60 protein-coding genes and 1 pseudogene (1 of these 61 cut by a window edge) are annotated in these 54881 nt (G+C 70.7%); 29 read left to right on the top strand and 32 right to left on the bottom strand.

Annotated elements, in window-relative coordinates:
• From ABZ806_RS17685 to ABZ806_RS17645, 9 genes are all read right to left on the bottom strand, one after another.
• Positions 1-312, bottom strand: partial view of a DinB family protein gene (locus ABZ806_RS17685; RefSeq protein WP_500218361.1) — the 5' portion only. 186 nt of this gene lie to the left of the window's left edge; 312 of the gene's 498 nt are visible here — the first part of the coding sequence; the start codon lies at positions 310-312; its stop codon lies beyond the left edge, outside the window.
• A 93-nt stretch (positions 313-405) separates the two neighbouring features.
• Positions 406-861, bottom strand: coding sequence for a hypothetical protein (locus ABZ806_RS17680; RefSeq protein ID WP_500218360.1), 456 nt, complete (start codon positions 859-861; stop codon positions 406-408).
• 237 nt (positions 862-1098) lie between these two features.
• Positions 1099-2271, bottom strand: coding sequence for a tyrosine-type recombinase/integrase (locus ABZ806_RS17675; RefSeq protein ID WP_500218359.1), 1173 nt, complete (start codon positions 2269-2271; stop codon positions 1099-1101).
• A 101-nt stretch (positions 2272-2372) separates the two neighbouring features.
• Positions 2373-2561, bottom strand: a complete 189-nt coding sequence (locus ABZ806_RS17670; protein ID WP_500218358.1) for a helix-turn-helix domain-containing protein — start codon at positions 2559-2561, stop codon at positions 2373-2375.
• Positions 2562-2727: 166 nt separating this feature from the next.
• Complete coding sequence (locus ABZ806_RS17665) at positions 2728-4455, bottom strand: FtsK/SpoIIIE domain-containing protein (protein WP_500218357.1); 1728 nt, start codon at positions 4453-4455, stop codon at positions 2728-2730.
• A gap of 59 nt (positions 4456-4514) precedes the next feature.
• Entirely contained in the window at positions 4515-4859 is a 345-nt protein-coding gene (locus ABZ806_RS17660; protein WP_500218356.1) for a hypothetical protein, read from the bottom strand.
• Between the two features lie 30 nt (positions 4860-4889).
• Complete coding sequence (locus ABZ806_RS17655; RefSeq protein WP_500218355.1) at positions 4890-5078, bottom strand: hypothetical protein; 189 nt, start codon at positions 5076-5078, stop codon at positions 4890-4892.
• Positions 5079-5090: 12 nt separating this feature from the next.
• The gene (locus ABZ806_RS17650; protein ID WP_386867203.1) at positions 5091-5231 is read right to left on the bottom strand and encodes a hypothetical protein; all 141 of its coding nucleotides are present in this window, start codon (positions 5229-5231) and stop codon (positions 5091-5093) included.
• Between the two features lie 11 nt (positions 5232-5242).
• Entirely contained in the window at positions 5243-5452 is a 210-nt protein-coding gene (locus ABZ806_RS17645) for a hypothetical protein (protein ID WP_500218354.1), read from the bottom strand.
• 178 nt (positions 5453-5630) lie between these two features.
• On the opposite strand from ABZ806_RS17645, the gene ABZ806_RS17640 reads away from it, so the two are divergent.
• The 3 genes from ABZ806_RS17640 (at position 5631) to ABZ806_RS17630 (ending at position 8939) form a co-directional block, all read left to right on the top strand.
• Complete coding sequence (locus ABZ806_RS17640; protein ID WP_500218353.1) at positions 5631-6374, top strand: helix-turn-helix domain-containing protein; 744 nt, start codon at positions 5631-5633, stop codon at positions 6372-6374.
• 3 nt (positions 6375-6377) lie between these two features.
• A complete protein-coding gene (locus tag ABZ806_RS17635; protein WP_500218352.1) occupies positions 6378-6854 on the top strand; it encodes an NUDIX domain-containing protein in 477 nt (158 codons plus the stop codon).
• Positions 6855-7031: 177 nt separating this feature from the next.
• A complete protein-coding gene (locus ABZ806_RS17630; RefSeq protein WP_500218351.1) occupies positions 7032-8939 on the top strand; it encodes a hypothetical protein in 1908 nt (635 codons plus the stop codon).
• Positions 8940-9030: 91 nt separating this feature from the next.
• On the opposite strand, the gene ABZ806_RS17625 is transcribed toward ABZ806_RS17630, so the two are convergent.
• The 4 genes from ABZ806_RS17625 to ABZ806_RS17610 all read right to left on the bottom strand — a co-directional run bounded on the left by ABZ806_RS17625 (position 9031) and on the right by ABZ806_RS17610 (position 10825).
• Positions 9031-9597: an HD domain-containing protein gene (locus ABZ806_RS17625; RefSeq protein WP_500218350.1), complete on the bottom strand. Its 567-nt coding sequence runs from the start codon at positions 9595-9597 to the stop codon at positions 9031-9033.
• 49 nt (positions 9598-9646) lie between these two features.
• The gene (locus tag ABZ806_RS17620; protein WP_500218349.1) at positions 9647-10102 is read right to left on the bottom strand and encodes a winged helix-turn-helix domain-containing protein; all 456 of its coding nucleotides are present in this window, start codon (positions 10100-10102) and stop codon (positions 9647-9649) included.
• 1 nt (position 10103) lies between these two features.
• Positions 10104-10457 (bottom strand): hypothetical protein, encoded by a 354-nt coding sequence (locus tag ABZ806_RS17615; protein ID WP_500218348.1) that lies wholly within the window; start codon positions 10455-10457, stop codon positions 10104-10106.
• Positions 10458-10546: 89 nt separating this feature from the next.
• Positions 10547-10825, bottom strand: a complete 279-nt coding sequence (locus ABZ806_RS17610; RefSeq protein ID WP_500218347.1) for a hypothetical protein — start codon at positions 10823-10825, stop codon at positions 10547-10549.
• 172 nt (positions 10826-10997) lie between these two features.
• Between ABZ806_RS17610 and ABZ806_RS17605 the strand changes: the two genes are divergently transcribed.
• Positions 10998-11729, top strand: a complete 732-nt coding sequence (locus ABZ806_RS17605) for a DUF5919 domain-containing protein (protein ID WP_500218346.1) — start codon at positions 10998-11000, stop codon at positions 11727-11729.
• A gap of 64 nt (positions 11730-11793) precedes the next feature.
• Entirely contained in the window at positions 11794-12651 is an 858-nt protein-coding gene (locus ABZ806_RS17600) for a PD-(D/E)XK nuclease domain-containing protein (RefSeq protein ID WP_500218345.1), read from the top strand.
• A gap of 71 nt (positions 12652-12722) precedes the next feature.
• Here the strand turns inward: ABZ806_RS17600 and ABZ806_RS17595 are convergent, their stop codons facing one another.
• From ABZ806_RS17595 to ABZ806_RS17585, 3 genes are all read right to left on the bottom strand, one after another.
• A complete protein-coding gene (locus ABZ806_RS17595; RefSeq protein WP_500218344.1) occupies positions 12723-13322 on the bottom strand; it encodes a DUF2637 domain-containing protein in 600 nt (199 codons plus the stop codon).
• Positions 13315-13536 (bottom strand): hypothetical protein, encoded by a 222-nt coding sequence (locus ABZ806_RS17590; RefSeq protein ID WP_500218343.1) that lies wholly within the window; start codon positions 13534-13536, stop codon positions 13315-13317. The genes ABZ806_RS17595 and ABZ806_RS17590 overlap by 8 nt, the downstream gene beginning before the upstream one ends.
• Before the next feature lie 410 nt (positions 13537-13946).
• Positions 13947-14504 (bottom strand): TetR/AcrR family transcriptional regulator, encoded by a 558-nt coding sequence (locus ABZ806_RS17585; RefSeq protein WP_500218342.1) that lies wholly within the window; start codon positions 14502-14504, stop codon positions 13947-13949.
• Positions 14505-14578: 74 nt separating this feature from the next.
• Between ABZ806_RS17585 and ABZ806_RS17580 the strand changes: the two genes are divergently transcribed.
• Positions 14579-15952, top strand: coding sequence for an amidase (locus ABZ806_RS17580; protein ID WP_500218341.1), 1374 nt, complete (start codon positions 14579-14581; stop codon positions 15950-15952).
• Positions 15953-15988: 36 nt separating this feature from the next.
• On the opposite strand, the gene ABZ806_RS17575 is transcribed toward ABZ806_RS17580, so the two are convergent.
• From ABZ806_RS17575 to ABZ806_RS17555, 5 genes are all read right to left on the bottom strand, one after another.
• Positions 15989-16750: a glucose 1-dehydrogenase gene (locus tag ABZ806_RS17575; protein WP_500218340.1), complete on the bottom strand. Its 762-nt coding sequence runs from the start codon at positions 16748-16750 to the stop codon at positions 15989-15991.
• A 69-nt stretch (positions 16751-16819) separates the two neighbouring features.
• Positions 16820-17389, bottom strand: coding sequence for a TetR/AcrR family transcriptional regulator (locus tag ABZ806_RS17570; protein WP_500218339.1), 570 nt, complete (start codon positions 17387-17389; stop codon positions 16820-16822).
• Positions 17390-17474: 85 nt separating this feature from the next.
• Positions 17475-18173 carry a deoxyribonuclease V gene (nfi, locus tag ABZ806_RS17565; RefSeq protein WP_500218338.1) on the bottom strand — a complete coding sequence of 233 codons (699 nt, stop codon included), beginning with the start codon at positions 18171-18173 and terminating at the stop codon, positions 17475-17477.
• Positions 18174-18218: 45 nt separating this feature from the next.
• Positions 18219-19382: a serine hydrolase domain-containing protein gene (locus ABZ806_RS17560; RefSeq protein WP_500218337.1), complete on the bottom strand. Its 1164-nt coding sequence runs from the start codon at positions 19380-19382 to the stop codon at positions 18219-18221.
• 67 nt (positions 19383-19449) lie between these two features.
• Positions 19450-21099, bottom strand: a complete 1650-nt coding sequence (locus ABZ806_RS17555; RefSeq protein ID WP_500218336.1) for a bifunctional lysylphosphatidylglycerol flippase/synthetase MprF — start codon at positions 21097-21099, stop codon at positions 19450-19452.
• Between the two features lie 151 nt (positions 21100-21250).
• Between ABZ806_RS17555 and ABZ806_RS17550 the strand changes: the two genes are divergently transcribed.
• The gene (locus ABZ806_RS17550) at positions 21251-21706 is read left to right on the top strand and encodes a flavodoxin family protein (protein WP_500218335.1); all 456 of its coding nucleotides are present in this window, start codon (positions 21251-21253) and stop codon (positions 21704-21706) included.
• Between the two features lie 144 nt (positions 21707-21850).
• On the opposite strand, the gene ABZ806_RS17545 is transcribed toward ABZ806_RS17550, so the two are convergent.
• Positions 21851-22081 carry a hypothetical protein gene (locus ABZ806_RS17545; protein WP_500218334.1) on the bottom strand — a complete coding sequence of 77 codons (231 nt, stop codon included), beginning with the start codon at positions 22079-22081 and terminating at the stop codon, positions 21851-21853.
• 203 nt (positions 22082-22284) lie between these two features.
• A complete protein-coding gene (locus tag ABZ806_RS17540; RefSeq protein WP_500218333.1) occupies positions 22285-22953 on the bottom strand; it encodes a TetR/AcrR family transcriptional regulator in 669 nt (222 codons plus the stop codon).
• Positions 22954-23080: 127 nt separating this feature from the next.
• Between ABZ806_RS17540 and ABZ806_RS17535 the strand changes: the two genes are divergently transcribed.
• Positions 23081-23668: an HAD family hydrolase gene (locus tag ABZ806_RS17535; protein ID WP_500218332.1), complete on the top strand. Its 588-nt coding sequence runs from the start codon at positions 23081-23083 to the stop codon at positions 23666-23668.
• 31 nt (positions 23669-23699) lie between these two features.
• Here ABZ806_RS17535 and ABZ806_RS17530 read toward each other — a convergent pair whose 3' ends face one another.
• Positions 23700-25052: an MFS transporter gene (locus ABZ806_RS17530; protein WP_500218331.1), complete on the bottom strand. Its 1353-nt coding sequence runs from the start codon at positions 25050-25052 to the stop codon at positions 23700-23702.
• Between the two features lie 54 nt (positions 25053-25106).
• Here ABZ806_RS17530 and ABZ806_RS17525 point away from each other — a divergent pair, with 54 nt between their 5' ends.
• Positions 25107-25688, top strand: a complete 582-nt coding sequence (locus ABZ806_RS17525; protein ID WP_500218330.1) for a TetR/AcrR family transcriptional regulator — start codon at positions 25107-25109, stop codon at positions 25686-25688.
• A gap of 8 nt (positions 25689-25696) precedes the next feature.
• On the opposite strand, the gene ABZ806_RS17520 is transcribed toward ABZ806_RS17525, so the two are convergent.
• Positions 25697-26767 (bottom strand): Rv1352/Rv1906c domain-containing protein, encoded by a 1071-nt coding sequence (locus tag ABZ806_RS17520; RefSeq protein WP_500218329.1) that lies wholly within the window; start codon positions 26765-26767, stop codon positions 25697-25699.
• A 101-nt stretch (positions 26768-26868) separates the two neighbouring features.
• On the opposite strand from ABZ806_RS17520, the gene ABZ806_RS17515 reads away from it, so the two are divergent.
• Complete coding sequence (locus ABZ806_RS17515; RefSeq protein ID WP_500218328.1) at positions 26869-27543, top strand: hypothetical protein; 675 nt, start codon at positions 26869-26871, stop codon at positions 27541-27543.
• 49 nt (positions 27544-27592) lie between these two features.
• Here the strand turns inward: ABZ806_RS17515 and ABZ806_RS17510 are convergent, their stop codons facing one another.
• Complete coding sequence (locus tag ABZ806_RS17510; RefSeq protein WP_500218327.1) at positions 27593-28192, bottom strand: hypothetical protein; 600 nt, start codon at positions 28190-28192, stop codon at positions 27593-27595.
• Positions 28193-28369: 177 nt separating this feature from the next.
• Between ABZ806_RS17510 and ABZ806_RS17505 the strand changes: the two genes are divergently transcribed.
• The 6 genes from ABZ806_RS17505 to ABZ806_RS17480 all read left to right on the top strand — a co-directional run bounded on the left by ABZ806_RS17505 (position 28370) and on the right by ABZ806_RS17480 (position 34513).
• Complete coding sequence (locus ABZ806_RS17505; protein WP_500218326.1) at positions 28370-28666, top strand: hypothetical protein; 297 nt, start codon at positions 28370-28372, stop codon at positions 28664-28666.
• Positions 28667-29061: 395 nt separating this feature from the next.
• Entirely contained in the window at positions 29062-30141 is a 1080-nt protein-coding gene (locus ABZ806_RS17500) for a sugar ABC transporter substrate-binding protein (RefSeq protein ID WP_500218325.1), read from the top strand.
• A 117-nt stretch (positions 30142-30258) separates the two neighbouring features.
• Positions 30259-31044 (top strand): ATP-binding cassette domain-containing protein, encoded by a 786-nt coding sequence (locus ABZ806_RS17495; RefSeq protein WP_500218324.1) that lies wholly within the window; start codon positions 30259-30261, stop codon positions 31042-31044.
• 11 nt (positions 31045-31055) lie between these two features.
• Positions 31056-32339, top strand: coding sequence for a sugar ABC transporter permease (locus ABZ806_RS17490; RefSeq protein ID WP_500218323.1), 1284 nt, complete (start codon positions 31056-31058; stop codon positions 32337-32339).
• 189 nt (positions 32340-32528) lie between these two features.
• Positions 32529-33287 carry an ATP-binding cassette domain-containing protein gene (locus ABZ806_RS17485; RefSeq protein ID WP_500218384.1) on the top strand — a complete coding sequence of 253 codons (759 nt, stop codon included), beginning with the start codon at positions 32529-32531 and terminating at the stop codon, positions 33285-33287.
• Positions 33287-34513 (top strand): ROK family transcriptional regulator, encoded by a 1227-nt coding sequence (locus ABZ806_RS17480; RefSeq protein ID WP_500218383.1) that lies wholly within the window; start codon positions 33287-33289, stop codon positions 34511-34513. Before ABZ806_RS17485 ends, ABZ806_RS17480 begins: the two co-directional genes overlap by 1 nt.
• Positions 34514-34529: 16 nt before the next feature.
• Here ABZ806_RS17480 and ABZ806_RS17475 read toward each other — a convergent pair whose 3' ends face one another.
• From ABZ806_RS17475 to ABZ806_RS17465, 3 genes are all read right to left on the bottom strand, one after another.
• Positions 34530-35732: a lysylphosphatidylglycerol synthase transmembrane domain-containing protein gene (locus tag ABZ806_RS17475; protein WP_500218322.1), complete on the bottom strand. Its 1203-nt coding sequence runs from the start codon at positions 35730-35732 to the stop codon at positions 34530-34532.
• A 136-nt stretch (positions 35733-35868) separates the two neighbouring features.
• Positions 35869-36141 (bottom strand): hypothetical protein, encoded by a 273-nt coding sequence (locus tag ABZ806_RS17470; RefSeq protein ID WP_500218321.1) that lies wholly within the window; start codon positions 36139-36141, stop codon positions 35869-35871.
• 61 nt (positions 36142-36202) lie between these two features.
• Positions 36203-37753: a hypothetical protein gene (locus tag ABZ806_RS17465; RefSeq protein WP_500218320.1), complete on the bottom strand. Its 1551-nt coding sequence runs from the start codon at positions 37751-37753 to the stop codon at positions 36203-36205.
• 104 nt (positions 37754-37857) lie between these two features.
• On the opposite strand from ABZ806_RS17465, the gene ABZ806_RS17460 reads away from it, so the two are divergent.
• Entirely contained in the window at positions 37858-38559 is a 702-nt protein-coding gene (locus ABZ806_RS17460; RefSeq protein ID WP_500218319.1) for an HAD family hydrolase, read from the top strand.
• On the opposite strand, the gene ABZ806_RS17455 is transcribed toward ABZ806_RS17460, so the two are convergent.
• The 3 genes from ABZ806_RS17455 to ABZ806_RS17445 all read right to left on the bottom strand — a co-directional run bounded on the left by ABZ806_RS17455 (position 38551) and on the right by ABZ806_RS17445 (position 41216).
• Entirely contained in the window at positions 38551-39645 is a 1095-nt protein-coding gene (locus ABZ806_RS17455) for a TRM11 family SAM-dependent methyltransferase (RefSeq protein WP_500218318.1), read from the bottom strand. The genes ABZ806_RS17460 and ABZ806_RS17455 overlap by 9 nt on opposite strands.
• A gap of 93 nt (positions 39646-39738) precedes the next feature.
• The gene (locus ABZ806_RS17450) at positions 39739-40185 is read right to left on the bottom strand and encodes a hypothetical protein (RefSeq protein ID WP_500218317.1); all 447 of its coding nucleotides are present in this window, start codon (positions 40183-40185) and stop codon (positions 39739-39741) included.
• Positions 40186-40265: 80 nt separating this feature from the next.
• Positions 40266-41216, bottom strand: a complete 951-nt coding sequence (locus tag ABZ806_RS17445) for a ferritin-like domain-containing protein (RefSeq protein ID WP_500218316.1) — start codon at positions 41214-41216, stop codon at positions 40266-40268.
• A 222-nt stretch (positions 41217-41438) separates the two neighbouring features.
• Between ABZ806_RS17445 and rimP the strand changes: the two genes are divergently transcribed.
• The 12 genes and pseudogenes from rimP (at position 41439) to ABZ806_RS17385 (ending at position 54797) form a co-directional block, all read left to right on the top strand.
• A complete protein-coding gene (rimP, locus tag ABZ806_RS17440; RefSeq protein ID WP_500218315.1) occupies positions 41439-42038 on the top strand; it encodes a ribosome maturation factor RimP in 600 nt (199 codons plus the stop codon).
• A 25-nt stretch (positions 42039-42063) separates the two neighbouring features.
• Positions 42064-43137 carry a transcription termination factor NusA gene (gene nusA, locus ABZ806_RS17435; RefSeq protein WP_500218382.1) on the top strand — a complete coding sequence of 358 codons (1074 nt, stop codon included), beginning with the start codon at positions 42064-42066 and terminating at the stop codon, positions 43135-43137.
• Positions 43103-43444 (top strand): YlxR family protein, encoded by a 342-nt coding sequence (locus ABZ806_RS17430; protein ID WP_500218314.1) that lies wholly within the window; start codon positions 43103-43105, stop codon positions 43442-43444. Before nusA ends, ABZ806_RS17430 begins: the two co-directional genes overlap by 35 nt.
• Before the next feature lie 108 nt (positions 43445-43552).
• Positions 43553-46576 (top strand): translation initiation factor IF-2, encoded by a 3024-nt coding sequence (infB, locus tag ABZ806_RS17425; RefSeq protein ID WP_500218313.1) that lies wholly within the window; start codon positions 43553-43555, stop codon positions 46574-46576.
• Between the two features lie 209 nt (positions 46577-46785).
• Complete coding sequence (locus ABZ806_RS17420) at positions 46786-47094, top strand: DUF503 domain-containing protein (RefSeq protein WP_500218312.1); 309 nt, start codon at positions 46786-46788, stop codon at positions 47092-47094.
• A 33-nt stretch (positions 47095-47127) separates the two neighbouring features.
• A pseudogene (gene rbfA, locus ABZ806_RS17415) lies at positions 47128-47568 on the top strand (30S ribosome-binding factor RbfA); the annotation flags it as partial.
• 221 nt (positions 47569-47789) lie between these two features.
• On the top strand, positions 47790-48962 hold the full coding sequence (locus ABZ806_RS17410) for a DHH family phosphoesterase (RefSeq protein ID WP_500218311.1): 1173 nt from the start codon (positions 47790-47792) through the stop codon (positions 48960-48962).
• 15 nt (positions 48963-48977) lie between these two features.
• Positions 48978-49850, top strand: a complete 873-nt coding sequence (gene truB / locus ABZ806_RS17405; protein ID WP_500218310.1) for a tRNA pseudouridine(55) synthase TruB — start codon at positions 48978-48980, stop codon at positions 49848-49850.
• Between the two features lie 133 nt (positions 49851-49983).
• Entirely contained in the window at positions 49984-50652 is a 669-nt protein-coding gene (gene trhA / locus ABZ806_RS17400) for a PAQR family membrane homeostasis protein TrhA (protein ID WP_500218309.1), read from the top strand.
• A 97-nt stretch (positions 50653-50749) separates the two neighbouring features.
• Entirely contained in the window at positions 50750-51694 is a 945-nt protein-coding gene (locus ABZ806_RS17395; protein WP_500218308.1) for a bifunctional riboflavin kinase/FAD synthetase, read from the top strand.
• A gap of 225 nt (positions 51695-51919) precedes the next feature.
• Complete coding sequence (gene rpsO, locus ABZ806_RS17390) at positions 51920-52189, top strand: 30S ribosomal protein S15 (protein ID WP_021599383.1); 270 nt, start codon at positions 51920-51922, stop codon at positions 52187-52189.
• 283 nt (positions 52190-52472) lie between these two features.
• Positions 52473-54797 (top strand): polyribonucleotide nucleotidyltransferase, encoded by a 2325-nt coding sequence (locus ABZ806_RS17385; protein WP_500218381.1) that lies wholly within the window; start codon positions 52473-52475, stop codon positions 54795-54797.
• Positions 54798-54881: the final 84 nt, after the last annotated feature.

Genomic DNA, 54881 nt, shown 5'->3' with positions numbered 1-54881 from the left:
CCGCGCCCTCCGGTAGAACGCGACGACTGCCTCCGTGGTGTCCTCGGGCCCGACCCGGAGGTCGGCGTCCGGGTCGTCGTCGTCGAAGGGCAGCGGCTCCGCCTCCCGTCCGAACGTCTCGCAGAACCACCCGTACTCGACGGCCGCCAGATGCTTGGTCATCCCCAGCAGGCTCGTCCCGGACGCCGTCATCGGCCGCCGCACCTGCTCCTCGTCCAGCCCCTGAAGCTTCCACAGCACCACATCGCGATGGCGGTCGAGCGCGGCCTTCAGACTTTCCTTCTCGCCGCCGGTGAACGGCACCTGTTCCATCCCGTCAACGTACCGCCGCCACCGGGCGAGGCTTTCGCGGCCGGACGGACGTGAAGGGGCCGCCGTCCCGCAGGACGGCGGCCCCCGGCTCGGTCAGCAGTTGTCGTACTTGACGTACCACTTGCCGTTGCCGTTACCGACCTTGTAGTCGGCGATCCAGCGGTGCGCACTCATCCGCACCCACAGGTACCCGTCCCGGCGCTGGATGGTGTCCCAGTCGGTCCGCACCCGCGTCCCGTGCTCCAGGGCACCGATCTTGTGGTAGCGGAGCCCCGGCCCGGTGCGGACGTTGAGCCCGTTCGCCGGCAGGACCCTGCCGTAGCACAACCGGACGCGCTCCTCGTCCCGGTTGAGGAGCCGGCCCATCGCCTCGGCGGCGCCCTCGGGCCCCACGACGATGGCCCCCGGCCCGTGCCCTTCTTCCTCCTGCTGCTGCCCCGGCTGCGGCTGCGGGGGCGGCTGAGCCTCGGCGACCGCCCCGGCGCTCAGCACCCCTGTGGCGAGCATGCCCGCCACCAGCCCGGCACCGAGTTTCGTACGTACGCGCATCTATCCCCTCCAGGTTCGTCCCGACATGCAGTCAGAACACTACCGAGAGTCATATAAACGCGACACAGCGTAACGAAGACTCTTCTTGCCCTTATGTCGGCACCAGATCCCGGGCTCTGAATAAGAGTGGGTGAGCCCTTCCCTAAGTGAGGCGTATGGCTGGATCTTGTGGCGCCGCAGGTAGGGGCGGTGTCTCGTTGCGTCCGAAGTCTGGGGGAGCCATGTCGGGAGCCGCGCCTACGCGGACTTGGTTTCGCGGGTGAAGATGTCGTTCATGTGCTCGGCGCCGTCGCGGATCTCGGGCTTGAGTTGATGGCGGTAGACGGTTTCCGTGATCTTCGTGCTGGAGTGCCCTACGAGGATGCTGATCTTCTCTATGGGGACGTCGTGGTCACTCATGAGGGACACGAACGTGTGCCGCAGTTCGCGCGGGCACCACGCGGCGGGGTTGAGCCCGGCCGCCTTCAGGACCCTGCGGAACCGGTGGCGGACGTGTTGTGCGGTGTAGGGGCGCCCGTCCTCGTGACAGAAGACGAGGCCGTTGTCTTCGTGCGTCTCACCGGCCTTGAGCTTCTCGGCCGCTTGTCTCGTCTTCAGTGTGCGGAGCGCGTCCACGGCCATGTCGGCGATGCCTAGACCGCGTCGGCTGAGCCTCGTCTTGGTCTCGCCCTTGTGCCGGTCGGCTCGCAGGACGTAGACGGTTGCCTTGTCGAGATCGACGTCGCTCCACTTGAGGGTGCGGAGTTCCTCCGTACGGAGTCCCGAGACGATGGCTAGGACGACGTACGCGCCGAACCGGTGCTCTGGCTTGCTCGCCTCCTCAAGGAGCGTGCTCGCCTCCTTGAGGCTGAGCGAGCGCGACTTGCGGGCGGGCTTGCCGTCCGGTGCGTCGACCAGTTCGGCGACGTTCCGGCCGATGCGGTCATGGCGCGCAGCTCTGCGAATCGAGCGCTTGAGGATGCTGTGCACGATGCCGAGAGAGGACGAGGTGAGATGTGGGGCTCTGCCGTTGAGCCACTTCTCAACGTCGTCCGCCGTGAGTTCCTTGAGGCGTGTCCGTCCGATGAACGGGATGAGCTGGTGATCGGCGAGTGACCGGTAGACCTCGTTGGTCTTCGGTGACCTGCCGGAGTTGGCGAACGCGGCGAGGAACTCGTTCACCGCGTCCCGAACGAAGTAGTTGCGGTCCGTCTTGACGCCTTTGTCCAGCTCTTCGACGGCTTCCTTGAGCTTGCTCTTGACCTCTGTCTTGGTGCGCCCCTTCCTCTTGAGTCGCCTGCGCTTGCCGTCCGGGCCGAACCCGAGTGACAGCGCGCCGGTGTACCCGTCGCCCTCCTCGTAGATCGATCCTTCGTACGTGCCGACCAGGATCTTTGCCAACGGATCCCTCCTCGTGTCGATCGAGGTCACCACCGACCTTAACTCAAGACGTCCCAAGACGTCCCAAGACGTCCCTAGGTTGGGAGGTCCGTTTGCGGACGAGGTGTCCGGATGGGCCTCCCGCGCTGGTATCAGCGCTTGGCGTCTTCGGGGGAGGGCTCTTCCAGGGAGGTGACGAACTCGGCGAGGTGCCGGTCAGTGATGCGGCGCAGCTTGCCGATCTTGATGCTGCGAAGTTGGCCGGTGCGGATCAGGAAGTAGACCTTGTCCCGTCCGATGCTGAGGATCTCGGCCACTTGCTCGACGGTGTACGCCTGCATGGGGACACCACCTCCTCTCATCCGGGAGATCATCCCCGGATCATGCGCGATGCGGGTCGTTGATCATCTCCTCGGTTGCGGTGGGTGCTCGTCTCTCGTCTCGTCTCATGGACGTCTCAACGGCCCATACGTGCAGACGCGCGCGTGAGACGAGACGCTGAGACGACTACTGAACGTGATCGGATGCCTTGTAGCGGCCTCGTCCGACCTGGACGGCACGGCCGGTCTTCACCAACTCGGCGAGGCGCCGGTAGAGGGTCGGCCGGCTGAGTCGCGTGATCATCAGAAGGTGTGCGATCGGGAGCCCCTCGTCCGGCGCGCCGTCCAGGGCTTCCCTCAGCGCGGTCTCGGCGTGGTCGTCACGGGACGGCGTTACAGGGACGGACGGGTCGGAGATAAGCGCCATCGGCGCCTCGTCCAGTGCGCGTTGAGAGACCTCGTCCAGCGCGGGTCGGACGGCTGCGTGGCGCTCTGCCGTCTCGGCCACGGTGGCATCGGTGAGCAGGTAGGCGCGGCCGCGTCGTGGTGTGTCGTGTTCGGGTGCGGAGAGCAGGAACTTGCCGGGTGCGTTGAGGGTGTGGGCGTGCCATCCGGCGCTGAGCATTCCTTGCCCGAGGATGAGGTCGACGTCCTTGCGCTCCCGGACGCGGAAACTCACCCTGGCATCCATCTGAGACCGGACAGCACCCTTGCCCATGGCCTTCTGCGTGGGGCGCTGAGTGGCCGCGATAAGCGTCACCGCGACGGCACGACCCCGCCGCGCGATCGAATCCGTGTCGCGGGCGGCATCGGGAGCGTCATCGGCGAGTTCGGCGTATTCGTCCACGATGATGACGAGCGCGGGAAGCTCCGGCGACGGATCCCACACGCGCCGCGCGTTGGCCATGAGCCATTCGGCGCGCCCCTCAAGGATCGTCACGGCGTCGCGGAGCATGGTGAGGGCTTGCTCCAGTGTCGTGGCGAGCCGATCAATACAGGATGCCCACGGCTGCAGTTCCATCCCGCGTTTGAGGTCAACGGCCCAGATGACGACATCCCGGCATGCGCTGAGATTGCCCATTAGAACGTTGATGCCGCCACTCTTTCCCGAACCGGCCACACCTCCGATGAGGCCGTGACGACGCAGCAGCAGAACACGTGCGCCGGTGGCGTCTTCGAAGGGGCCCAGGTCGATGGGCTCGGTTATCGACGAGACAGACGGCCCAGGCCACGGGATCGCATCGGCGTGCGGGTCGGTATCGAGTACCCGCAATTCGAACCGATTGGCTTTGTCGTCACGCGTCGGAGAGACACGCACGGCGCCCCGGAACGTCCCGAGAGCCGACTCGATCGCGGGAACCTTGCCGATGACGTCCTGAATCGTCTGGCCGCGTGCCAGGGCGAACCGTGCGCGCCATCCCCACACGTCCACTACCGCGGATTGCACGCGTGATCCGGCGAGGCCGACCGATTGCGCGATCTCTGGCCATGCGGCTATCTGCCGATCGACACGCACTTTGGCGCGCCGTCGCCGGTGCACCCACCACGGTGCCGCGAGCACGACCCCACCGCCGACGAGCATCAGGGGAAGCGGACTGGATGTGACGCCCAGCGCGGTACCCGCAGTGAGCCACCCGCCGGCGCCCATGGCAACGGCGGCGGCATACAACCGCTCGATCCTGAGTGCGAGCCCGACCCGTTCCCCGAACATGCCCAGCGCCCACGCGGCTCCCGTCGCGAGACCCAACAGCCACGGCCACCATTCCGGGTGTGTGAGATGGAAGACCGCAGCCAACGGAGCGAGCACGGTCACCAGGTAGACCGGTGCCAACTCGGAGCGGTATCGCCACATGGCGCGCGCGACGAGCACGGCGGCCACGTCGGGGAACTGGTCGTCGCGGTCGATGATCACCATGGGCTGAAGCCCGTTGCGGCGCATCTTGTGGGCGTGCCGCCGCATCTGCCGTGTCCGACTCATGAGCGCCCCCACGTGTCCGGGGGAAGGTGCCCTTGCGCGCGTAGCTCGTCGCGCAGGTAGTACAGCGGATCCGGTTCGGCGTCGCGTTCGGCCTTGAGGGTGGCGCGCCCAGCGGCCACCAGGTTCGCGCGGTCCCGCCGCACCTTGGCCAGAACGGACGCTAGCCGGGTGATCTCGGAGACGAGCGCAGGAACATCGGTCAGGGCGGCGTAGAGGCGAAGCCACAAGTCCTCTATGGACGGCATCGCAGCGGACAGATTCGAGACGATCTCACGCGCGGCGAGGTTACGCGTACGGACCTCCTGAACGTTGACCTTGACGTGCGGCGGAGTATCAGGCACCAGGGCATCCCTCCCTTCAGGTCGGGGACGTCACTGCTGAGAAAGCGACTGGACGAGAACGGACACCAGCCGGCGAATCTCCGGCGCGGCACTGGTCGCGGCGAGGAAGAACCCGAACAGCAGGCACACCGCGATGTGCCAGCCACGCAGCCCCATGTACCGCCACGCGCCCCACACCACCACGCCGAGAATCACCACCAGGGGGATCGAGACGTTCATCGGCTCACCTCCTCACAGCCACAGGTCCGGGTACCGGGAGCCGCGCCCCCGCCGGAGCCACCGGGCGCGGGCGCGGCACTTGCGGCACCGCCGGTTACCGGGCTCGACGCGTGCGCCGCAGGTGCACGCGTGGCCGGTGATGATGCGCGGCATGCGCGGCATCCTCACCGCCCCGCCGGAACGCGGCGCGGGGCCTCGTCACACGTGCCCGTTGAGAGCAGACGCCGGGAAGCGGTGCCGCAGCGGGACGACTCGGTACGGCCACGCGCGACGCGGCGCTCTTCGGCGTGGATGCCGATGACGAGCATGGCGAAGATTCCGCAGGTGGAACCGGCGAGGAAGACGGCGGTGATCGATGCCAGGACGAGGATCATGTGCGATCCCTCCTCTCGTAAGCCCGGATCCGGCGGGGGCGGTTTCGGGCGGTCGGTGGCTTACGAGAAAGAGATTGCGCCTGACCTGGGGGACGAGATCACTACATGACTGGACGTGTTCAAGACGTCCTTCTAGGGTTGATCGCGTCCCAGGACGTCCCGGAACCCGGACGGGTGCATGCCGAACGAACGCCTACGCGCAGCCCTGCTAGAGCAGGGCCTGACCATCGCCACGCTTGCCGAAGCGATCGACGTGGATCCGAAGACGGTAGAACGGTGGATCACCAAAGACCGCACCCCCTACCGGCGGCACCGCTATGCAGTAGCTTCACATTTGGGCGTAGACGAGACGTTCCTATGGCCGGACGCCCTCTCCAACGAGCAAGTCACCGCAGCGTCCAGCAGTGAACTAGTGACGATCTACCCGCGCCGGACATCCGTCCCAAGGGACGCATGGGGACATCTCTTCGCCGCAGCCAAGCAAGAGATCGGCGTCCTGGTCTACTCCGGCCTCTTCCTCTCCGAAGACGCCGGCATCCAACGCACCTTCGCCGAGAAAGTAGAGGCCGGCGTCCGCGTCCGTATCCTCCTCGGCGACCCTGACAGCCCCCAGGTAGCCGAACGGGGAGAGGACGAGGGCGTAGACGACGCCATGGCCGCGAAGATCCGCAACGCCCTCGTCCTCTACAAGAATCTGCGAAAACAAGACGGCGTAGAGTTCCGCTTTCACCGCACAGTGCTCTACAACTCCATCTACCGCGCCGATGACCAACTCCTCGTCAACACACACGTCTACGGTGTCACGGCCCCACACGCCCCTGTCTGGCACCTGCGCCGCATAGCTGGCGGAGACCTGGTCAACATCTACCTAGAAAGCTTCGAACGCGTCTGGGAAGGCGCCACACCCATACCGGGGGACTAACACATGGGCGGCAGAATCGACTACTACGACGACCCCAACGCTCCCAAGGCCAACAGCCTCGTCCCGTCCGTGAATGTTGTCGTAGAGAACGACAAGGGCGAGATTCTCGTGATCCGCCGCACCGACAACGGAAACTGGGCTCTACCTGGTGGGGCTGTTGATCTCGGTGAGTCTGTGCCGCAAGCCGCCGTTCGGGAAACTAAAGAGGAGACAGGCATTGAATGTGAAATTACGGGCATCATTGGAATTTATAGTGACCCTAAACATCTGATCCATTACACTAGCAATGGAGAAACGCGGCAAGAATTTTCCATCCTCCTTCGGGCGCGCCAGGTTGGTGGTCGTACGCGTGTGAGCGAGGAGTCTAGTGATGTCGAATGGATTCCCAGGAATCAGGCGACAAAAAAAGAGATGGATCGATCAATGCGACTGCGTCTCCGTGACTATCTGGAATACCCGGGTCATCCAAGAATCAGCTAGCCGGAAATTCTTCTATCATTAGTGTGGTGGCAGGTGCCCATAAAAAGGTGGTGTAGGCGAGGATGCTCGTAAAGCAGCAACACGAATACCGGGTGCCCATCTTCGCAAGCCTGGCAGAAAACCTTGGGGAGTTCCGATCCGGTGGCTGTCAAGCAGCGAGTGCAGTAACCTAGCTTCATGAGCTGGCTTGATGAACTGATACGCACCCTTCAAAGGCTTGATGAGTCCTGGACCAGTGCAAGAGACATCGGTTTGCTTGATGCAGCCGCCGAACTTCATGCTTGGCTCGAAGATAAGCGACCGTATGACAGCCGTCATAAGAACGGGTGGCGCTCAGTTCTCGCGGACTTCGACATGACCGCAGGAAAAGTTGGCGCAAACTTAAAGGACGCCGTTCGAAATGAGATTAACACCTGCCTGACCTCATCTAGTGAGCTGACAATTAAGCTCGACAACCTCTCAAATTCCAATTTTGAGATCTACTTGCGCGCATCCCGCACAGTGATCGCAAGGCAAGTTGATCACCTTATGGTGAGACTCACTAGCTCGGATGCCCGTAAAGCGGCTTGGCGTGACCTGGTCGATGGATGCAAGAGCGATACAATGCCTCGCTCACGATTGGCTGAGCGCCGCGATCTTTTTCGAGACATTGTGGAAGCTTCGGATTATGACCTGAAACGGCTCAGTATGAATTTGATCGGGGTGCTAAGTAACGATGTCTTCGGTGTTCGAAGCGCTCAAATCATGGTCAACGAGGTCGACGCTACGCAGGTTGCGAGTCGACCTCGCCCCGGGGAGTCAGCCGGGTTCACGCCAGATCAGCAGATTGCACTGTGCGACAAGCTCGTGAGCTATTCCGCAAGCGCTGGGCGACATGTTGTCTGGCTTGCCTTCTACAATGCATACCTGATTAGTCGCTCGGTCAGGAAATTCGGAGAATCTGTTACGTTCTATGACAGTCATATGATCAAGGCCATCCTGGAAAGCAATCGACCCGCTCCAGTAGAGTTTCCCTCGGAGCTTCTAGGCGAGTATGGCCTGTTTTCCCCTTCTAATCTACCGGACGAGCGAGCCACGGTGCTTGTGCGCGTAGACTTGGGTCATGATTCATTTAGCGATCCTGTTTCGATTGCAAAGAAGCAAATGGATGCAATTGTCGCATTGACCGGTCTCCAAATAGGGTCAAGCTCCTGGCGCTTGATGTCTGGTTATCTGCATGTTATTGACGGCAAGATCCGAGGTATGGGTGCATTCAGGAAAGAGCATGACCTTGAGGCGATCATGTCCTCTCCTTATGTGGACGGCACTGATGAAGCCCTTGCAGAAATCGAAAGCGATTTCGCTCCATATTTTCCTATTCAGAAGCCAGAGTTAACTGAGTTGGTCGATGTGGCCCATGCGTGGAAAGGGGCAAGTCAGCAAGAGCCGCTTTCCTCTATTGTTCTCTATGTTCGCATCCTGGAACTGGTCGCTTCCCGTGTGTTCGATAAACCATGGCAAGAATATTTGGACTACTTCCTGGCGAAAGCTTGGGTTAGGTCTGAGTTGCACGGTGCTCTTAGTGGAGTGTTGTACCGGGCGATATTCGATCAGCCTCCCGGCCTCTCGTCTGCCCAAAAGCAGGAGCTTCGGAACTTGCAGCTATCGGTTTTCAAGTCGAAACACTCCGGTTTTGAAGTGCGCATGGTAAAAGGTTTTGATGCACTACACTTTCTCTCTACAATTTATTCGATACATGATGGGCCCGGTAGAGAGATAGATGAGGTGGCAAAAACTCTTGCTTCGCCCATGGCTATAGCCTTAAGACGAGACGAATTGATGGAAGATTGGCGCATTATCAGGTCGCGGCTCCATCGTATTCGAAATGCTCTCGCGCACGGAGGGCCGGTCAGCGCAAGAAGTGCTTCAACTGTGCATGAATATGCAAGGAAGATGGCAAGCTGGGGTCTGCAATTGAGTTTGCAGGGCGAACTTAGTGGAAAGGGCCTGCGGTTGACGCATGACGAGCACCTAAGTAAAAGTGCAGACTGGTTTGATTTCATCCCTCGTGCAAGTGATGCGAAGGCTGCTCTTTTCTCCCCCTAGTGCTTCGTCTCAGCGCCATCCACCGGGGTCGAACCTTGATGGCGTCGGTTTCGCAGGAATGCCCCTGAATGGCTGCCGGTGGTAATGGTCTTCAGGAGTGCTCAAGCGCAAGGGGCAGTTCTCGCGATACCTGCTGTACCGCATTGATCAATTGTGGGGAGGCTCTTGTGATCGCGCGTGTGACAAGGTGGCCAGCTCCGTAGCGCGCCAGAATCTCAGTGATCCGCTGCTCGACGGAGAGAGGTTCACCGCGTGGACCGGTCGTCATGTCGCAGTAGATCAGAGGGGTGCTCAAGTGAGGTGGCTGCGTCCCGAACTCCCTGGTCAACGGGATCGACAGTCCTCGTTCGCGTGCCTCAATCAGCGCACAGGAGTGGTGCGCCACTAGGCGGCACAGGTGGATGTCGGCCTGGTGTGTGTTGCGGAGGTAGCGGGCGCCATCCAAGGGGTGAAAGCCGGTCCTGACTAGGTCGGGGGCGTAACCGATGTCATGGAGCCAAGCGGCGGCCTCTAGAAGGTCGGCCTCGTCGCCGAGGATGGGGGCGAGGCTGCGAGCCTGGCGGGCTACGCCTTGAGTGTGCGCCCAGCGGCGGGGGAGTGGGGTCTCTAGGTGTTTGCGTGCGAGGTCGCGTGCCCACGCTGCGGTGTTCTTGTTCATGCGTTCGACGCTACGGGGGTGTGGGTGGACGTCCACGGGCGTGCAGGGCTCATCTGGGGACGTCTTCGGGGACGTAGCGTCCTTTGCCGTGGACGCAGGTGACGAGGCCGGCGGTTTCAAGGGCGATGAGGGCCGCGCGGGCTGTAGTTCGGGACACCCCATACCGGCGGGAGAGTTGAGCTTCGCTCGGTAGGGCATAGCCCGGTTGGAAGCGTCCGGTCTCGATCTGGTGGCGCAGGCTCGCTGCTATCTGCTCAGAGGGCGTGCGCGGTTGTGCGATGCCGTCCTGGACGAACCGGCCGACGCCGGGGCGGACGGTGATGAGTCCCTCATCTTGCAGGGTGGACAGAGCCCGCCGCACGGTGTTGCGGGCAACGCCGAACTCGGCGCAGAGGGCGGCCTCGCCCGGTAGGCGGGTGCCGGGGGCGTAGGTGCTGTCTGCGATGCGTTGGCGTAGCGCGTCGGTGATGCGCGCGTAGGTGCCCCATGCCGTGCGGCGGGTCATGTCAGTGCTGCTCGTCCCTCAGCGGGTCGAACGCCGCTGAAACCCACGGTGTGAGGAGGATGTTCAGCTTGTCCGCAGCAAGGTTGACGCGGGTGCAGGGGGTGAGCCATAGGCCGGTACTGGCTTGGTACCACCATGCGCCGTTGCCCCACACTACGGAGATGCTCTCGCCGATGGCCGGGGCCTGTTCGGAGTAGACCCGCAGGAGGGTGCGCGGCGTCTCCGTGCGGAGTTGGGTCGTCCAGCCGTCTCGGCGTATGACGAGGGCGAGGCGGGTGAGGTGCCAGCGTGCGCGCCATCGGCCGCTGTAGGTGGGCAGAGGGAACGCGGTCGGTGCATCCGGGGGGATACCCACCGACCGCGCCACCTCCGCCCCACCCACCGGGACCGCCCTCCCCATGGCGGTCCCCTCTGGTGATGGCTGCGGGGATCGGTCCCGCGCCATCACCAGGTCCCCACGCGCCGCACCTCGGCGCGCGCGGCCTCGTTGACGAGTTCCTCCCGCAGCGCGGCAGGGCTCGACCGGATCACCGTGGGGTCCACACCGGCGTGCGGGTCGTGCAGGCTCGCGACCCAATCCCCGAGCCGTCCGTCCCATCGCACGGCGCGCCAGATCCGGTGTCCGGTGAAGTCCTGGCGCAACGCGGCGAGCGCCTCGTCTGCCTCGCGCGTGTCGTTCTCGGACGGGGCGGGGGTGGCCTTGTGCGGCCAGTCGGTGGACATGGTGACTCCTCGGCTTGCGTGTAGCTCCCTGGGGGCGAAGCGGTGTCTTCGCCGTGTGTCTTGAGCTTTCCGGCCGGGGTGGGACCTCTCCATCGGCATCTAGGGACGTCTTGGGACGTCTTCTGTTAGCGTCGCTAGTGCGTCGTCCTCACTTGCAGCGCGGGAGGTTCCGGTGAACGACTTGTTGCGACGTGCCCTTGCCGACGCGCGCCTGACCGAAGCCGGCGCGGCGGCGCGGTTGGGCGTGGACCCCAAGACCGTCCACAGATGGGTCGCCGGACGCGTGCCGTACCCGCGCCACCGGGCAAGGGTCGCGTCCCTCGTCGGACGGGACGAGGCGGAGTTGTGGCCGCAGCTCGCGGTAGCGGACGTCCAGGCGGAGCCACCGACGATCGACGTCCTAGCGATCTACCCGCACCGGTGGGCCGTCCCTCGTCACGTCTGGCAGCAGCTCTTTCGAAGCGCACGGGTTGAGATCGGCATCCTGGCCTACGCCGGACTCTTCCTCGCCGAGGACATGGGCATCATGCGCGCGCTCGCCGAGAGGGCGTGCAACGGCGTCTCCGTGCGCATCCTGCTCGGCGACCCGGACGGGACGTGCGTCGCGGAGCGAGGTTGTGACGAGGGGGTGGGCGAGTCAATGGCCGCGAAGATCCGCAACGCCCTCGTCCACTACCGGGCTCTACGGGACGTGGACGGCGTTGAGATCCGGCTGCATGACACCGTCCTCTACAACTCCATCTACCGCGCCGATGACGATCTACTGATCAACCCACATGCCTATGGCATCGCTGCATCCCAAGCCCCTGTCTTGCATCTGCGGAGGGCCGAGGACGGCGACATGGCGAGCACCTACCTGGAGAGCTTCGCTCGCGTATGGGTGAACGCTCGTGCGTTGAGCTGATAACGAAGACTCCGCCGGAGTAGCATGTGAGGCGGATCACTGACCTGATTTATGGGGAGAGTTCATGTCTCGAGCGGTGCAGCGTCGCCAAGAGTTGCAAGAACTAATAGCGATGAATGAAGACTTCGAAACAGAGATGTCGCATTGGCAGCAGGGTGCCGAAGTCTCTCCGGAAGACGTTCGAAGGGTTCAGCGGGACTACGGGAAATGGTATGTGACAGCCAAGGCGATGTTGAGTGGTGAGCAACTGGAAAAGTTTGTCGACATGTATGAGGGAGGGGCGTGGACTAACAGGGTTCGCGCCTTTTTGGTAGATCCATTCGCTAGGAATGATTTCTATAACCCGGGTCAGGAGAATCCACTCATCAGTGAGTGGAAGGTTGAATTTCAAGGTACAGTTCGGGACTCTCTGGTAACGCAACGGCAAATCCTCATCCAGGAACTTCACGCCGAGAGTGACATAATAGGCATCCTTGATGAACTTGCTAGTACGTTTCGTAGACTGCCGGACTACCTGCGCACCCTGAAGAATAAAGCTTCGGTGAACGTTCCTGCTCCGAATATAACAAAAGAAAAAGAGCTACAAATCGTCGTACTGGCAACATTGAGGCTGCTTTACGTAAATGTGAGTGACGAAGATCCGGCTTCGAAGCACGCCGGCGGAAGTTCGATACCGGACTTTATGATTCGCGATATTGGCGTAGCTGTTGAAACAAAGATGGTGCGAGAAGGGCAGAAAGACAAGGATGTAGGTGCTGAGTTGCTGATCGACTGGGGACGTTACCCCAAGCACCCCGACTGCCAGGCTATCTTTGCAATCGTTTACGATCCAAAAGAGGTTCTCGACAACCCCAACTCTCTTGAGATCGACTTGTCGCAGGACGGCCCTGGAATCCCGACTAGGGTTATTGTAATTCGGTAGATTCTTTGGAGTGGAAGTGGGAAGGGCCCAGCCACGGCTGAGATTGATACCGTGACTGGGCCCTCCGTGGCTCATGCTGGGGCAGACGATTCCGATTTGGTGATGATCTGCTTGACCTTGCGGCGGTCGATGCCGTGTTTCTCGGCGAGGTAGCGCTGTGAGAGCGGGCGGCCGGGACCGTTCAAGCTCGCCCTGTACTCGTCCAAAACTGCCTGCTCCGGCGTCCGCTCCACTTCGGTGCGGGGCTGTTCCGGTTCGGTGCGTCCCTCGTTCGGGACGAGGTCTGGGCTGGCTGCGGCGCGGGTGAGGGTCATCAGGAGTTCGAAGGAGCCGACGAGGGCGAGTGCCGGCCATGCGCTGACTACCGCGCCGATGGGGCCGTGGGATGCGCCGTGCGCCACGTTGGCGCCTACCGTCGCCACGATGCCTACGGCGAGGCTCCACTTCGCCAGTGGTGGTGCCGGTTGCTTCTGGCGGCTTGCGTCCAGGATCACCATGGACGCTGCCCAGATGAGGCCGTCCACAGTGAACGGGACGAGGCGCGCCGTGGGACCGGCTTCGCCGTGCGAGTGGACGAGTTCGTAGGCGTGGCGGTACGAGATGACGGCTGCCACGGCGGCTACCGCCACCACGGCGAGCGCGGTAGTGATCCGGATGAGGCGGTCAGTCACGGGCCAGCTCCCTACGCCACTCCATGACGCACGGGTCGTCCTCGCCGTGGGTGATGACCCGTTCGGCGAGAGACAGGGCCGTGATCGCGGAGTTGCGGTCTAGAGGGCGCGCCCAGGTGGTGACGTGCCAGACGTCCCCTATGCGGGTGCCGGTGGCGATGACCTTGCCTTTTACCGTCACGGTCATCGTGGTTTCGGTGATTTCGAGGGCCATGGGGTGGCCTCCTCCCTGCTGAGAGGGAGGGAGCCAGGGGAGCCAGTCTCGGGAGCCAACGCCGTTCGGATCAAGCCGACGGTGCTCGACTGTGCCGGACTGTTCCCCTGGGCTCCTTCCCTTGTTTTCGCAGGTGAGCGGCTCTCCACGCGACTTCCCCGGACGACCTCGGACGGCCGCTGAATAAGAGTGGGTGAGCCCTTCCCTAAGTGAGGCTTAAGGGCGTTCTGCTGGAGGGTGCGCGGGCCTAGCGTTGCGGGTGTCAGAGTTGAGAGACGGCGGAGGTGCACAGGCGGAGAGTGAAGCGAACGTCGGCTGAGGTTCCGACCCGAGGTTCCTGATTGAGACAGGTTTCTGGCCCGCACGGCCCCGTTACCCCGCTCTGGGGCCGTGCGGGCCAGAAGCCTTTTTCAGCGCGGGAGGCCGCCCAGGAGGAGGAGGCGGAAGGCGTCGGCGGTGCCGGTGCCGCTGGTGTCGCCGGTGGCGAGGCGGCGGATGGCGAGGCCGTAGAGCATGGCGACGACCGCGGGGGCGTGGCGTTCGGCGTCCGGGATCTCCAGGGCGCCGAGGACGGCCGTGGCGAGCTTGTCGTAGGCCGCCACGGAGCGTTTCGAGGTCTCCCGGAGGCCCGGGTCGCGGGCGGCGTGCAGGTGGAGTTCCAGGTTCGCCACCTGCTCGGGGCCGTCGGTGAAGTCGAGGATGGCCTTCTCGACCTCGTCCGGGGCCTGGACGGGACCCAGGCCCTCGTCGGCCAGGGCCGTGACGTAGGCCGTGATGCGGGCGATCTCCTCTTCCACGAAGGTGTGCAGGGCCTCGCGCAGGAGATCCTCCTGGCTCGGGAAGTGGTAGGTGAGGGAGCCGAGGGAGACGCCGGCCGCGCGGGCGACGGCGCGGTTGGTCACGGCGCCGATCCCTCGCTCGCCGACGAGGCGGAGGGTGGCTTGGAGGATCTGGTCGCGAGCGCTCATCGGTGCACAGTCTTCCCTAGGGATCGTGCGATCGGTATCGTTCGTTCGAACGAACGATACCGGAGGTGGCGTGGGTGCTGGGGTTGGTGGGGCAGGCGGCGGCACTGGCCAGGGGCGACGTCTCGTCCAGTGAGCTGGTCGAGGAGAGCCTGGAGAGCATCGGACGGCAGGAGTCGCTCGGGGCGTTCCGGGTCGTGCGGTCCGAGGGTGCGGCCCAGGAGGCGCTGGACGCCGACAGGCGCCTCGCGGAGGGGAAGCGGCTGCCGCTGCTCGGGGTGCCCGTGGCCATCAAGGACGACACCGATCTCGCGGGGGAGACCACGCCGTTCGCGGTGGCGGGGGACCACCTGCCCGCCAAGCGGGACGCCGAACTCGTCCGGAAGCTGCGGGCGGCCGGTGCGGTGATCGTCGGGAAGACCACGACGTGCGAGCTGGGGTTGTGGCCGTTCAGCGAGTCCGAGACCTACGGGTGCGCCCGCAACCCCTGGAATCCGGACTACACGCCGGGCGGGTCGTCGGGCGGGTCGGCGGCGGCCGTGGCGGCGGGAATGGTCGCGGGCGCGGTCGGGTCGGACGGGGCCGGGTCCATCCGGATACCGGCGGCCTGGACGGGGCTGGTCGGCATCAAGCCGCAGCGGGGAAGGGTCTCCGGATACCCGCAGACCGATCCGTTCAACGGCATCACGGTGTGGGGGCCGCTGGCGCGGAACGTCGAGGACGCCGCCCTGCTGCTCGACGTCCTGAGCGGGAGCCATCCCGAGGACGTCTACCAGGTCGACGCGCCGGTGACGCCGTTCGTCGAGGCGGCCAGGCGGGAGCCCGGGAAGCTGCGGATCGCCGTTTCGTTCCGGACGGCCTTCGGCGTGAGCGGGCGGCTCGATCCCGAGATCCGGGCGGCCGTCGAGCGGCTCGCGAGGCGGCTGACCGACCTCGGGCACAAGGTCTTCCCGGCCGATCCCGACTACGGGCTGGTGGGGCTCGGGCTCATCCCGCGCGGCACGGCCGGTGTCGCGGACTGGCTGGACTCCCTGCCGAACCCGCGGCCCGACCACCGGACGGAGGTCGAGGCGCGCATCGGGCGCGTGCTCGGGAAGCGGCTGCTGCCGCTCGCGAAGCGGATGGACCCGCACCTGCGGCGCAGGGTCGGGCGCATCTTCCAGGTCGCCGACGTCGTGCTGACCCCGACCACCGCTCAGCCGCCGTTGCGGATCGGCGCCTTCGACGGGGCCGGCTACCAGCGGACGCAGTCGGGCGTCGCGGCGGTCTGCCCCTACGCCTGGACGTGGAACGTCCTCGGCTGGCCGGGCGTGAACGTGCCGGCGGGGTTCACCAGGGCCGGCCTGCCCATCGGGGCTCAGCTGCTCGGACATGATTCCGACGAGGCCACGCTCATCTCGCTCGCCGCCCAGCTGGAGGCCCTCGAAGGGTGGGCCGAGCGGCGTCCCTGACGGCGCGGCGGGCCGCCCGGAGCGGCCCGCCACGGCTCAGTACCCCGCGCCGGTGAGCATGCCGCCGTCGACCAGGACCTCGCTGCCGGTGCAGTAGGACGAGTCGTCCGAGGCCAGGTAGACGACGAGGCCGGAGACCTCCTTGGACTTGGCCATGCGGCCGAGGGGGAGCGAGTTCATGAACGCGTCGGCGCTGCCGGCCTTCGCCGCGATGATGTCGTCCTGCATGAACAGCGGGGTCACCACGCCGCCGGGGTGGATGGAGTTCACCCGGATGCCGTACTCGCCGAGCTCCCGCGCCGCGGACTTGGTGAGGCCGCGGACGCCGAACTTGCTGGAGCTGTAGGCGGCGAGCCCGGCCGCGCCGATGAAGCCCTCGGTCGAGGAGACGTTGACGATCGAGCCGCCGCCCGCCTCGCGCATCGGCGCGATCACCGACTTCACGCCGAGCCACTGGCCGACGAGGTTCACCTCCAGGATGCGGCGGAACTCGTCGAGCCCCATGTCCTCGATGGTCTTGTGCCGGATGATGCCGGCGTTGTTGACCAGGACGTGCAGCGCCCCGAAGGCGCTCGTCGCCGTCTCGACGGCCGCCTGCCAGTCGTCCGGCGACGTGACGTCCATCCGGACGAACCGGGCGGCGTCCCCGAGGTCGGCGGCGAGCTTGGCGCCCTCCTCCTCCAGGACGTCGCCGAAGACCACCTTGGCGCCCTCGTCCAGGAACCGGCGGACGTGCGACTTGCCCATCCCGCGCGCACCACCGGTGATCAGCGCCACCTTGCCGTCAAGCTGCCCCATCAACGCTCCTCGATGCCGGTTGCCTGCCCCGTAACCTAGCGAACGCTTGGTCAACGGAACAAGACGGGCCTAGGCCGTGCGCAGGCCGGCGAAGAGCAGCGCCAGCATCCGGTCGGCGAACGCGTCCGGGTCGGGCGCCCGCTCGGACGCGACGCCGATCGCGTTGGTGAGCCGCAGCAGGTCGCGCGGGTCGATCTCGGCGCGGACCGCCCCGGCCCGCTGGGCCCGGTCCAGCAGCCGGCCGAGCGCGTCGCAGATCGCGGCGGCCGCCGCGCCGAGGCCGGTGGCGGCCCACTCCGCCGACATCGCCTCGATGATCACGGTGGAGGTGCCGCGCGGGGTCGCCGCTCCGGCGAGGTAGCTGCGCAGCCAGCGGCCCAGCGCGGCCTCGGCGTCCGGCGCGGCGAGCAGGTCGCCGGCGTGCGCGAGGAGCCCGTCGATCCGCTCCCGCAGCACGGCGTGCAGCAGCGCGTCGCGGGTGGGGAAGTGCCGGTACAGCGTCCCGGAGCCGACGCCCGCGCGCTTGGCGATGTCGTCGAGGGACGCGCCCGTGCCGTGCTCCATGAAGGCGCTGCGGGCGGTCGTGATCAGTCGTTCGTAGTTGCGGCGGGCGTCGGCCCGCATCGGGCGGGTGTCCATGGGCACCGTCCAGCGGTTCAGCGGATGACCTGCGGTGGCCACCGCCTGGCGTAGGACGAGCCTGCCATCTCCGAGGGGGAGAGCGCTACCCGCGGGCGGCGGACGCCAGGGCGTCCCGGGACAGCCGGTCGGCTCTGCGCGTCGTCTCCGGCAGCCGGTAGTCGGGCGCCAGCGACAGCACGTGGCGGCACGCCGTGTCGAGGTCGGTGCGGTGCCCGACCGACACGAACACCGGCTTCACGCCGTCCCGCGTGCGCAGGACGCGTCCCACGACCTCGCCGCCGTCCAGCAGCGGGCTCGCGTCGCCGCGCCGCGGGCCGGGCTGCTCGTAGGCGCCGACGAACGCGGTCTTGCCGACGCCGATCGCCGGGACGCCGGTCAGGACGCCGAGGTGGCAGGCGAGCCCGAACCGGCGGGGATGCGCGACCCCGAACCCGTCGCAGACCAGCAGGTCGGGCGTGGTGGTGAGGGCGCGCAGCGCGTCGAGCAGCGCCGGCAGCTCGCGGAACGCGAACAGGCCCGGGACGTAGGGGAACGCGGCCGTCCCGACGGCCACCGACTCCTCCAGCACCTCCAGCGTCGCGGCGTCCAGGACGACCGCGGCGGCGGCCAGCCGCGTCCCGGTTCCGCCGCCGTCGCCCGCGTAGGAGACGTCCACCCCGGCGACCGTGCGCGGCGCGGCCGGCCCGGGGACGTCCAGTTCGAGCATCGGGCGGAGCCGGTCCTGGATCGCCTCCGCCTCCCGCGCCGTGGCCGGCCAGGCGTGAAGTTCGCGCACCTCCATGCCCCGGCACGCTACCGCCCGCCCGGGACGCCCGGCGCGGCGCCGTCAGGCGAGCGACGCGTAGGCGGCCTCGGTCAGGCGGTAGGCGCGCATGTCGCCGGTCAGGTGGTCGCCCATCAGGTTCGGCAGGTAGGCGAGCGCGAGCCCCGCGTCCGGGTCGCCGAGGCCGATGGAGCCGCCCGCGCCGGTGTGCCCGAACGCCGACTCCCGGCCCGCCGCCGGGACGAAGAACGTCTGGGCCGGGCGCATGAAGCCGAGCCCGAACGCGCTGTCGACGAGCATCGTCCGGTCCGGGCCGGCGACGCGCGGGCGGATCGCCTCCCGCAGCGTGTCGGGACGCAGGATCCGGCCCGCCATGAGGTCCCGGTAGAAGCCGGCGAACGCGGGCGCGGTGGCGAGCATCCCGGCGGACGGCCAGCCCGCGCGCAGCACGACGGGGTTGTTGTAGCCGCCCTTGCCCGGGTGCGGGTTGTTCAGCGCCCGGTTCATCGTGCTGTCCGGGTCGGTGTAGGCGGCGGCGAGGCGGTTCAGCAGGTCGTGGTCGGCGGTCCTCGGGTGGTCGGCGGCGCCGCGCCGGGACGCCGACATCTTCGCGGCGCGCTCGATCACGTCGTCCGGGGAGCCGATCCACAGGTCCAGGTCGCGGGCGAACTCGTCGGCGACGAACGCGCCGACCGTCCGGCCCGAGTGGCGCCGGACGATCTCACCGGCGAGCCAGCCGTAGGTCAGCGCGTGGTAGCCGTGCGCCGAGCCCGGCGCCCACTCCGGCTTCTGCGCGGCCAGTTCCGCCGCGAGCCCGGGGGCGTCCGCCGCCTCCTCGGCCGACACCGGGCGGGCGAAGGCGGGCAGCCCCGCCTGGTGCGAGAGCAGGTGCGCGGCGGTCGCGCCGTCCTTGCCCGCGGCGCCGAACTCCGGCCACCAGTCGGTGACCGGACCGTCCACGTCGTAGGCGCCGCGCTCGGCGAGCAGCGCCGCCGCGGCGGCCGTGACCGCCTTGGTGCAGGAGAACCCGAAGCAGGGCGTGTCGGCCAGCCAGGCGCGGCCGGTGCGGCGGTCGGCGACGCCGCCCCACAGGTCGACGACCTTGCGGTCGCCCGCGTAGACGGCGACGGCGGCGCCCAGCTCGCGGCCCTCCGCGAAGTTCCGCTCGAACTCCTCGCGGACGCCCGCGAACGCCGGGTCGCAATGCCCCTGCACCACCGTGCTCATGCCGCGCTCCTCTCACCGGGGACTCCATAGAATCACGTTCTAGGAATCCCCGGCGAGCGCGGCGCGGTCAGCGGCCCAGATCGTGGACGGGCGCGGTGAGCGGCTCCGCCGCGGGCCCGGCCAGCCCGGTGCGGCCGAACTCCAGGGTCAGCAGGGCCGCGGCCAGCGGGGCGATGTCGAACCAGGAGCGGAACACGACGTTGCGCGGCTTGTAGGACGGCCTGAACTTCTTGTTGAACAGGTACAGCGACTCGACCGCGATCCACGGGTCCAGCAGGTGGAGGGCCTGGTAGCCGGCCCGCTCCAGCAGCCCGCGCTCGTCGCTGTCGAGCAACTCGCGGAACGCGGCGAAGTTCAGCGAGACGACGCCGTGGCCGCGCTCGGCCGCGTACTCGATCATCTCGACGATGAGCCGCTCGTTGACGCCGTTCGGCCCGCCCGGGCTGCGCCGCATCGCGTCCAGGCTGATGCCCTGCCCGGCGGTGACGTAGCGCTGGAACGCGATGGGCCGCTCGTCCTCGCCGTAGGCGATCGCGACGACCGCGCCCGGATGGTAGCCGGTGAGCAGCTCGTCCAGGTTCATCGAGAAGCCGCGCTCGGCCGCGCCGCCGAGCGAGCGGGACGCCACGTCCAGCAGCTGGCCGCGCAGCGCCGGCGGGAGGTCGCGCTCCGGGACGATCCGGGACGTGACCCCCGCGTTCTCGGTGCGCTTCACCGCCTGCCGGACGTTGCGCATCCGGCGCCCGCTCAGCGTGAACTCGCCCGGACCGACGACGACCTCGTCGCCGAACCCGATCGTGCGGCAGGGGCCCCACGCGGGCAGCAGCCCGTCGCTCGCGCCGAGGACGGCCGGGCGCCAGCCCGTCGTCCGGCACATCGCGAGGAACGCGCGGACGGCCTCGCCGTGCGAGGCGGGGTCGCCGACCGGATCGCCGCCCGCGACCGCGACGCCGAACAGGACGCGGTAGCCGATCGCGGCCCGGCCGTCCGCGCTGAACACGTACGCCTTGTCGCGGCGCAGCGCGAACGGCGCGAGGGTGTCGGAGCCGGGATGCGCGACGAGGCCCGCGACGCGACGGCGCTCCCGCTCGTCGCCGGGCGGCGGCGCCGGATCGGGCGCGAGCAGCGTGGTGACGAGCACCAGCAGCCCGGCGGCGCCGGCGAGGCCGAGCAGTCCCGGCAGCCAGGACGCCCCGTCCAGCGGCGGGCCGGTGGACCCGAGGCCGGCGGCGACGGCCCCGACCGAGCGGACCGACACGCCGCCGAACAGCAGCGAGACGGCGATGGCCGCGACCACCAGCAGCGCGCCGGTCTTTACCGCCGTGCGGACCCGCTCGGGGTGCGGCCGCACCGGGAACCGGTCGCGCTCCAGCCACAGCCCGCCGAGCACGGCGGCCAGGAGCGGCAGCCGCCACAGCGGGTCCTCGCCGGTGACGACGGCGAGCAGCCCGAGCGCGGCCAGCGCGACGAGGCCGTACCAGGCCGCGCGGCGCAGCAGCAGGGCGCCGCGCGCGACGAGCGCGAGCGCGAGGCCGATCGCGATGGCGTGCGCGGGGGCGAGCGGGCTGCCGGTCACGATCCGCGACAGCCGGCCGAGCCACGGCGGGCAGCCGGGCAGCGCGGGCGCCGCGATGAGCACGGCGACGAGCGCCGCGGCCAGCGCGAGCGGCCAGACGGGCCGTGCGGCCGATGGCGCGGCCGGTTTTCCTGGTTCCACGAAGGACACCTCCGCTGAGCCCCCAACCAAGATCCTTTGGAACTCATTCCCCGGGTCGGACGTTGGATATGCCTCCAATCGCAGCCTACGCCGGAATCCGCTGGTCGGCCGTACCCGGCCGGAGAAGGGGGACGCCACTAGGCTCGGCGTGGTGAAGAGGCTGCTGCTCGTCCATCACACGCCGTCCCCGTCGGTCCAGGCGATGTTCGAGGCGGTGCGCGCGGGCGCGTCCACCGACGAGATCGAGGGCGTGGAGATCGTGACCCGCCCGGCGCTGACGGCGTCCGCCGTGGACGTCCTGGAGGCGGACGGCTACCTGCTCGGCACGCCCGTCAACCTCGGCTACCTGTCCGGGGCGCTCAAGCACTTCTTCGACCAGATCTACTACCCGTGCCTGGAGGAGACGGTCCGCCGCCCGTTCGGGGCGTTCCTGCACGGCAACAATGACGCCACCGGGGCGCTGCGCGCGCTGGACTCCATCACCACGGGGCTGAGGTGGAAGGCCGTCCAGCCGCCGGTGGTGGTGACCGGCGAACCCGGCAAGGCCGATCTGGAGGCGTGCTGGGAACTCGGCGCGATCACGGCGGCCGAGCTCGGCGCCGTCTAGGACGAGAAGTGCGACAAAACCGAGCAAGCGCTTGTGTCCGAACGCTTTTCGGGTTAGTTTCAGCAGAGACGCCCGCTGGGGACGGATCGCGCCCCGTCCCCGGCGGGCGGCACAGGTTCTGCCCTTCCTGCGGCCCCGGCCCGGTCAGCCGCGGCTCCGCAGGCTGAGGATCTCGTCGCGCAGCTGCTGCGGCGACGGCGCCTCCAGCAGCCGCGGGCCGTCCCGCAGCGGGACCATCGCCCACCACGACCCGGTCGCCTCGCCGTACCAGACGCGCACCCCTGGGAACTGCTCCTGAAGGCCCCGCGCCGTCGCGGCGCGCATGGCCGCGGGCGTGGGCTCGTCACGACCGGAGGCGCCCCGTTGAGCCGTCATATCGCCCTCCCCCCGTAGATGTCTCCAGTAACAGCGTCCCCACGGGCCAATGCGTCACCCCTACTCGGCAATTTGTGACTAAGCACACTATGGGGGGTAGGGGTCGCTCACCGTGGGAAACCGCGCCGGATGTGGCCCAACGGACGCGTTCGGCGGGCCGAGTGCCCTCTGCCGCCGCCACCGCGGGGCCGTTCGGGGAAGGCCTAGTGCAGGTTGATGCCGTCGAACATCACCTTGAGGTAGTGCTCCGCGAGGCCCTGGGCGTCCAGGCGGCCGCCCGGCCGGAACCAGCGGACCGCCACCCACACGGTGTCGCGGATCATCCGGTAGGTGAGCTTCGGGTCGAGGTCGGAGCGGAAGAGCCCGTCCTCCTGGCCCGTCTGGAGCGTGTCCACCCACATCTTCTCGACCTCGTCCTCGGACTTGATCAGGTAGGCGAACCGGTCCATGCCCTTGAGGTAGTTCCAGTCGTTCTGCATCACCGTGATCGCCGCGCGGTGCGGCTCCAGGGTGCCGAACGCGACCCGGACCAGCCCGGCGATGGTGTCGCGCGGGTTGCGGCCCTCCGCGATCACCGCCTGGTAGGAGGCCATGATCTCGGTGAAGAAGCCGGCGAGGATTTCGTCCACGATCGACTCCTTGGAGTCGAAGTGGTGGTAGAGGCTGCCGGACAGGATGCCCGCCTCGTCGGCGATGTTGCGGACCGTGGTGGCCTGGAAGCCCTTCTCCGCGAAGAGTTCGGCCGCCAGCTTGACCAGGTGCTCGCGCCGTTCCGACGCCAGGGCCGAGGAGCCCCTGCCACGCCGGCGGGGACCGCCCTCGCCCGCGGTACGGGTTCTGGATCGTCCGGACTTAGCGCTCGTGGTCGTCACCCTCTCATTATGCCGTGTCGCCCAACCGCTTGCTCGTTTCCGCGCCGACCCAGGCTACGGCCATTTACCAAGCGCTTGCTACGTCTGTGGACGAGGTATCTCCCGCGCGCCGCATAGGCTCGGGCACATGGCCGATGTCATCGTGTTCGACCTGTACGGGGTGATCGCCCGCACCCAGAGCCCGGAGGCGATCCGGCGGATCGAGGGGATCGCCGGGGTTTCCGGCCCCGCCTTCTGGGACGCCTACTGGGCCTGCCGCCCCGCCTACGACGCCGGTCAGGAGAGCGCGCCCTACTGGGCGGACGTCGCCGCCCGGCTCGGCACCGCCTTCCCCGACGTCCCCGCGCTGATCGAGGCCGACCTCGACAGCTGGACGGACGTGGACGCCGAGATGGCCGCCCTCGTCGGCGAGCTGGCCGACGAGGGACGCGTGCTCGGCCTGCTCTCCAACATCATCGGCGACCTCGTGCCCCGGTTCGAGGCCAGGCACGGGGCCCTGCTCGACCGCTTCGACGCGCTCGTCTACTCCTGCCGGATCGGCGTCGTGAAGCCCGACCCGCGCGCCTACGAGATCTGCGCCGAGCGCCTCGGCGTCCGGCCCGCCGACGTGCTCTTCTTCGACGACACCGAGCGCAACGTCCGTGCCGCCCGCGAGGCGGGCATGCGCGCCGAGGTCTTCACCGGCCCCGCCCAGATCCGCACCCTGACCCGCTGACCCCCCGGCCGCCCAGGGCCATGTCCGTGCGTCACGAGTCAGGCGATCTCGGGCGCGGGGCGGGTGCGGAGAGATCACGATCTTGACAAGACCCGTGGGCGGGGAGGGCGCGGGCGGCGGCGGCCGTGGCCAGCAGGAGGGCGGACATGGCCAGGAAGGCTTCGGTGTAGTCGCCGGCGATGGCGGCCAGGGCGGCGAGGCCGAGCGCGGCGCCCGCCTGCTTCGCGGTGTTCATCAGGCCGGACGCGGCGCCGGCGTCCCGCTCCGGCACGCCCGCGGTGACGGCGTTGGTGAGCGGGGTGTTCAGCAGCCCGCCGCCCACCGAGATGAGGATCGCGGGGCCGAGGACGTCCGGCAGGTACGCGCCGCCGGGGGACAGGCGGCTCTGCCACAGGAAGCCCGCCGCGGCGATCAGCGCGCCGATGGTGATCAGGGTGCGGTCCGGCGCCCGCTTCATCAGGCGGGGCGTGACGCGCAGGGCGACGGCCATGGTCAGCAGGGTGTGCGGGAGGAAGCCGAGCCCGGTCTGGAGGGCACCGAGGTGCAGGACGTTCTGCATGGACAGGGCGAGGAAGTACCACATCGGGCTCAGGCAGGCCCCGGCGAGCAGCATCGCCGCGTTCCCGGCCGCGACCGCGCGGATCCGCAGGAGCCGGAGGGGGAGCAGGGGCGTCCGGCGGCGCGACTGCACGACGGCGAACACCGCCAGCGAGATGGCGCCGGCGGCCAGGGCGGGGGCGTTCCAGCCGCGGGTGACGCCGTAGGTGAGGGACGCGACACCGGCGGTCGCGAGGACGGCGCCGCCGACGTCCAGCCGCTGCCGCTCGCCCCTCGCGGCCGGGAGCAGGCGCGCCGCCGGCAGCGCCAGCAGCCCGATCGGCACGTTGACGAGCAGGATCCAGCGCCAGGACAGCGCGTCGGTGAGGACGCCGCCGATGAGGTTGCCCGCCGTCCCTCCGGCGAGGCCGACGGCGGTCCAGGCGGCGAGCGCGCGGGGACGGACGTCGTCGGCGAACGCGGTGGTGACGACGGTCAGCGTGGCCGGTGCCAGGAGGGCCGCGCCGATCCCCTGGAAGGCGCGGGCGGCGATCAGCGGCCCGGGCGCGCCCGCGAGCCCGCCGGCCAGGCTGGCCAGCGTGAACAGGGCCAGGCCGGCGGCGAAGACGCGGCGCAGCCCGCAGACGTCGGCGAGGCGCCCGCCGAGCAGGAGCAGCCCCGCGAACGTGAGCGCGTAGGCGTTGACGACCCACGGAAGGCCGGCGGGGCCGATGCCCAGGCCGGCCTGGATGGACGGCAGTGCCACGTTCACGATCGACACGTCCAGTACGACCATGAACTGCGCGGCGCACGCCAGGGCGAGCAGGGCCCGGTGCCGGGACGTCATGCGGCTCCTTGCTGATACGACTGTATCATTATGGTACATCGGTATCATGCGAGGGTGCCGAGAACCGCCGACCATGACGCCCGCCGCGCGCAGATCATCGACGGGCTGGTCCGCGTCGCCGGGCGCGACGGCCTGCACGCCGTCACCCTGCGGTCGGTGGCGGCCGAGGCGGGGGTCTCGCTGCGGCTCGTCCAGTACTACTTCGAGAGCAAGGCGCAGCTCATGAACGCGGCGCTGGAGCGGCTCGCACGGCAGAGCCGCGAGCGGTGGGCGGCACGCCTCGCGGGCCTGCACGACCCGTCACCGCGCGAGGTCGTCGAGGCGCTGCTCGCCGAGGCGCTGCCGACCGACGCGGAGAGCCGCGCGTTCCACCTGGTGTGGACGTCCTACGCCGTCCTCGCCCAGACCGACCCGTCGCTGGCGGCCCAGCCCTTCGTGGACGGCCCCGACCGGCTGGAACGGCAGCTCGCACAGGTGCTCGCCGACGCCGGGACACCCGGCGACCCGGCTATGGAGGCGGCGCGGCTCCTCGCCCTGGCCCACGGCCTCGGAACCGGCGTCCTGGTGGGCGGGAGGACGCCGGAGTCGGCCATGGGCATCCTCCGCCGGCACCTCGATGGGCTCTTCCCGCGTTAGGCCGTCCCTCAGGGCGGCGGCGGCAGCTCGCTGCCGGCCTCGGCGGCCTGGGCGAGGCGGGCCCGCAGCGTGCGCAGGAGCTCGTCGCCCTGCTCGGTGAGGCGCTCGATCGCGGGCAGCGCCAGATCGTCGCGGACGGTGTCGGCGAGCAGTTCGTCGTACTCGTGCGCCTTCTCGGCGATCGCCTCCAGGTGGCGCTGGGCCCGCAGCACCTCGTCGGCCGCGGTGGCGCGCTCGGCGTAGCGTTCGAGCGCCTCGACGCGCCGGGTCACCGCCTCCACCGAGATGTCGAGCTTGTCGCGCAGCGGGCGCAGCGCCGCCTCCACCTCCGGGAGCGAGGCGTCCCCGGACATGACCGCGTGGTCGGCGCGCAGCCGCGACTGCCGGGCGATGACCTGCGCGATCTCCCACTCCTGGCGGGGCAGCGTGACGGCGTTGTCCACCGCGTCCAGCAGGCCCTCGCGGTTGACGTCGGAGTCGCGGACGGCGTCGATCGCCGCCTGGACGCGGCCCAGCATCGCGCGGCCCTCGTCGTCGAGGTCCTCGGGCGTGAGATACCGGTCGCGGCGCCGCTCCAGCTCGCGGGCGCGGCGCAGGTCCATGGAGACCGACGGGGTGCCGAGCGCGACCAGCACCGCGAGCATGCCGAGGCCGATCAGCCACAGCGAGCCGAGCAGCGGCGAGCCGACCAGGCCGAGGGCGAGCACCGTCAGCGGCGCCAGCCAGAGCAGCGGGCGGCGGCGCTCGACGATCGTGTCGAGTTCGGCGCGCAGCGTCGGGTCGGCCACCGGGCGCGGCTCGGCGGGGGAGCCGTCCTCGGGCGCGCGCGGCGGCGCGATCCGCCGCCAGGACGAGGAGACGTGCGTCTCGAACGCGAAGTCGGTCCGCGCGATGTCGATCTCGGTCGGCCCGGCGGGCAGCGGCCACGAGCCGACGGGGTCACCGCCGCCCGGGCCGGTGAAGCGGACCCACCAGCCGCCCTTGCCGTCATCGCATCGGTACCGGCCGGGGGGGATGTCGATACCGACGAAGAATGTTCCGATTCCCGGTATGGAATCACTCCACGAGCCACTGGCCACCGGAGACCTCCCGACCTGAACGACGTCCGGGGGACGGCAAGAGTTGCAGTACCCACTCCCGCCCCGCGAAAGCCGGATCGGGTTTTGGAATACTCCACCGGGTGCGACCCGACTATGACCCCCTTGATGATCCGCCATGGGCGATGCAGCTGGTGGTACGTGCCGAGAAGGCCGATCCGCCCAGCCACGACGCGGTCTGCGAGGCGGCGGCGACCGCCGTCGTCCGGCTGCTCACCGACCCGCGTGCGGCCGACCCGGACGGCGCGTGGCGGGACGCCGTCCGCGCGTGGGAGTCGCGGCGGATACGCAAGGTGACGAGGCGGGCGCGCGGGGTGCGGTGGCCGGAGGCGGAGGCGCTGCCCGGGATCACCGTCGAGCACGCGGGCGCGCAGGTACGGGCGTTCCCGCCCGGCCCGATGCCGGACGTCCCGCCGCAGCTGGCCCGGCTGCAGGTCGCGGGCCTCGATCTGGCCGAGGCCGAGGAGCCCGCGCCGCCGCCGGAGCCGCCGTACGCGGCGATCGCCCTCAACCCGGAGGTGGCGATCACGACCGGGAAGGCCGCCGCGCAGTGCGGGCACGCCGCCCAGATGCTCCTGCGCCAGGGGCGCCCTGAGGACGTGGCGGCGTGGGTCGGGGGAGGCGCGGCCGCCCGGCTGGTGCGGGACCTCCCGTGGCGCACGTCCGTGAAGAGGGCGACGATCGCGGTGCGCGACGGCGGGTTCACCGAGGTGCCGCCCGGCACGATGACCGCGATCGCCTGGATCGTCCGCCCGTAGGGCGATCCGCAAGCAGGGCGATCCGCCGGAAGGGCGGCTCTTGCCGAGATCAGTCGGGCTGCCGGGGGCGGGGGCGCGGCCCGGTCAGGGCGGCGGCCCGGTTGATCGCCTGGAGCGCGAACTCCTGGGTGCGGGTGAGCCCGCGCGGCCCGGCGCCGGGCGCGCCCGGCTCGGCGGGCTCGGCGGCCTTCGGCATCCCGGCGAGCTGGACCTTCGCGCTGAGCCCGTAGGACAGGAACAGCAGCACGACGAACGCCGCCAGGTAGAGCAGGTGCTCGATCAGGCCGCCCCACCGGCCCTTGAACACGTCGAGGACGGCGAACATGGCGAAACCCGCCATCCATCCGGCCAGCGGCGGCACGAACAGCACGTCGCGGCGGAGCGCCGCGCCCGCCACCGCGCACACGACGAGCAGCGCCTCGACCGCCTTGACGAAGACCAGGACGCCCCCCGCCGGGCCGGATCCGAAGTAGCCCTCGATCTCGTCCACCCGGTCGCCCCACAGCAGCGCCCCGCTGACCAGGCCCGCGACGCCGTACGCGACGAGGAACACGCCGACCGCGTAGTGGAAGCGGTGCCACGTCCGCACACCCGGTGCCGGCCGTGCGTCCGCGCTCACCGTCATGTTCGCCCCCGTGTTCCGGTTCATGTGCTACGCGCAAGATATCCCGGATAGGGTCCGGTCGACCTCCGAACGCGGGCCGCCCCCGCCCCCAAGCCGCCGGTGTACCGCGCTGACCAGCGGATGTGCTTGCACCCGGGCCGGTGAAGGGGGAGGGTGGGCCATGTACACGTCGGGCCGCGCGGAGTCCGTGAGGAAGCAAGGATGACGCCTGACGATACGGGAACGGCCGCGCCGTCGAAGACGCGGATCGAATATCTGGAAGAGCTCGGCGGTGAGCTGGTCAAACGCGGCCTCCGGGTGCGCCTGACCCTGCCCCGCGGGCAGTCGCCGAGCCTGCACGTGATCAATCCGGCCGCCACCGCCCTCACCGAGAACATCCTGGCGGAGCAGGGCGCGGACGGCTGGTGGTACTGGTGGTCGTGGGCCGAGCGCATCGCCGCCGCCGACGAGGTCACCGCCGCCGCGGACCGCATCTCGGCGGTCCTCGCCCTGCGCTGATCTCGGCGGGGCACCACCGGGCCGCGCACCGCCCGTCCCGCGGGGACGGGCGGGCGGCCGTCCGGTTCCCGATGCCCGGCGTCCGGTTCCCGGTGAATGTTGAGCCGCGGAACATTTCGCCGTCGCGGCCCCGCCCGAGCGTGCCCGCGGCACCTGCGCGGCGCGCCGCCGCCCTGCCCGCGCCATCTCGCCAGTCACCCTAGTTGATCTCGTGTTACGTGATTGTTACCGCCGACAACAAATCAACATGCCGTCAGGTCTGGCGCGACGGACAAGTGCGACATAAGTTGCGGGGCACAACATTCACCCCGGTGGGCGTGTGACCTCGCTCACCGGGCCCGAAAGAACCCCCCTCGGCCGCGCGACGGCGGCCGCCCCCAGAAAGGACCCGGGCAATGCGCAAGGGGATCCTCAGCCTGATGGCCCTCACGACGGCCGCGGCGCTCAGCCTCACCGCGTGCGGGGACGACGGCAACGACTCCGGCGGAGACGCGGCCAAGGGCAAGGTCGGCGTGATCCTGCCCGACACGGCCTCGTCGCCGCGCTGGGAGAACTTCGACCGCCCCTACCTCGAGCAGGCCTTCAAGGCGGCCGGCATCCAGAGCGACATCCAGAACGCCGAGGGCTCGGCCCAGCGCTTCCAGACCATCGCCGACCAGATGCTGACCAGCGGTGTCACGGTCATGCTGATCACCGGCCTGGACTCCAACTCCGCCGCCGCCGTGCAGCGCAAGGCGCAGGCGCAGGGCGTCAAGACCATCGACTACGACCGGCTCACCCTCGGCGGCGTCGCCGACTACTACGTCTCCTTCGACAACGTGAAGGTCGGCGAGGAGATGGGCAAGGGCCTGCAGAAGTGCCTCGGTGACAAGGCCGCCAACCTCGTCTACCTGAACGGCTCGCCGACCGACAACAACGCGACCCTGTTCGCCAAGGGCGCGCACAACATCCTCGACAAGGTCACCAACTACAAGAAGGTCGCCGAGCAGCCCGTCCCGGACTGGGAGGCCGAGAAGGCCGCGACCCTCTTCGAGCAGATGTGGACCGAGCAGCACGGCAAGATCGACGGCGTGGTCGCCGCGAACGACAACCTCGGCAACGCGGTCGTCTCGATCCTGAAGAAGAACAAGCGCGCCGGCGACATCCCGGTCACCGGGCAGGACGCCACCGTCCAGGGCCTGCAGAACATCCTCGACGGCAACCAGTGCATGACGGTCTACAAGCCGACCAAGCAGGAGGCCGACGCGGCCGCCAAGCTCGCCATCTCGCTGATCAAGGGTGAGAAGGGCGAGACCACCGCCACCGAGCACGACCCGGTGGGCAAGCGGGACGTCCCGTCGGTGCTGCTGAACCCGATCGGCATCTTCAAGGACAACGTCAAGCAGGTCGTCGACGACGGCTCCGTCAAGGCGGCCGACCTCTGCAAGGGGGCGTACGCGGCCAAGTGCGAGGCCGCGGGCATCACGGTCAAGTAACGACCCCCCGTCCGACCTCGTGGCGGGCCCCGAACCGCTGAGGGCGTCCCGGGTACCCGGAAGCCCGGGACGCCAGGGGCCCGCCACGGGCGTGCGGCAAGACCTGGAAGGAAATTCGTGGCTGAAAACGGAGACCCCGTCCTCCGCCTGACCGGGCTCAACAAGAGCTTCGGCGCCGTCCACGTCCTGCACGACGTGGACTTCACGCTGCGGCTGGGCGAGGTGATGGCCCTCGTCGGCGACAACGGGGCGGGCAAGTCGACCCTGATCAAGTGCATCGCCGGCATCCACCCGATCGACTCGGGGCAGATCGAGTTCGACGGGCGCCAGGTGACCATCGACGGGCCGCGCGCCGCGGCCGACCTCGGCATCGAGGTCGTCTACCAGGACCTCGCGCTCGCCGACAACCTCGACATCGTGCAGAACATGTTCCTCGGCCGCGAGCGCCGCTCCGGCCTCGTGCTGGACGAGGCGTCGATGGAGGAGTCCGCCCGCGAGATCCTCGCCCGGCTGTCGGTCCGCACCGTCAAGTCCGTCCGCCAGCAGGTGTCGAGCCTGTCCGGCGGGCAGCGGCAGACGGTCGCGATCGCCAAGGCCGCGCTGTGGGAGTCCAAGGTCGTGATCCTGGACGAGCCCACCGCCGCGCTCGGCGTCGCGCAGACCGAGCAGGTCCTCAACCTCGTCCGGCGCCTCGCCGACAGCGGCCACGCCGTCGTGCTGATCTCGCACAACATGAACGACGTCTTCGAGGTGGCCGACCGCATCACCGCGCTGTACCTCGGCCGCGTCGCCGCCGACGTCGCCCGCTCCGAAGTCACCCACGGCCAGGTCGTGGAGCTCATCACCGCCGGCCGATCCGGCGATCTCGGCCTCGCGCCGACGATCGCCGCCGAGAGCATCTGAGGGGGGACCGCGTGTCCACCGACATCCCCAGTTCGAAGGAGGCCGCCGTGAACCTGGCGGACTCGGACTTCGCGACCGACCGGCGCGAACACGACGTGAAGTCGGCGGCGCTGGACTACTGGAACAAGATCAAGGCCGGTGAGCTGGGCGCGCTCCCCGCCATCCTCGGCCTGATCTCCCTGGTGATCCTCTTCACCGCGCTGAAGCCCGACACCTTCCTCAGCAAGGCCAACGTCGCGAACCTGTCCACCCAGGCGCTGCCCATCACCCTGCTCGCCATGGGCGTGGTGTTCGTGCTGCTGGTCGGCGAGATCGACCTGTCGGCCGGCGTGGCGAGCGGGCTCAGCGCGGCCGTCATGGCCAAGCTCCTGGTGGACGGCGGCCAGCCCTGGTACGTCACGATCATCAGCGCGGTGGCGACCGGCATCGTCATCGGCACGGTGATCGGCTGGCTCGTCGCCGTACTGCGCATTCCATCGTTCGTCGTCACACTGGCGTTCTTCCTCGGGTTGCAGGGCATCACGCTGCGGCTGATCGGCGAGGGCGGCACCGTGCCCGTCCGCGACGACGTCATCGTCGCGATCGCCACCAAGAACATGCCGATCTGGCTCGGCTGGACACTCGCCGTCGCCTGCTCCGCCGGCTACGCCGCGACCCAGCTGCTGCGCTGGCGCCGCCAGCGGGTCCGCGGCCTGCACTCCAAGCCGGTGCAGTTCGTGCTCGCGCAGTCCGGCGTCGTCGCCGCGGCGCTGCTGATCAGCACCTACGTGCTCAGCCAGGACCGCGCGCCCAGCCCGCTGATCACGCTGGGCGGCATCCCGTGGGGCGTGCTGCTGGTCGGCGTCCTGCTGATCGCCTGCACGTTCGTGCTGGGCCGCACCGCCTACGGCCGGCACATCTACGCCGTCGGCGGCAACGCCGAGGCCGCGCGCCGGGCCGGCATCAACGTCACCCGCATCCGCATCTCCGTCTTCATGATCGGATCCGGGCTGGCGGCGGTGAGCGGCGTCGTGGCCGCGTCCCGGCTGAACTCGGTCGCCACCGACGCGGGCGGCGGCAACACGCTGCTGTACGCGGTCGGCGCCGCCGTCATCGGCGGGACGAGCCTGTTCGGCGGGCGCGGCAAGGCCCGCGACGCCATCCTCGGCGGGCTCGTCATCGCCATCATCGAGAACGGCCTGGGCCTGCTCGGTACCAAGGCGTACCTGAGCTTCCTCATCACCGGGGTGGTGCTCCTGCTCGCCGCCACCATGGACGCGCTGGCCAGACGCCGGCGCTCGTCCGCCGGACGATGAGGCCGCGGACGCGGTGATCCCGTGAACGCGGCCGGGAACGCCTGGGAGCCGATGGCCCGCGCCATCGGCTCCCCGGCGTGGCGGGACGGCGGTTCCGGCGGTTCCGGCGCCGCGAGCGCTGCTGATACGCTCACGGACCACGACCGCTTGGCGCACGGCGGCGGCGCGGCACGGTGGGAGCCCCTCGGCATGTCAGTGACGCCGGCCTTGGACCTGCGCGGCATCGACAAGAGCTTCGGGTCCGTCAAGGTCCTGCACGACGTCTCGTTCTCCGCCTACCCGGGTGAGATCACCGCGCTCGTCGGCGACAACGGCGCCGGCAAGTCCACGCTGGTGAACTGCATCGGCGGCATCCACTCCTTCGACCGGGGCGAGTACCGGTTCGAGGGCGAGCCGGTGAAGGTCTCCAGCCCGCGCGCCGCGACCCGGCTCGGCATCGAGATCGTCCACCAGGACCTCGCCCTCTGCGAGAACCTCGACGTCGTCGAGAACCTCTTCCTCGGCAGGGAGGAGCGCGCCGGCCTCACCCTGGACGAGGACCAGATGGAGGAGACGGCGCGCACCGCGCTGTCCGCGCTAGCCGTCCGCACCCTGGGCTCGGTCCGGCGGCGGGTCGCCACGCTGTCCGGCGGGCAGCGGCAGATCGTCGCGATCGCCCGCGCCATCCTGCTGGACGCCAAGGTCGTCGTGCTGGACGAGCCGTCCGCCGCGCTCGGCATCGCGCAGAGCCAGCAGGTCCTGGAGTTCGTCCGGCGGCTCGCCGACAAGGGCCTCGCGGTCGTGCTGATCTCGCACAACATGAACGACGTCTTCGCGATCTCCGACCGGATCGCCGCGCTGTACCTCGGCCGGATGGTCGCCCAGGTCAGGACCGCCGACGTCACCCACCGGCAGGTGGTCGAGCTGATCACCTCGGGCACCGGGGGAGAGCTGGGGCTGCGCCGATGATGAAGGCGGGCCCATCACAAGAGGACATCCGGCGCCACAACCTCGGAACGCTGCTGCGCTTCGTGCACCTGCGCGGCCCGGCGTCCCGCGCGACGCTCGCCGAGTCGCTCGGCCTCAACCGCAGCACGATCATGGCGCTGACGTCCGACCTCACCGCCGCCGGCCTGGTCCGCGAGGAGCTGCCGCGCGGGCCCGGGCGGCGCGCCGGGCGGCCGTCCCTGGTCGTCCGGCCGGAGTCGACCCGCGTGTACGTGCTGGCGTTCGAGGTCGGCGTCGACCGGCTCGTCGTCGCGCGCGTCGGCCTCGGCGGCGTCGTGCTGGACCGGCGCGAGGGCGTGCGCGCCCGCGGCTCCGACCCGGCCGAACTGCTCGGCGTGCTCGTCGCCGGCGCCCGGTCGCTGGTCCGCAAGGCCGAACGCGACGCCGTCTGCGTCGGCGCCGCGCTCGGGTTCCCCGGCACCGTCCGCCGCTCCGACGACACCATCATGTTCGGCCCCAACCTCGACGTCGGCGACCTGCGGCTCGGGGACGCGCTGTCGCGCCGCCTCGGCCTCGGCATCCCCGTCTCCGTCTGCAACGACGCCAACCTCGGCGCCCTCGCCGAACACGAGCGCGGCTCGGGGGTGAACTGCGACAACCTCATCTACCTGCACGGCGACGTCGGCATCGGCGGCGGCATCATCGCGCACGGCCGGCTCCTCGGCGGCGACGAGGGCTTCGGCGGCGAGATCGGCCACATGGTCATCAATCCCGGCGGCCGGCCCTGCGCGTGCGGATCGAAGGGCTGCCTGGAGGCGGAGGTGGGGGAGCGGGCCCTGCTGCACCACGCCGGGCACGGCGGGACGCCCGGCCGGGCGGGCCGCGACGCGGTCCGCGACGTCCTCGCGTCCGCCGACGCCGGCGACATCGTGGCCCGGGAGGCGCTGCACCGCGTCGGCACCTGGCTCGGCCTCGGCGTCGCCAACCTCGTCAACGTGTTCAACCCCGGCATGGTCGTCTTCGGCGGCACGCTCCGCGACATCTACCTCGGCGCCGCCGCGCAGATCCGCAGCGTCCTCGCGACCGGCGCGCTCGCCGCGCCCCGGGAGAAGGTCAAGCTGCGCACCGCCGCGCTCGGCGACGACACGACCCTCGTCGGCGCCGCCGAGTTCGCCTTCGCCGAGGTCCTCGCCGACCCCGTCCAGGTCCTGACGAGACTCCGGGCACCCGAGGACAGCCCCGTGTGACCGGGCGGGTCGGCCGCTACGGGCGGTTCGGCTTGGCCTGGGGGTTCAGGTGGACGGTCGTGTAGGGGACGACGAACGCGAAGGCCGCCATGCCCTCCATCAGGACGGTGCCGGTGGCGGCGAGGCGGGACTTCAGCCGGGCGCCCAGCCGGGCGCGCTCGTGCAGGGCGGCCCAGGCCAGCCAGCCGACCGCGACGACGGCCCAGTAGGACACCAGGCGGTAGAGGCCCACGGCCGCCGCGGCGGGGGAGAGGGTCGCGCCGAAGGCGACCAGCGAGGCGGCCATGCTGCCCTCGATCGCGCCGAGCCCGCCGGGCAGCAGCGGCAGCAGGCTGCCCGCCGCCTGGGCGGCGAAGTAGGCGAGGGCGACGCCGTTCGGGGACACGTGGACGCCGACCGCGTTCGCCGCCGACAGCAGCGCGAGGATGTCGAACACCCAGTTCAGCAGCGCGAGCGCGGCGAGCGCCGCCCAGTCGCGGCCGGTCGGGCGCAGCACGTCCCGGACGCCGGCCAGCCGCTCGGCGTACGGGGCGATCCCCGGGTGGGCGAGTGCGAACCGGTGGACGCGGCGCAGCGGCGCCGTGACCAGGGCGCGCGGCCGCGGCCGGCGCAGCGCGGGGACGAGCAGGACCGCGAGGACCAGCGGGACGGCCAGCGCGACCAGCGCGGGACCGCGGGCGTGCGGGTCGGCGAGCAGCGCCAGCAGCCCGACCAGCGAGTAGGCGGTGGTCGTGATGACGCCGCCGGCCAGGATCACCGCGGTGGCGAGCCGCGCCGACGCCCCGCCGCGGCGGAACTGCCGGAATGTGTAGACGACGCTCACCGCGGGCCCCGCCGGCAGCGTCGTGGACAGCGCGTTGCCCGCGTAGGTGATGGCGAACGCGCGGCGCAGCGACATCCGCAGGCCGCCGACGCGCAGCAGCCGGCGCTGCAGCCGGGCGAACGCGCCCATCGACCCCGCCACGGCCAGGACGACCATGCTGAGCCATCCGGGGTCGGCGTGCGACGCGGCCGACCAGATGGCGCCGGGGTCGGGGAGTTCGTCGCGGTAGAGCGGGAGGGCGGCGAGGGCCGCCGCGACCAGCGCGCACTGGACGAGCAGCCCCGCCCTGCGGCGCCACCACGGGCGCCCCGCGTCATCGCCCTGCCCGCCGGAGGGCGGGAACGGAGAGTCGGCCTCGGCCGGGGGACGGGCCGGTGCCGCGACTGTGTCGTGCATGTCCCGGTCACCTCGCAAGCTAGCCCGCCAAGCGCAACCTACGGCCCGCCTATGACATTCCCCTCGGCGCGGAAACGAACCGCAAAGGGGCCCCTGCCCCAGGCGTCACCGGCGGCCGCGGTCCACGGGCGGGTCGTCAGGGTCTGCGGGTCGGGTTCACCGCGTCGGACTCGGCGGGGGCGTCGGAGCGCGGGCGCTCGTCGTCGTCGCCGTCCCTGGCGGCCGCCTCCTCGTACTCGGTGATGGAGAGCCCGTCCCTGCTCTGCGCGGGCTCCTCGATCACCAGGTCCTCGGGCGGGTCGGTCACGTACTCCTCGGTCAGGCCGATCTCCTCGTCCTGGTCGTCGTCGCCCATGTCGTCGATGTCGTCGCGGAAGTCGCGACTCTCACCGGGCCTCCGTGCCCTCATGGTTCCTCCCGGTTCGCATCGTTATCTCCTGATCGAACCGGTATCCCCGCTGATCGGCCCCCTACTCGCGGTCGCGGACGGCGACCAGCCCGCCGAGGACGCCGACGTACGCGGTGCCGTCCGGGCCGATGGTGATGGGCGCCCAGTTGTTGTCGAACCACTTGCCCATGCCGGTGAGGACCTTGTAGACCGTCCGGCCCGTGTGGACGTCCACGGCGGTCAGGTACCAGGCGTCGAGGAGATCCTTGCGGGGCTCCTTCGTGTAGAGGTACAGCAGCCCCGAGGGGACGGAGATCTTCGCCACGGTCGACGGCGAACGCTCCTTGCTCGTCCAGACGGTCTCGCATCCCGACCCGCCGGGCTTCACGTCCACGCGGCTCACCCCGCCCGCGGACGACCCTCCCGGAGGAAGCTCGAAGAAGTTGCGGTAGCCGTAGTTGTTCTCGACGAACAGGCTGTCGCCGTAGCCGATGAGCGAGTTGTCCGTGGCGCTGGCCCCGCTGTCGAACACCGGGATCTGGCAGATCAGCTCACCGTCGTCCCTGCGCCGGACTATCACGTGCATGCGGTCGTCGGCGTTGTCGGTGATGGCCACGTAGCCGTCGCCGAAGAACGTGGGCGTCGTCCCCGACCCCTGGTCGATCTGGCCGGGCTTGCGTCCCGTACCTCTGTCATAGGGCTGCCGCCATACGACCTGCGGCGTGCCGCTCGCGTCGGCCCGCATCTGGTACAGCGCGTGGTCGGAGACGATCGAGATGCCGTCCTCGGCCGCGGCGAAGGAGTTCTGGATGCTCTCACCGGTGAGCCGCGTCACGCGGACGGTGCCGGACTCCGGGTCCACCGTGCCGATGCGCCCGTTCCGCGTGATCCACCAGATCAGGCCGCCCCAGTCCGGCCCGACCGCCGTGATGGGGTCGCACTCGCCCTTGGGCCACGGGTTCGTCCATGTGGCGCAGTCGTGGGGGAGGTACCCGCTCAGGTCCCAGTCGTCGGTGACCGTGAAGCGCCAGGCGCCGTCCGGGCCCTTGCCGTGCGCGAAGCGGCGCAGGTGGAACGCCGAGTCCGCCAGCACGGCGCGGTCCTGCGGGTCCAGGTAGTAGTAGGCCCCGCCCGAGGTGTCGGTGAGCACCTTGTCGAGGCTCAGTGAGAACACCGCCTGGACGGTCGACGGCCTCGGCGGCAGCTCGAACGTCGCGAGGTCCTTCAGCGTCTTCGGGTCGATCAGCCGCAGCATGAAGTTCTGCCCGCGCGTGCACTGCGCGACGATCAGGCCGGTCCGGCGGGCGAACGTCACCGTCGAGCACAGGCCCGGCAGGCCGCCGCCCTTCGCCTCGTTGAGCACTTCCGGGTCGCGGCCGAGCGGCCCGGGGAACGGGTAGGCGTCGGAGGCGTAGCTGTCGGCGTGCATGGACGACGTCCCCACCGGCCCCTGGTGCGGGTTGGCCGGAACAGGCCGCCCGGCCAGCGGCTCCGGTGCCGCAGGGCCCCCGATATAGGCGGGGACGAAGCCCCTGCCCGGCCCGTCGGGGATCGGGTCCGCCGCGGCCGCGCCGGCGAGCGGGACCGCGAGAGCGGCGGTGAGCAGGGCGGTGAGCAGGGGTCTGCGGCGCATCAAGGCTCCTCGACGGGACGTGACGTGGCCCGGTCGCGCCCTCCGGGAGGATCCACAGCGTAAAGGGTGATCGTCCGGATCGGCCCTTTGGTTACCATCCGGTCATGGGCGTACAAGCTGTGATCTTCGACTGGGGCGGCACGCTGACCCCCTGGCACGATCTCGAACTGGCCGACATGTGGCGCGCGATCTGCTCCGCCCACCTGCCGCCCGACGCCGTCGGGACGGCCGTCGCCGCGCTCTGCGAGGCCGAGGACGAGCTGTGGCGCCGCGGCACTGAGGAGCACCGCAGCGCGACGCTCGCCGAGGCGTTCGAGATGGCGGGCGTGCGGCCCACCGAGGAACTGCTCAGGACGCACTTCGAGACGTGGACCCCGCACACCCACACCGACCCCGCCGTCCCCGGGCTGCTCGCCGCCCTGCGCGAGCGCGGCATCAAGATCGGCGTCCTGTCCAACACCATCTGGAGCCGCGAATGGCACGAGCGGGTCTTCGCGCGCGACGACGTCCTCGACCTGTTCGACGGCGCCGTCTACTCCAGCGAGATCCCCTGGACGAAGCCGCACGCCGAGGCGTTCCGCGCCGCCATGGACGCCGTCGGCGCCACCGACCCGGCCTCCTGCGTCTTCGTCGGCGACCGCCCGTACGACGACATCCACGGCGCCAAGTCGGCCGGGCTGCGCGCCGTCCAGATCTGGCACCAGACCACGCACGCCTTCGAGCGGCCCGGCCTCACGCCCCCGGACGCCCTCATCCACGACCTGGCCGAACTGCTCCCGCACGTGGAGCAGTGGCACTCAGCCTGACGGCCGGCGGGCCACGATGACGTCGCGGGAGATGGCCTGGTCCACGCGGTGCCGGAAGCCCCGGTAGGCGTCGGAGTCCTGCACGTCGAGGCCGCTCGCCGCGAGGATCTCGGCGAGCTGCTCGCGGCGGCCGACGAAGGTGTTCCAGGAGATCCCGACGGCGCCGCCCGGCCGCAGCAGCCGCACCCACTCGGGGACGGCGGCGGCCAGCAGCTCCACGGGGCTGCGCGACAGCTGCGTCCCCCCGCGGCCGGGCCGGCCGCCCTTGGCGGGCGTGCGGGGGCCGCTCCCCGCACGGCCGTGCCGGCTGCCGTGCTGGACCCCGTACGGCGCGTCCGTCACGATCAGGTCGAAGGAGGCGGGGCGGAAGAACTTCCCGGCCCCGGCGGAGTCGGCGTTCACGACCGTGATCTCCATCGTCTCGCCGCTCTTGTACCGCTCCTTGGACGCCCCCAGCGTCACGTCCAGCCGGCGCCCGAGGAGCGCCTTCTCCCGCCGGACGTTCGCGATCTCGGCCTGGTGCTTGACCCGGTTGTTCTTCAGCCAGGTCTTGATGAACGCCGCGTAGGCGTCGAAGTCCTTGCCGTCGATGTCGATCCCGGCGGCGTCGAGGCCGTACATCATGGCCTGGTTGAGGGTCGTGCCCCGTCCGCACATGGGGTCGAGGACGCGGGGACGGCCGGTGACGAGGTCCATGGGCGAGTCCGTGGCCATCGCCGTGACGTTCAGCAGCAGCTTGGTGAAGTACTCGTTCGTCTTACCGGCGTACTTCTGGATGGTGAGCAGGTCGCTGCCGAACACGTCCAGGCGGTCGAGCATGACCGGGCGGAGCAGCTCGCCCTCGAACCGGAACAGCGCGTACAGCGACGACAGGTTCGACAGGAGGCGGACGTCCTGCTCCGTCAGTTCGTCGCCGGAGAACGCCACGTACGGGACGCCGCCGATCTCGGTCTCCCGGACGTCCCCGACACGTCCGCCGAGGGCCCGCTCGCTGAACACCGTCAGCTCGGCCTTCACCAGGTCGGCGGCGGACTGGGCGTAAACGCGGTTGTGCGAGGGGGAGACGAGAAGGCCGTACGCGGTCATTCGCAGAACCTTAAGGGATGCCGAGAGCGGAGACCGCCGGGACGGGTTCCCGGCGGCCCCCGCACGGCCCTTGGGCGGGCCGTTCCTCCCCGGTCAGGCCGTCCGCGCCGAACCCTTGGAGCGCCGAGGGCGTTCGACGTGTTTAGGACGTTCGACATGTTCAGGACGTCCGGAGCGTTCGGGGTGTTCTGGACGGTCGGCGCGTTCGGGACGGACCGCGTCGTCGCCGGGTGCGTCCGGGGCGGCGGGAGGCTCCGGCGCGTCCCCGGCGGTGAGCTCCGCGCGGGCCGGACCCGCCACGTCCGGCGGATCGGCGGCCGGGAGGTCGGGAAGGTGCCGCGCCGCGGCCGTCAGCAGCTCCCGCACGCGGCTCTGCAGGCTCGCGAGGTCGGCGCGCGCGACGTCCGCCCGCGCCTGCGCCGTGCGCGCCTGGCGCCGCGCCGCGTCGCGCTCGGCCGCGAGCCGGTTCAGCTGTTCGCGATAGGCGTCCCGCAGCTCGTCGACGGCGCTGCGCCCGCCCTCCCGCGGAGTCGTGCTCACGTCTGGGCTCCTCCCCCGAGTAGTCCCTCTACCGGGACCAACGCGATCGATCCCGCGCATCGTTCCCGCCGTGCGGAAGATCACTCACCCGGTTCGGGACGCGGCGACAGGGCCGCGGACGGCAGCCCGGGGAACGCCTCGGGCGGCGCAGCCCCGCCCGCCTTCGCCCGCCACCGCGCCGACCGCGCCATCGCCCGCTGCGCGCTGTCGGCGGCGAACGCCCGCAGGTCGGGGGAGGACAGGCCGGCGACGCCGACGTACGCGCCGGCGACGTCGTCCTCCAGCGCCGCCGCGAGCCGGGCGGCGCCGCGGGCGTCGGCGGGCCGCACGGGCAGCCGGTACGCGGCCGCCGCCGGCACGGGCCGCACCGACAGGATCGACACCAGCTCGTCGCGCTGGGCCCGGTGGCCGTCCCACATCTCCTTCGCGGTCGCCCGCAGCGTCCCGCGCAGCCGCGCCCCGAGCACCCCGTACCCGTACACGGCGGCGTGCTCGGCGGCCAGCGCCGTCTGCAGCGCCCGCGCGTCGGACGTGGACCGGACGGCCGGCGGCTCGCCCCGGACCGTCCCGGCGTGCCCCGCCTCGCACGCGCCGATGCTCGCGAGCAGCTGGGCCAGCGCGGGCCCGGCCTTCGCGGCGTCGGCCGTCCGCGCCCGCGCCGCGCCGTCCTCCAGCTCGCGCAGCCAGCCGAGCGGCGAACCGCCCGGGACCGCCGGGGCGGGGCTCGGGCCCGGCAGCGCGCCGCCCTCGTCCGCGCGGTCGCCGGAACCGGGCACGTAGTGCCGCTCCAGCACCGCCAGATGCTCCCGGTGGTGCGCGAGGACGGGGTCGAGCCGGCCGGCCGGCAGCGCACCGGAGGACCGCGCCGCCCCGTACGCCGCGATCAGCCGCCGCTCGGACGCGATCGCGCCGACGAGCGTGGCCACGTCCCGGCGCGGGGCCGCCTGCGCGGCGCATCCCGAGAGCCACGGCAGGACCAGCGCGGCCCCGCCGCCGAGCAGCAGCGCGCGGCGCGGCATCGCCTCTGGCAAGGCAGACTCCTCACCCGGTGGTGTGGTGGCGGCGGCCCGCCGCGGCCGCGCTCCCCGGTCGCGTCCATCGGGCCAGCTCAAGCATTCCATATCCGCCGCGCCGGTGAGCCGTCCGAAAGACCGCCGCGGTCTCCGGCTGTCGATAGTCTTGAGGTGCCGGCGGACGTACGGTGACATCCGCGGATCGCGGGCGTGACAACAGAGGGAAAACGAGGAGGGTCCATGAGCGTCGAGTCCCGCGGTGGCCGCGCTCAGGGCGGGCGCGACGCCGCGATCGCCGAGCTGACCCGGCTGCTGGCGCCCGCCGTCGGTGCGGCGGGCCTCGACCTGGAGGAGGTCGACGTGCGCCCGGCCGGCCGCCGCCGGCTTGTGAAGATCGTCGTGGACGGGGACGGCGGGGTCGACCTGGACGCCGTCGCCCGGGTGAGCGACGCCGCCTCGCGGCTGCTCGACGAGTCCGACGCCATGGGGACCTCGCCCTACGTGCTGGAGGTGACCTCGCCCGGCGTCGACCGACCCCTCACCGAGCCGCGGCACTGGCGCCGCGCCGTCGGCCGGCTGGTCGTCGCCCCGCTGGCCGAGGGAGGCCAGATCGAGGGCCGGGTGGTCGCGGCCGACGACGAGGCCGTCGAGATCGACGTCGTCCAGAAGGGCCGGGGCAAGGGAGCCGGGCCGAAGGGCGGCGGGCCGAAGGGCGCCGGGGCCGGGACGGTGCGGCGCCGCTTCGGGCTGGGCGAGCTGGGGCGCGGCCGGGTGCAGGTGGAGTTCAAACCCCTGAACCGTGCGGCCGAGGAAAAGCGTTCTCCGGCTGAGCCGGACTAGAGGGGGGAACCTCGTGGACATCGACATGACCGCCCTGCGGGGCCTGGAGAGCGAGAAGGACATCTCGCTCGACGTGGCCGTCAAGGCCATCGAAGACGCCCTGCTGATCGCCTACCACCGGACGGAGGGCGCGGCGCCGAAGGCGCGCGTCGAACTGGACCGGCAGACCGGGCACGTGACCGTGTGGGCGACCGAGACCGACGAGGAGGGGGGCGACCTCCGCGAGTACGACGACACGCCGACCGGGTTCGGGCGCATCGCGGCGACCACGGCCAAGCAGGTGATCCTGCAGCGGCTGCGCGACGCCGAGGACGAGTTGACGTTCGGCGAGTACGCCGGCCGCGAGGGCGACATCGTCAGCGGCATCATCCAGCAGGGCAAGGACCCGCGGAACGTGCTGGTCGACCTCGGCCGGATCGAGGCCGTGCTGCCCCCGCAGGAGCAGGTGCCGGGTGAGCGCTACGAGCACGGCGAGCGGCTGCGCGCCTACGTCGTCCAGGTCCGCAAGGGCCACCGCGGGCCGTCGGTGCAGCTGTCGCGGACGCACCCGAACCTCGTCCGCAAGCTGTTCGCGCTGGAGGTCCCGGAGATCGCCGACGGCACCGTGGAGATCTCCGCGATCGCCCGCGAGGCCGGCCACCGCACGAAGATCGCGGTGCGCTCGCGCAAGCAGGGCGTGAACGCCAAGGGCGCCTGCATCGGCCCGCTCGGCGGCCGGGTCCGCAACGTGATGGCCGAACTGCACGGCGAGAAGATCGACATCGTCGACTGGTCGGACGATCCGGCGGAGCTCGTCGGGAATGCCCTGTCGCCGGCGCGGGTTTCCCATGTGCAGGTGGTGGACGCCGACGCCCGGGTCGCCCGGGTGGTGGTGCCCGACTACCAGCTGTCCCTCGCCATCGGCAAGGAGGGGCAGAACGCGCGGCTGGCGGCCCGGCTGACCGGCTGGCGGATCGACATCAGGTCCGACACCGAGCCCGAGCCGACGCCCGAGCCGGCACCTGAGCCGGCACCGGGGCGGGCGGCCGAATCCGGCGAAACGGGATCTTCTACGTCAGGAGAGCATGCGACAGGCCCCGCCGACGCCTCGGCGCGGTAGACTCATGAAACGTGGCCGGGCGGCCCCTGTACGCACGTGTGCGGGCTGCCGGGTCCGCACGGTCAAATCCGACCTGCTGCGCCTGGTGGTGGTCGAGGGCGTCATCGTCCCCGACACCCGCGGGCGGCTGCCGGGACGGGGCGCGCATCTGCATCCCGATCCGGCGTGTCTCGAGCTCGCAGAGCGACGTCGGGCGTTCCCGAGGGCGTTCCGCCTTCCGGGGCCGCTCGACACCGGTGCGCTGCGGGCGCGAGTTGCGGCGCCCGCCGCGCAGCAGCAGGATGGCCGAATGGTAAGCGACGTCTAGTCGGAAGCAGGTCGAGATTGCTATGAGCGCTCGATGAGCACGCCGCGATGAGTACGGCAAGTTAGCGACGGTCCGGAGGCCGCACCCCCGGACCGAGTAGGGAGTGCAGTGGCCAAGGTCCGGGTATATGAACTCGCCAAGGAGTTCGGTGTAGAGAGCAAGGTCGTCATGGCCAAGCTCAAGGAGATGGGCGAGTTCGTACGGTCGGCGTCCTCCACGATCGAGGCGCCGGTCGAACGCAGGCTGAAGGAAGCCTTCTCCAATTCTTCTTCGTCCTCCAAGCAGGGGGACAATCGGGGCGCGTCGAAGCGACCTTCGGGTCCGCGTCCCGCCGCGCCGCGTCCGGGTCCGCCCGGTGGCGGCGCCTCCGACGGGCAGGGTGCGCGCCAGCAGGCCCACCGGCCCGCCGCGCCGCGTCCGCCCGCGCCCAAGCAGGCCCCCGGCGCCCCCGCGGGCCCCGGCGGCCAGGGCGGCCAGGGCGGCGGCATGCCCAAGCCGGGCCCGCGCCCGCCCGTCCCGCCGGCGCCGAGCGCGCCGGTCGACGCGCCCGCGGCGCAGGGGCCGAGCGCCCCGCCCGCGGCCGCTCCGGCGGCACCCCCGGCGGCCGGGAACGGCGCCGGAACCCGCGCGCCCGGCGGCCCGCGGCCGGGTCCCCAGGGGCCCAAGCCGGGCCCGCGCCCCGGCCCGCGCCAGGGCGGCGGCGGTGGTGGCGGAGGCGGCGGCCGGCCGCGTCCGGGCAACAACCCGTTCAGCTCGACCAACACCGGCATGGGCCGGGCGCCCAAGCCGGGCCCGCGGCCCGGCCCGCGGCCGGGCGCCGACCGCCCCGGCGGCGACCGTCCCGGCGGCGACCGCGCAGGCGGCCCGCGTCCCGGCGGCCGTCCCGGCGGTGCGCCCGGTGCCGGCGGCCCGCGCCCGAACCCGGGCGGCATGCCGCCCCGGCCGGGCGGCCCCCGGCCGAGCCCGATGAACATGCCGTCCTCGCGGCCCGCAGGCGCCCCCGGGCGCGGCGGCCCCGGTGGCGGCGGTGGCGGCCGCGGTCCGGGCGGCGGCGGCCGTCCCGGCGGCGGCGGTGGCGGCGGTCGTCCCGGTGGCGGCGGCCGTCCCGGCGGCGGCTTCGGCGGTCCCCGCGCAGGCGGCGGCGGTCGTCCCGGCGGCGGCTTCGGTCCCCGTCCGGGCGGCGGCGGCCGCGGTCGCGGCGGCACGCAGGGCGCCTTCGGCCGTCCCGGCGGCCGTCCCGCGCGCGGACGCAAGTCGAAGCGGGCGCGTCGTCAAGAGTTCGAGAACATGCAGGCGCCCGCCGCCGGCGGTGTCTCGGCTCCGCGCGGCCACGGCAAGACCATCCGGCTGCCGCAGGGCGCGACCCTGACCGACTTCGCCGAGAAGATCGGCGCCAACCCGGCGTCGCTCGTCGCGATCATGATGCATCTCGGCAAGATGGTCACCGCGACCCAGTCGGTCGACCCCGACGACCTCATGGCGCTCGGGATCGAGCTGGACTTCGACGTCCAGGTCGTCAGCCCCGAGGACGAGGACCGCGCGCTGCTCGAGTCGTTCGACATCGAGTACGGCGAGGACGAGGGCGGCGAGGAGAACCTCCAGGCCCGTCCGCCGGTCGTCACCGTCATGGGCCACGTCGACCACGGCAAGACCAAGCTGCTGGACGCCGTCCGGCACGCCAACGTGCAGGCGGGCGAGGCCGGCGGCATCACCCAGCACATCGGCGCCTACCAGGTCGAGACCGAGGTCGACGGCGAGGACCGCAAGATCACCTTCATCGACACCCCGGGCCACGAGGCGTTCACCGCCATGCGCGCCCGCGGTGCCGACACCACCGACCTGGTGGTGCTGGTGGTCGCCGCGGACGACGGCGTCAAGCCGCAGACCACCGAGGCGATCGACCACGCCACCGCGGCGGGGGTCCCGATCGTCGTCGCGGTCAACAAGATCGACGTCGAGGGCGCGGACCCGAACAAGGTGCGCGCGCAGCTGACCGAGTACGGCCTGGTCGCCGAGGAGTTCGGCGGCGACACGCAGTTCGTGGACGTGTCCGCCAAGCAGGGCACCAACATCGACGGGCTGCTGGAGGCGATCATCCTGACCGCCGACGCCGAGCTCGACCTGAAGGCCAACCCCGACATGCCCGCCCAGGGCTCGGCCATCGAGGCCCACCTGGACAAGGGCCGGGGCGCCGTGGCGACCGTGCTGGTGCAGCGCGGCACGCTGCGGATCGGCGACTCGATCGTCTGCGGCGTGGCCAACGGCCGCGTCCGGGCGATGCTCGACGAGAACGGCAACAACGTCGACGAGGCGGGCCCGTCCCGTCCGGTGATGGTGCTCGGCCTCGCGGCCGTGCCCGGCGCGGGCGACAACTTCCTGGTCGTCGACGACGACCGGATCGCCCGGCAGATCGCCGACAAGCGGGTCGCGCGCAAGCGCAACGCCGAACTCCTGAAGAGTCGCAAGAGCAGCTCCCTCGAGGAACTGTTCAAGGACTTCCAGGAGGGCAAGCGGCAGGAACTGCTGCTCATCCTCAAGGGCGACGTGTCCGGCTCGGTCGAGGCCCTGGAGGACTCGCTCCTCAAGATCGACGTGGGCGACGAGGTCAGCCTGCGGATCATCCGGCGCGGTGTCGGCGCGATCACGCAGGACGACGTCAACCTGTCGCTGGCGTCCGAAGAGGGCGCGGTCATCATCGGCTTCAACGTGCGGCCGGAGCGCAACGCGCAGGAGCTGGCCGACCGCGAGGGCGTCGACATCCGGTACTACTCGATCATCTACCAGGCGATCGAGGAGATCGAGGCGGCCCTCAAGGGCATGCTCAAGCCGGAGTTCGAGGAGGTCCAGCTCGGTACCGCGGAGGTCCGCGAGATCTTCAAGGTGCCGCGGATCGGCAACGTGGCCGGCTCGATGGTCACCTCGGGGATCATCCAGCGCAACGCCAAGGCGCGCCTCGTCCGCGACGGCGTCGTGGTCGCCGACAACCTCACGGTGTCGTCGCTGCGCCGCTTCAAGGACGACGCGACCGAGGTCCGCGAGGGCTTCGAGTGCGGTATCGGCGTGGGGTACAACGACATCAAGCTCGGCGATGTCGTCGAGTGCTTCGAGATGCGGGAGAAGCCCCGCGTCTGAGGCAGGCGGCACGCCCGCGCGGACCCGGCCTCCGGGCCCGGTCCGCGCGGGCGGCGGCCCGTCGCCGATGTGATCGTTGATCGGATGACACGACGCCAGGCTGATCTTCTAGCCTGGCGTCCGTCATGTCCGGCCCGCCCCGCCGTGCGCGGGTGCGGCCGGGAACACGGCGGGTGATCCCCGTCGTTCCATCTTCAGAAGATCCCGAGGTGATCGACCAGGTGTACGTGGGTGCGCTGACACTCGACCTGCTGCTGGGGGACGTCCGCTCGCTGAAGCAGAAGCGGTCCGTCGTCCGGCCCATCATCGCCGAGGTGCACAAGCACTTCCCGGCGGTGGCCGTCGCCGAGACCGGCGGCAACGACCTGCACCGCCGGGCGGAGCTCGGCGTGGCGGTGGTCTCCGGGACCGCCGCGAACTGCACCCAGGTGCTCGACCAGTGCGAACGCCTGGTGGCGGGGCGGCCGGAGGTCGAACTCCTGTCCGCCCGCCAGCGGATATTCAGCGACGACGAATAACGGGTCGGCAGACCAGAGAAAGGGAGTGCGATCATGGTGGACGCAGCCCGGGCGCGCAAGCTCGCCGACCGCATCCAGCAGATCGTGGCCGAGATGCTGGAGCGGCGGATCAAGGATCCGCGGCTCGGCTTCGTGACCGTGACCGACACCCGCATCACCAACGACCTGCGCGACGCGACCGTGTACTACACGGTGTACGGGTCGGACGGCGAGCGCGCCGAGACGGCCGCTGCGCTGGAGAGCGCCAAGGGCGTGATCCGGACGGAGGTGGGCAGGAAGACGGGGGTCCGGCACACGCCCAGCCTCACCTTCGTCATGGACTCCCTGATGGAGAACGCGGCGCACATCGACGACCTGCTGGCCAAGGCCCGCGCCAGGGACGCCGAGGTCGCGAAGGCCGCGCAGGGCGCCTCCCCGGCCGGTGACGCCAACCCCTACCGCGAGCCCGCCACCGACGACGCCGACCTCGACGACGCGGACCTCGACGAAGCTGACTCGGCAGGCGCGGACTCGGCAGGCGCGGACTCGGCTGGTGTGGACCCGGCTGGCGCGGATTCGGTCGGCCCGGACTCGGCTGGCGCGGACTCGGTCGGCCCGGACTCGGCAGGCGCGGACTCGGCAGGCGCGGGACTGGACGGCTCGAACCTGGACGGCGCGGGGGGCGGTGAGGACGGCCGTTCCGGACGCCCGTCGTCGTGAGCGGGCCGCAGGGCCGCGCGGAGACGCCGGGCGCCGGCCGGCCGGAGCAGTTCCACCTGCACGACGGGCACACCGTGAGCGACCATGACGTCGTCCCGCGCGGCGGCGCCGGGGCCCGCGGCGGGGCCGCGCTGCCGCCCGGGCCGTCGGCCGCGGCGTCCGGCGCGGCGCCCCCCGGCCTGGAGTGGGACCGCGCGGTCGAGCTGATCCGCGGGGCGCAGGAGATCTGCCTGGCCTGCCACGTCGCCCCGGACGGCGACGCGCTCGGCTCCATGCTGGCGCTCGCGCAGGCGCTGCGCGCGCTGGGCAAGCGGTGCGCGGCGTCCTTCGCGGATCCGTTCGTCGTCCCGGCGATCCTGCGGTTCCTGCCGGGCCAGGAGCTGCTGGTGGAGCCCGCGCGGATGCCGGCCGCCCCGGAGCTGATGATCTCGCTGGACGCGGCGGGCCGGGCGCGGCTCGGCGGACTCGCCGGGCACGCCGACCGGGCCGGCGCGCTGATCGTGGTCGACCACCACGCGTCCAACACCGGGTTCGGCGGCGTGCGGCTCGTCGACCCGGACGCCGCCGCGACCGCGGTGCTGGTCGAGGAGCTGATCCGCAGGCTCGGCGTCCCGCTGGACCGCGACATCGCGCAGGGCCTGTACGCGGGGCTCGCCAGCGACACCGGCTCGTTCAAGTACCCGTGCACCACCCCCGAGGTCCACGACCTGGCGGGACGGCTGCTGACGGCGGGCGTCCGGCCGGACGCGGTGAGCCGCGAGCTGTGGGACCGCGCCCCCTTCGGGTACCTGCAGGTCCTCGCGGGCGCGCTGGCGCGGGCCCGGCTGGAGCGCGACGCCGCCGGCGGCCTCGGCCTGGTGTGGACGGCGGTCGCCCGCTCCGACCGGGCCGCCCGCGACGTCCACTACGACCAGCTCGAAGGGGTCATCGACCAGCTCAGGCGGACCGACGAGGCCGAGGTCGCGGTCGTGTGCAAGGAGAACGACCGGGGCGAGTGGTACGTCTCCACCCGCTCCAAGGGCGCGGTCGACGTGGGCCGCGCCTGCGTCGACCTCGGCGGGGGCGGGCACCGCACCGCCGCCGCGTTCACCATGGGCGGGGAGCCCGCCGCCATCATCGACCGGCTGCGCGCGGCGCTGCGCGTGCCCGGCGACACCGACGACGACTGACCTTTCGGAGCGCGCGTGGACAACTCGGGACTCGTCATCGTGGACAAGCCCGCCGACTGGACGTCGCACGACGTGGTCGGGAAGATGCGGCGGCTGGCGAAGACCCGGCGGGTCGGGCACGCGGGCACGCTCGACCCGATGGCGACGGGCGTGCTCGTCCTCGGTGTCGGCAAGGCGACCCGCCTCCTCGGGCATCTCGCGCTGACGGAGAAGGGGTACGACGCCACGATCCGCCTGGGCCAGTCGACCAACACCGACGACGCGGAGGGCGAGATCACCGCGTCCGCGTCCGCCGCGCACGTCGCCGACGAGGCGCTGCACGCGGGCATCGCGGCGCTGACCGGGCCGATCCAGCAGGTCCCGCCGCAGGTCAGTGCGATCAAGGTGAACGGCGAGCGGGCCTACAAGATGGCCCGCAAGGGCGAGGAGGTCGCCCTGGCCGCCCGTCCGGTGACCGTGCACGAGTTCACGGTCGCCGCCGTCCGCCGCGACGGCGACCTGATCGACGTGGACGCGTCCGTCTCGTGCTCGTCCGGCACCTACATCCGGGCGCTGGCACGCGACCTCGGCGCGTCCCTCGGCTGCGGCGGCCACCTCACCGCGCTGCGCCGCACCCGCGTCGGGCCCTACGACCTGCCGATGGCGCGCACGCTCGACCGGCTCGCGGAGAAGCTGGAGATCCTCCCGATGGACGAGGCGGTCGCCGCGGTGTTCCCGCGCCGCGACGTCTCGGCCGAGGACGCGCGCAAGGTCGCGCACGGCGGGCGCCTCCCGGCGGCCGGCCTCGGGCCGGGCCCGGTCGGGGTCTTCGCCCCCGACGGCACGCTGCTCGCCCTCGTCGAGGAGCAGGGCCCGGTGGCCAAGCCCCTGGCCGTCTTCGTCCCCTGACCTCCGGCGTCTCCTGACCCCGGCTCGAATCGGGCGGCGCGCCCGTGGCGAGCATCACCGGGGGAAAGTGCTGCACCGAAACCTACGGGCGCGTAACCTACGAGAGCGTAAGTTACTGAGGCAGGAGGTGTCCGTGACCACTGTGAAGGACCACCCCCCGGTGGCGTCCCCGACCCGTCCGCGGCTGCGCGGCTGGCTGCACCTCGGCGCGTTCCCCGCGGTGCTGGTCGCCGGGCTGGTGCTCGTCGCGCTGGGCCCGAGCGTGGAGGCGCGGCTCGCGTCGGCGCTGTACGTGGCGACATCGGGGATGCTGTTCGGGATCTCGGGGACCTACCACCGGCAGCGCTCGCACCGGCTGATCGAGGTGCTGCGCCGGTTCGACCACGCCAACATCTACCTGATCATCGCCGGGACCTACACCCCCTTCGCGGTCCTGGCGCTGGACGGCGGCATGCGCGTCGCCGTCCTCGGCACCGTCTGGACGGGCGCCATCGCCGGCGTCGTGTTCCGCACCGCGTGGATCGGCGCCCCCCGCGCCCTCTACGTGACCCTCTACATCGTCCTCGGCTGGGTCGCGGTGTTCTTCCTGCCCCAGTTCCTGGACGGCGCGGGCCTCGCCGCCTGCCTCCTGGTCGCGGCCGGCGGCATCTGCTACAGCGTCGGCGGCGTCGTCTACGGCCTGCGCCGCCCCGACCCGTCGCCGAACTGGTTCGGCTTCCACGAGGTCTTCCACGCCTGCACGCTCGCCGCCTACATCCTGCAGTACATAGCGGTCTCCCTCGTCGTCTACCAGTCGGCCTGACGGGTACCCCTGGGTGCGACCGCGGGCGTCCGCTCATGGCACTCTTAAGGTCGGCAGGAGAAGGCCGGACAGGCACGTCCTACGCAGGGAGAGAATGGTGCGGCGTTGGAATGGCCTCGACGAGGTTCCCGCGGACTGGGGCCGTTCAGTGATCACCATCGGGGTGTTCGACGGCGTGCACCGCGGCCATCAGCGGATCGTCGGCGCCGCGGTGCAGGAGGCCCGCCGCCGCGGCCTGCGCTCGGTGGTCATCACGTTCGACCCGCACCCCGACGAGGTCGTCCGGCCGGGCACCCATCCGCCGCTGCTCGCCACGACCAGGTACCGCGTCGAACTGCTGGAGGGCCTCGGCACGGACGCGGTCGTCGTCGTCCCGTTCACCCTGGAGCTGTCCAGGACGCCGCCGGACGAGTTCGTCCGGCAGGTCCTGGTCGACCGGCTGCACGCGGCGCACGTCATCGTCGGTGAGGACTTCCGGTTCGGGCACAAGGCCAAGGGCGACGTCGCGCTCCTGCGCGAGCTCGGCGAGAAGTACGACTTCACCGCGGAGGGGATGCCGCTGGTGGCCAACGGCGACACGATCTCCTCCACCTACATCCGGGAGCGGCTGGACGCGGGCGAGGTCGAGGCCGCGGCGCGCTCGCTGGGCCGGCCGCACCGCGTCGAGGGCGTGGTCGTGCGCGGCCACCGGCGGGGGCGGGCGCTGGGCTTCCCCACGGCCAACCTGGAGATGCCGCCGAACACCGCGATCCCGGCCGACGGCGTCTACGGCGGCTGGCTCGTCTGCGACTCCGACCGGTACCCGGGCTTCCGCTGGCCCGCCGCGATCTCCATCGGGACGAACCCGACGTTCGAGGGCGCGGGGGAGCGGACCGTCGAGGCGTACGCGCTGGACCGCGACGACCTCGACCTGTACGGGGAGCACATGGGCGTCGACTTCACCGCCCGCATCCGCGACACGCTGAAGTTCGACTCGATCGACGCGCTGATCGAGGAGATGCACCGGGACGTGGCGCGGGCCCGCGAGATCACCTCCGGCTGAACCCCCGCGAACCCGCCCTGACCTGTGCGTACGCTCCGATAGCAGGGGTTCTCGCATCGTGACCGGGTGGGTTTCCGGCATGGTACGGTGAATAGTCGCCGGGAAGGGCCCCGGCGCGGCTGGCTGCACCCTCATGCGGCCCGCCACCCTCTTGAAACGCACCATGCGGACCCGCACGCCCTCCGGGCCCGGATCTGCGGGTGACGATCACATCGAAGGAGCCACGTGTCGCTCGACACCGCCACGAAGAACCAGATCATCGCCGAGTACGCGACCACTGAGGGTGACACCGGATCGCCGGAAGTCCAGGTCGCGCTGCTCACGCGCCGCATCAACGATCTGACCGAGCACCTCAAGGAGCACAAGCACGACCACCACAGCCGCCGCGGCCTCCTGCTGCTGGTCGGCCGTCGTCGCCGCCTCCTGAAGTACCTGAGCAACAAGGACATCAACCGCTACCGGCAGCTGATCGAACGACTCGGCCTGCGCCGCTAGCACGGTGAGGGAGTGGCCCGCCGGGCCGCTCCCTTCCTTTTATGGCCGGGGCGGGCGCGCGCGACGCCGCCCGCCCCGGCCGCACAACTGCAGACCAGCCTCGCGGACACCGCCGGTGCGGGCCGGTCCTCGGTAGTGGCTTCCGGATCCGTTCCGCCGCATCGGCGGCGATCTCGATCCGGGTGCTTCGATCGAAGACCGGCAGCGTGACGAGCCGACGGGAAACGGCCGCGAGGTCCGACATGGAACCCTGAGGAGGTTTCCCGTGACAGAAGCCGTGCGCATCGACGGTGCGCAGAGCACCGAAGCCGTGATCGACAACGGCACGTTCGGCACCCGCACCATCCGCTTCGAGACGGGCCGGCTGGCCCGGCAGGCGGCCGGCTCGGCCGTCGCCTACCTCGACGACGACACGATGGTGCTGTCGGCGACCACCGCGTCGAAGAAGCCCAAGGACAACCTGGACTTCTTCCCGCTGACCGTGGACGTCGAGGAGCGGATGTACGCGGCCGGGCGCATCCCCGGCTCGTTCTTCCGCCGCGAGGGCCGGCCCTCCGAGGACGCGATCCTCACCTGCCGGCTGATCGACCGGCCGCTGCGCCCGTCGTTCACCAAGGGCCTGCGCAACGAGATCCAGATCGTCGAGACGATCATGGCGCTGCACCCCGACCACCTGTACGACGTCGTGGCGATCAACGCCGCCTCGATGTCCACGCAGCTGGCCGGGCTGCCGTTCTCCGGCCCGATCGGCGGCGTCCGCGTCGCGCTGATCGAGGGCCAGTGGGTCGGCTTCCCCACCCACCCCGAGCTGGAGCGCGCCACCTTCGACATGGTCGTCGCCGGGCGCGTGCTCGCCGACGGCGACGTCGCGATCATGATGGTCGAGGCGGAGTCCACCCGCGGCACCCTGCAGCTCGTCGGCGAGGGCGCCACCGCCCCGACCGAGGAGACCGTCGCCGAGGGCCTCGAGGCGGCCAAGCCGTTCATCAAGGTGCTGTGCAAGGCGCAGAGCGACCTCGCGGCCGTCGCCGCCAAGGAGACCCGCGAGTACCCGATCTTCCTGGACTACCAGGACGACGTGCTCGCCGCCGTGTCCGAGGCCGTGGGCGGCGACCTCGCGCAGGCGCTGGCCATCGCCGGCAAGCAGGAGCGCGAGTCCCGGCTCGACGAGATCAAGGCGGTCGCCGCCGAGAAGCTCGCCGAGCAGTTCGAGGGGCGCGAGAAGGAGATCTCCGCCGCCTACCGCGCCGTCACCAAGAAGCTGGTCCGCGAGCGGGTCATCCGCGACGGGCTGCGCATGGACGGCCGCGGCCTGAAGGACATCCGCCAGCTGACCGCCGAGGCGCACGTCGTCCCGCGCGTGCACGGCTCGGCGCTGTTCGAGCGCGGCGAGACGCAGATCCTCGGCGTGACGACGCTGAACATGCTCCGCATGGAGCAGACGATCGACACGCTGAACCCCGAGCGCACCAAGCGCTACATGCACAACTACAACTTCCCGCCGTACTCCACCGGTGAGACCGGCCGCGTCGGCTCGCCGAAGCGGCGCGAGATCGGGCACGGCGCGCTCGCCGAGCGCGCCCTGCTGCCGGTGCTGCCGACGCGCGAGGAGTTCCCGTACGCGATCCGGCAGGTGTCGGAGGCGCTCGGCTCCAACGGCTCCACCTCGATGGGCTCGGTCTGCGCGTCCACCATGTCGCTGCTGGACGCGGGCGTCCCGCTGAAGCAGATGGTGGCGGGCATCGCGATGGGCCTCATCAACGAGGGCGACGAGTACGTGACGCTCACCGACATCCTCGGCGCCGAGGACGCGTTCGGCGACATGGACTTCAAGGTCGCCGGCACCCGCGACCTGATCACCGCGCTGCAGCTCGACACCAAGCTCGACGGCATCCCCGCCTCGGTGCTGGCCGCCGCGCTGAAGCAGGCCAGGGGCGCGCGCCTGGCGATCCTGGACGTCATGCAGGAGGCCATCGAGGCGCCCGCCGAGATGAGCCCGAACGCGCCGCGGATCATCACGATCAAGGTCCCGGTCGACAAGATCGGCGAGGTCATCGGCCCCAAGGGCAAGATGATCAACTCGATCCAGGACGACACCGGCGCCGACATCACGATCGAGGACGACGGCACCATCTACGTCGGCGCGACCGACGGCCCGTCCGCCGAGGCCGCGCGGCAGGCGATCAACTCGATCGCCAACCCGCACATGCCGGAGGTCGGCGAGCGGTTCCTCGGCACCGTCGTGAAGACCACCACGTTCGGCGCGTTCGTGTCGCTGCTGCCCGGCAAGGACGGCCTGCTGCACGTCTCGCAGATCCGCAAGCTGCACGGCGGCGCCCGGATCGAGAACGTCGAGGACGTCATGGGCGTCGGCGAGAAGATCCAGGTCGAGGTCACCGAGATCGACCAGCGCGGCAAGCTGTCGCTGGTGCCGGTCGAGGTGGTCGAGCGGGAGGCCGCCGACAAGCCCGAGGGCGGCGACGACACCGCCGCCGAGGAGTCCGACGGCGACTCCGGCGAGCGCCGTCCGCGCCGGGACGACGGCGAGCGCGGCCCGCGCCGCCGCCGCACCCGCCGCGGCGACGACGCCGGCCAGCGCAACTCCTGATCCGAGCGACGACCGACCGGCACGCCCGCTCGCGGGCGGGGCGGGGGGGGGCCGTCCCACCGCCGGAATTTGGGGTCCCGGGTA

Origin of the sequence: Spirillospora sp. NPDC047418, assembly GCF_040643275.1 — a bacterium.
Taxonomy (GTDB): Bacteria; Actinomycetota; Actinomycetes; order Streptosporangiales; family Streptosporangiaceae; genus Spirillospora.
Note: the sequence above shows the minus strand (reverse complement) of the source record. Positions and strands in the feature narration are given on the sequence as shown.

Bases quoted from the DNA above. Each gene is read 5' to 3' on its own strand.
- ABZ806_RS17680 (WP_500218360.1), bottom strand. From the start codon at position 861: ATGCGCGTACGTACGAAACTCGGTGCCGGGCTGGTGGCGGGCATGCTC.
- ABZ806_RS17670 (WP_500218358.1), bottom strand. From the start codon at position 2,561: ATGCAGGCGTACACCGTCGAGCAAGTGGCCGAGATCCTCAGCATCGGA.
- ABZ806_RS17665 (WP_500218357.1), bottom strand. From the start codon at position 4,455: ATGGTGATCATCGACCGCGACGACCAGTTCCCCGACGTGGCCGCCGTG.
- ABZ806_RS17655 (WP_500218355.1), bottom strand. From the start codon at position 5,078: ATGAACGTCTCGATCCCCCTGGTGGTGATTCTCGGCGTGGTGGTGTGG.
- ABZ806_RS17650 (WP_386867203.1), bottom strand. From the start codon at position 5,231: ATGCCGCGCATCATCACCGGCCACGCGTGCACCTGCGGCGCACGCGTC.
- ABZ806_RS17645 (WP_500218354.1), bottom strand. From the start codon at position 5,452: ATGATCCTCGTCCTGGCATCGATCACCGCCGTCTTCCTCGCCGGTTCC.
- ABZ806_RS17640 (WP_500218353.1), top strand. From the start codon at position 5,631: ATGCCGAACGAACGCCTACGCGCAGCCCTGCTAGAGCAGGGCCTGACC.
- ABZ806_RS17635 (WP_500218352.1), top strand. From the start codon at position 6,378: ATGGGCGGCAGAATCGACTACTACGACGACCCCAACGCTCCCAAGGCC.
- ABZ806_RS17630 (WP_500218351.1), top strand. From the start codon at position 7,032: ATGAGCTGGCTTGATGAACTGATACGCACCCTTCAAAGGCTTGATGAG.
- ABZ806_RS17625 (WP_500218350.1), bottom strand. From the start codon at position 9,597: ATGAACAAGAACACCGCAGCGTGGGCACGCGACCTCGCACGCAAACAC.
- ABZ806_RS17620 (WP_500218349.1), bottom strand. From the start codon at position 10,102: ATGACCCGCCGCACGGCATGGGGCACCTACGCGCGCATCACCGACGCG.
- ABZ806_RS17610 (WP_500218347.1), bottom strand. From the start codon at position 10,825: ATGTCCACCGACTGGCCGCACAAGGCCACCCCCGCCCCGTCCGAGAAC.
- ABZ806_RS17600 (WP_500218345.1), top strand. From the start codon at position 11,794: ATGTCTCGAGCGGTGCAGCGTCGCCAAGAGTTGCAAGAACTAATAGCG.
- ABZ806_RS17590 (WP_500218343.1), bottom strand. From the start codon at position 13,536: ATGGCCCTCGAAATCACCGAAACCACGATGACCGTGACGGTAAAAGGC.
- ABZ806_RS17585 (WP_500218342.1), bottom strand. From the start codon at position 14,504: ATGAGCGCTCGCGACCAGATCCTCCAAGCCACCCTCCGCCTCGTCGGC.
- ABZ806_RS17575 (WP_500218340.1), bottom strand. From the start codon at position 16,750: ATGGGGCAGCTTGACGGCAAGGTGGCGCTGATCACCGGTGGTGCGCGC.
- ABZ806_RS17570 (WP_500218339.1), bottom strand. From the start codon at position 17,389: ATGGACACCCGCCCGATGCGGGCCGACGCCCGCCGCAACTACGAACGA.
- nfi (WP_500218338.1), bottom strand. From the start codon at position 18,173: ATGGAGGTGCGCGAACTTCACGCCTGGCCGGCCACGGCGCGGGAGGCG.
- ABZ806_RS17560 (WP_500218337.1), bottom strand. From the start codon at position 19,382: ATGAGCACGGTGGTGCAGGGGCATTGCGACCCGGCGTTCGCGGGCGTC.
- ABZ806_RS17545 (WP_500218334.1), bottom strand. From the start codon at position 22,081: ATGACGGCTCAACGGGGCGCCTCCGGTCGTGACGAGCCCACGCCCGCG.
- ABZ806_RS17535 (WP_500218332.1), top strand. From the start codon at position 23,081: ATGGCCGATGTCATCGTGTTCGACCTGTACGGGGTGATCGCCCGCACC.
- ABZ806_RS17530 (WP_500218331.1), bottom strand. From the start codon at position 25,052: ATGACGTCCCGGCACCGGGCCCTGCTCGCCCTGGCGTGCGCCGCGCAG.
- ABZ806_RS17510 (WP_500218327.1), bottom strand. From the start codon at position 28,192: ATGAACCGGAACACGGGGGCGAACATGACGGTGAGCGCGGACGCACGG.
- ABZ806_RS17505 (WP_500218326.1), top strand. From the start codon at position 28,370: ATGACGCCTGACGATACGGGAACGGCCGCGCCGTCGAAGACGCGGATC.
- ABZ806_RS17500 (WP_500218325.1), top strand. From the start codon at position 29,062: ATGCGCAAGGGGATCCTCAGCCTGATGGCCCTCACGACGGCCGCGGCG.
- ABZ806_RS17485 (WP_500218384.1), top strand. From the start codon at position 32,529: ATGTCAGTGACGCCGGCCTTGGACCTGCGCGGCATCGACAAGAGCTTC.
- ABZ806_RS17480 (WP_500218383.1), top strand. From the start codon at position 33,287: ATGAAGGCGGGCCCATCACAAGAGGACATCCGGCGCCACAACCTCGGA.
- ABZ806_RS17475 (WP_500218322.1), bottom strand. From the start codon at position 35,732: ATGCACGACACAGTCGCGGCACCGGCCCGTCCCCCGGCCGAGGCCGAC.
- ABZ806_RS17470 (WP_500218321.1), bottom strand. From the start codon at position 36,141: ATGAGGGCACGGAGGCCCGGTGAGAGTCGCGACTTCCGCGACGACATC.
- ABZ806_RS17465 (WP_500218320.1), bottom strand. From the start codon at position 37,753: ATGCGCCGCAGACCCCTGCTCACCGCCCTGCTCACCGCCGCTCTCGCG.
- ABZ806_RS17460 (WP_500218319.1), top strand. From the start codon at position 37,858: ATGGGCGTACAAGCTGTGATCTTCGACTGGGGCGGCACGCTGACCCCC.
- ABZ806_RS17455 (WP_500218318.1), bottom strand. From the start codon at position 39,645: ATGACCGCGTACGGCCTTCTCGTCTCCCCCTCGCACAACCGCGTTTAC.
- rimP (WP_500218315.1), top strand. From the start codon at position 41,439: ATGAGCGTCGAGTCCCGCGGTGGCCGCGCTCAGGGCGGGCGCGACGCC.
- nusA (WP_500218382.1), top strand. From the start codon at position 42,064: ATGACCGCCCTGCGGGGCCTGGAGAGCGAGAAGGACATCTCGCTCGAC.
- ABZ806_RS17430 (WP_500218314.1), top strand. From the start codon at position 43,103: ATGCGACAGGCCCCGCCGACGCCTCGGCGCGGTAGACTCATGAAACGT.